The sequence below is a fragment of the Mycobacterium kansasii ATCC 12478 genome (assembly GCF_000157895.3).
In the GTDB taxonomy this organism is placed as follows: domain Bacteria; phylum Actinomycetota; class Actinomycetes; order Mycobacteriales; family Mycobacteriaceae; genus Mycobacterium; species Mycobacterium kansasii.
Genome location: NC_022663.1, coordinates 3,741,764 through 3,799,434, shown reverse-complemented (window position 1 = coordinate 3,799,434; position 57,671 = coordinate 3,741,764). Strand labels below are relative to the sequence as shown.

Here is a 57,671-nt window from a genome sequence, read left to right as displayed (position 1 = left end):
TGCCATCTCGCCTCCACATCGCACATCTCTCGTGCTGGTCCCGCGTAAGCACGATGCTATCGGTTGACTGCGCCGCTGTGTTCGGTGTGAAACCCGCGGACCCCGCGATCCCATTAGGGGGTGTCACATTAGGGGAATATCGGGGTGATGGGGAAGGACGGGCTATGGTGAAACCGCTGCCGAACAAACCAGTGAACAAGTGAAGAAGCCGAGGATGCGCAATGAGCCACCGGCCGGACTCGCGCAATACGGCGATGCATCCGTGAGCCCCTCCCCCGCCGATGTCCCGCCCGCCGCACGCGGTGTCGTCGATGACTTGGCCAACGCCGCCAAGACCCCCGTCAAAGCCCTGGTCTGTGGTGGCATCGGAACTGGCAAGACATCCCTGCTGATCGCGGCCCGCGAGGCGCTGCGCCGCGCCGGGTTGACGGTCCTGACCCGCCCTCCACGGGACGATGATCCATCCGACGCGGTGTTCGTCGTCGACGACACCCACCTACTGACCGATTCCGAACTCGTTCGGCTGACCGAGCGGGCCTCCGAGCCTCATGCCACGGTCGTGGTAGCCACCGAAGACCACCAGCAGGACCCGGCGCTGCGCGCCTTGACGACGGCCATCGAACGGGAGCGGCCTCGAATATCGCTGGGTCCGCTGACGGTCGCCGAGCACCTACGTGATTACACGGCCGGGTTGCCGTTCCTGATCCATGCGGTGTCCGACGGGGCACATCCGCCGGCACAGGCCGCCAAGTTCGCGCTCGTCGAGCGGTTGCGCCGACTCGACGAACCCACACTGGACGCGCTGCTGCTCATGTCGCTGAGTCTGGGGTTAGGTGTCACCGATGTCGCTGCGGCGCTTGGGGTTTCGACGGCAGACGCCCGTCGGCTAGTCGATCGTGCGTACGCCAGCGGACTCGTCATACCCTCCCATCCCCCGGCCTTCTTGCAGGCAGTGCATGACGCCATCGCCCTGATCATCGGCAACGCGCACCACCATCAGATCGAAACATCGCTGCTGCGTACGCAATTCGACATTTCGCCGATATCGCAGGATCTCGCGTTGCAACTAGCCGAACATGGGTTGCATGACGACCGGCTAGCAGCCATCCTCAGCCGATATGCCGTGGTCGAGGGCGACTCGGCCCGCAGCGCACGGCTGTACCGGGCGGCGGTCAATGCGGGTGCCGCCGGCCTGACCTCCCGGCTGGCCGATGCGCTTGCCCGCACCGCCGATTGCACAACAGCGGCAGCACTGGCCGACAAACTGCTCAGCTCACCCGACTCCGCCGAACGCGCCGCGGCGGTGCGGATTGCGGCCAGCATCGCCAGCCATGACGGCAATACAGCTCAGGCCGCCGAATTGTTCGGCTGGCTGGGCCCACACCCTGACGCCGTGGCCGGTTCTGCCGCGGCGATCGTTCTTGCGGCCACGGGTGATCTGGCGGCTGCACGAGATGCGTTGCGTATCAAGGACTCTAGCCCGCCGACGATGGCTGCGCGAGCTTCGCGCGGCCTCGCCGAGGGGCTACTGCTGACCATGGACCAGCCCTATCCGATCGCGATGGCGAAACTGGGCCAGGCCCTTGCGGCCCAACAGTCGGTGACCGAAGCCATGCCGGACAGCCCGGCCGCGCTGGTTGCCCTGGCCGCAATACACGGCGGCGACCCGGTACGCGCTCGCAGTGTGATCGGGCGGGCTGTGCGCGCGGGTGGCGACGCCGTGTTCCGGAGCCGGCACCTACTGCTGTCCGCGTGGATCAAGATGCAAGATGGCCAGCTGCCGTCGGCCGCCGCGGATGTCGCCGCAGCCGGCACCGAGCTTCACCGGCGTGACGCGTTGTGGGCCGCGGCATTACACATTGCGATCGCGCGCCGCACTGGCGACACCGGTGTGCTGCACAAGCAGTGGTCCACCGCCATGGAAGTGCTCGCCGAATATTCGATCGATTTGTTTGCGCTGTTGCCGCTTGCCGAATTGTGGGTGGCCGCCACCCGAATACGCCAGGTGGACCAACTGGAATACCCCGTGAATGAGGCGTTCGCGCTTCTGGATTCGCTGGGCAGCCCGCCGGTGTGGTCCAATTCACTGCATTGGGCCGGCGTGCACGCCGGGATACTTGCCAGCTCACCAGATTCGGTCGCGCCGCACGGGCAGGCCCTGGCTGCGGCGGCGGCCCACAGCGGCCTCGCGCAGATCCTGTCCGGTGCCGGGCGGACCTGGCTACGAGTGCTGGCCGATCAGGTCGACGCCGACGAGGTCACCGTGGCGGCACGGTCACTGTCCCGCGTTGGTCTGACCTCGGACGCGACCAGGCTGGCCGGGCAGGCCGCCCTGCAAGCCTCGGATGCCAGGGTTTCCGGTGCGATGCTGCAACTGGCCCGAGACCTGAAGCTGGGCACGGGTTGTGAGGAGGTCATCGGCCTGGAACCGGCCGCGGGCCCGTCGGCCGCACCACGCCAGCCACCGGCGGGCACTCCGCTGTCCGATCGGGAACGCGAAGTCGCCGAGTTGCTTCTGCTGGGGATGCCGTACCGCGACATCGGCAGCCGGTTGTTCATTTCGGCCAAGACTGTCGAACATCACGTCGCACGGATCCGCCGACGGCTCGGCGCCGAGTCCCGCTCGGAAATGTTGTCGATGCTGCGCGCAATGTTGACCCCACCGGACTGAGCCGCAGATGAGACGCGGCGCCGACGGCGAAGTTAGGACAGCCTTTCTCGCATCGAATACGGCAAAGATGACAGTATGGGCAGGTTGAGCAGGCAATAGAGCACGCCAGAGCGACCCAAAATGACTAGACATTGGAGAGACTTTCGGTGACCACGCAGACGCTCATCAGACTGGTAGTCGGCCTGGGCATGACCGCAATAGTGGGCGCATTCGCGCTGCGGCGGGTCTGGTGGCTGTACAAGCTGATCATGTCCGGTCAACCCGCCAGCGACCGGACGGACAACATCGGGACCCGGATCTGGACCGAGATCGCCGAGGTGTTCGGCCAGCGCCGGCTGCTGAAGTGGTCGATCCCAGGCCTGGCGCACTTCTTCACCATGTGGGGATTCTTCATCCTGCTGACGGTCTATATCGAGGCCTACGGGTTGCTATTCCAGCCCAACTTCCACATCCCGATCATCGGCCGGTGGGACGCGCTGGGCTTTCTGCAGGACTTCTTCGCGACCGCGGTCTTCCTCGGGATCGTCACCTTCGCGATCATCCGGTTGCGGACGGAGCCCAAGGAGTACGGCCGCGGCTCACGGTTCTACGGCTCACACACCGGCGGCGCGTGGCTGATCCTGTTCATGATCTTCAACGTCATCTGGACCTATGTGCTGGTGCGCGGGTCGGCGGTGAACAACGGCACACTGCCCTACGGCAAGGGGGCGTTCTTATCTCAGTTGTTCGGCGCGATCCTGCGTCCACTGGGCCACACCGGTAACGAAATCCTGGAGACGGTGGCCCTGCTGCTGCACATCGGCGTCATGCTGGCCTTCCTGATCATCGTGCTGCACTCCAAGCACCTGCACATCTTCCTGGCCCCGATCAACGTCGTGTTCAAGCGCCTGCCCGACGGGCTGGGCCCGCTGCTGCCGATCGAGGCCGACGGCAAGCCGATCGATTTCGAAAACCCGCCTGACGACGCGGAATTCGGCCGCGGCAAGATCGAAGACTTCACGTGGAAGGGCATGCTCGATTTCGCCACCTGCACCGAATGTGGGCGCTGCCAGTCGCAGTGCCCGGCGTGGAACACCGGCAAGCCGCTGTCCCCGAAACTCGTCATCATGGACCTGCGGGATCACTGGATGGCCAAAGCGCCATACCTGCTGGGCGAGAAGGACGCCGCAACGGAGGGCGGCTACGTCGAATCCGGTCGCGGCGAACACCATCACGTTCCCGAATCCGGATTCGGCCGGGTGCCCGGCTCCGGGCCCGAGCAGGCGAATCGACCCCTGGTCGGTACCGCGGAACAGGGCGGCGTCATCGATCCCGACGTGTTGTGGTCGTGCGTGACCTGCGGCGCATGCGTCGAGCAGTGCCCGGTGGACATCGAGCACGTTGACCACATCGTTGATATGCGCCGCTACCAGGTGATGATGGAGTCAGAGTTCCCATCTGAACTGTCGGTCCTGTTCAAAAACCTTGAGAACAAAGGGAATCCGTGGGGGCAGAATGCCTCGGACCGCACCAACTGGATCGACGAGGTCGACTTCGACGTGCCGGTATACGGCGAGGATGTCGACAGCTTCGACGGCTTCGAATACCTGTTCTGGGTGGGCTGCGCGGGCGCCTACGACGACAAAGCCAAGAAGACCACCAAAGCCGTCGCCGAACTGCTGGCGACCGCCGGGGTGAAGTTCCTGGTATTGGGTGCCGGGGAGACCTGTAACGGCGACTCCGCGCGCCGCTCGGGCAACGAATTCTTGTTCCAGCAATTGGCCGCCCAAGCCGTCGAGACGCTGGACGGACTGTTCGAGGGCGTGGAGACGGTCGACCGCAAGATCGTGGTCACCTGCCCGCACTGCTTCAACACCATCGGCAAGGAATACCGGCAGTTGGGCAGCAACTACACCGTGTTGCACCACACTCAGCTGCTCAACCGGCTGGTACGGGACAACCGATTGGTGCCCGTGACTCCCGTTTCTCAAGACATCACGTACCACGACCCGTGCTATTTGGGCCGGCACAACAAGGTGTACGAGGCACCGCGTGAGTTGATCGGCTTCGCGGGCGCCAACCTCACCGAGATGCCGCGCCATGCCGAGCGCAGCTTCTGCTGCGGGGCGGGCGGCGCGCGGATGTGGATGGAAGAGCACATCGGCAAGCGGATCAACCACGAACGCGTCGACGAGGCGCTGGCCACCAACGCCGCCACCATCGCCACCGGCTGCCCGTTCTGCCGGGTGATGGTGACCGACGGCGTCAACGACCGGCAGGAAGAAGCTGGTCGCAGCGGCGTCGAGGTGCTCGACGTGGCCCAGGTGTTGCTGGGGTCGCTCGACCGCGACGCGGTGAAGCTGCCGGAGAAGGGCACGGCCGCCAAAGAGGCCGAGAAGCGGGCCGCCAAGACGAAAAAGGTAGCGAACGCAGCGCCGAAAGCTGCTGCACCGAGCGCTCCAGCTGAGGCTTCCACCGCGGCACCGGCAGAGGCGGGGCCCGCCGCGCCGGTCAAGGGATTGGGCATAGCAGGCGGAGCCAAGCGACCAGGCGCCAAGAAAGCAGCGCCCGCTGAAGGAGCGGCTAAAGCACCTGCTGAGGAAGCGGCCAAAGCACCCGCAAAGGGGCTCGGCCTGGCCGCCGGCGCCAAACGACCCGGCGCCAAGAAGGCAGCCCCTGCCCCTGGCGTCGAAAAGGAAACCGCCACGGAGCCGGAAGCGGCACCGGCCGCCCCGGCCAAGGGGCTCGGCATCGCCGCCGGTGCCAAGCGGCCCGGCGCTAAGAAGGCAGCCCCCGCCCCTGGCGCCGAAGCGACCGCCCCGGCCGAGGAGCCCAGCACGACACCGGCAGCCGAAACACCGCCCGCGGCGCCCGTGAAAGGTCTGGGCATCGCCGCCGGCGCCAAGCGGCCGGGAGCGAAGAAGTCCACCACGGCGGCGGCTCCGGCACCGGCGGCCCCCGCCGAGCAGCAACCCGAGGCAGAACCGGAAGCCGAGCCGACCGCACCGGCCGATGCTGACGCGGCTCCCCCGGCGACCCCCGTCAAGGGGCTGGGCATCGCACCCGGCGCCCGTCCACCGGGGAAGCGCTGACCACGATTTGACACCTGTCAGCAAATTTCGCTGGACAGCGATGAGACCATGGTTGACGTGACTACTCACCAGCTGCCCTGGCACGCCTCCGCACATCATCGGCAGCGCACCTTCGCGCAGTCGTCCAAGCTGCAGGACGTCCTGTACGAAATCCGCGGCCCGGTACACCAACACGCCGCGCGGCTGGAAGCCGAAGGTCACCGCATCCTCAAGCTCAACATCGGCAACCCGGCGCCGTTCGGTTTCGAGGCGCCCGACGTGATCATGCGTGACATGATCCAAGCGCTGCCCTACGCCCAGGGATACTCCGACTCTCAGGGCATTTTGTCGGCCCGCCGTGCGGTGGTCACCCGCTACGAGCTGGTCGAGGGCTTCCCGCGATTCGACGTCGACGACGTCTATTTGGGCAACGGGGTGTCCGAGCTGATCACCATGACGTTGCAGGCCCTGCTGGACAACGGCGATCAGGTGTTGATCCCGTCACCGGACTACCCACTGTGGACGGCGTCGACCTCGCTGGCCGGCGGCACGCCCGTGCACTACCTCTGCGACGAGACCCAGAGCTGGCAGCCCGACATCGCCGACCTGGAATCCAAGATCACCGACCGCACCAAGGCCCTGGTCGTGATCAACCCGAACAACCCCACCGGTGCGGTCTACAGCCGCGAAATCCTCACCCAGATGGTCGATTTGGCGCGCAAGCATCAACTGCTGCTGCTCGCCGACGAGATCTACGACAAGATCCTCTACGACGACGCCAAACACATCAGCGTGGCCTCGCTCGCCCACGACATGTTGTGCCTGACCTTCAACGGTCTGTCCAAGGCATACCGGGTCGCCGGATACCGGGCCGGCTGGCTGGCGATCACCGGGCCCAAAGACCACGCCAGCAGCTTCATCGAGGGCATCAGTCTGCTGGCCAACATGCGGCTGTGCCCAAATGTCCCGGCGCAGCACGGAATTCAGGTCGCCCTCGGCGGACACCAGAGCATCGAGGATCTAGTGCTTCCCGGCGGCCGGCTGCTCGAGCAGCGCGACGTTGCCTGGACCAAGCTCAATGAGATTCCCGGGGTCTCGTGTGTCAAGCCGGCCGGCGCGCTGTACGCGTTTCCCCGATTGGACCCTGAGGTCTACGACATCGCCGACGACGAGGAACTCGTCCTGGACCTCTTGCTGTCCGAGAAAATTCTGGTCACCCAGGGCACCGGATTCAATTGGCCGGCACCCGATCACCTGCGCCTGGTGACATTGCCGTGGTCTCGTGATCTTGCCGCCGCGATCGAGCGGCTGGGTAACTTCCTGGTCAGCTACCGCCAGTAGCGACGCGAAACTCTTTGCCGGGCAGAGCAATCGACTTGGAGCCGGTGCACCTGCTCGCCTCGCGGAATGGCCAAACGTGGTCGATATTTGCGAAAGCCGGCCCTAACGTGTCCGGCTGGCATACGCTGCGGGGTTAGTCAGTCTATCGTGGCTGCGCGATCCCGCCGTGGGGCCGCTATCGGCCACGGCCAGCGGGAGGCTTACATGTCGTTTCTCATCGTGGCGACGGAGGCGTTGGAGGCGGCGGCCTCGGATGTTGCCGGGATCGGGTCGGTGCTCAGTGAGGCCGGCGCGGCCGCGGCGGCCCCGACCACAGCGGTGCTTGCTGCCGGTGCTGACGAGGTGTCGGCGGCCATTGCGACGTTGTTTAGCGCGCACGGCCAGGCCTACCAGGCACTGAGCGCACAAGCGGCGGCGTTTCATAACCAGTTCGTGCAGGCACTGAACGTCAACGCGGGCTCGTACGCGGCCGCGGAAGCAACCAACGCGGCCCAAAGTATTCTTCTGGACCCACTGAACGGAATCAGCCAGGTGCTGACCGGGCGCCCGCTGATCGGTAACGGCGTCAACGGGGCGCCGGGCACCGGGCAAAGCGGTGGGGCCGGCGGCTGGTTGATCGGCGACGGGGGTAACGGCGGATCGGGCCAATCCGGAGTGTCCGGCGGACAGGGCGGCAACGGCGGGGCCGCCGGACTGTTCGGCAATGGCGGCCTGGGCGGCGGCGGTGGCAGCGGCTCGATTAACAACGGCGGGAACGGCGGAAGCGGCGGAACCGGCGGGCTGCTGTACGGCACCGGCGGCGCCGGGGGCGCGGGCGGATTCGGCACCGCCAACGGGGGAATCGGCGGCAACGGCGGCAGCGCTGGACTGATCGGCAACGGCGGCGTCGGCGGCGTCGGCGGTGTGGGCAGCGCAGGGCTGCAGTTCGGCGGCGGGAACGGCGGCCAGGGCGGGGCCGGTGGCTGGCTCCTCGGCAACGGCGGCGGTGGCGGCGCCGGCGGGCTGGGCGGCGCCGCAGCCGGTGGGTCCGGGGGCAACGGCGGTAACGCCGGGTTGTTCGGCGGCACCGGTGGCACCGGCGGGGCCGGCGGAAGCTCCGTGGAGAGCATCGGCGGGTCCGGCGGTACGGGTGGCCACGCCGGGTTGTTCGGCTCGGGCGGTAGCGGTGGCGTCGGCGGGGTGGGATCTGCCGGCGGCGGATTCGGCGGGTCCGGCGGCGACGGCGGTCGCGGCGGCCTGATCTTTGGCGCCGGCGGTGACGGCGGAGCCGGCGGGGAAGGCAGCCTTAACAACTCGCCGTTGTTCATCAGCGGAGGTCAGGGCGGCAACGGGGGCGACGCCGGCCTATTCGGCATCGGCGGAGCCGGCGGCGCCGGCGGCCTTGGCTATGTCAATACAACAGGTGCCACCGCCACGGGCGGCAACGGCGGCGCCGGCGGAACCGGCGGCACGCTATTCGGCATCGGCGGAGTCGGTGGCATCGGTGGTGCCGCCTTCGCCGACACCGTCGCCGGTGGCACCGCGACGGGCGGCAACGGCGGCGCCGGCGGGACCGGCGGGAGGCTATTCGGTAACGGCGGGGCCGGCGGCACCGGCGGGGCTGGCTTCGAAAGCTTCGGCGGTGGCGGCGAGGGCGGTAACGGCGGCAACGGCGGTCAAGCCGCGCTGATCGGCAACGGCGGCAGCGGCGGCAACGTCGGGGTCCCCGGACCGAACGGCGTCGGCATCGGCACCGGCGGCAACGGCGGCAACGCCCAGCTGATCGGCAACGGCGGCAACGGCGGCAACGCCGCGACACTCCTCACCGGCACCCCAGGCAACCCCGGCTCGGGCGGGCTGCTATTCGGCCAGCCCGGGCAACCCGGGCTCTAGCCCGATAGTCCGGCCGGTTGCGGGCGGTAGCCGCCGCTTGGGATATTTCACCGCGGCCCGCTATGGGCGCAGCCAGATTTCTGGACCACCCGACGCACTGAATCATGTTGGCAAGCAATTGATTTGGGCATGGTCCTGCCATCTCACGGCCACCAGGGAACCGCTCGGCAATTTACCGGCAGTAACCGCCTCGCGTAGTGGTGGTGATGTTGTGCGCGGCCGGGCGGGGCTGCGAAACGGTGGCGAAAGCCGGGCCTACTGCCGGACAACAGAGGTCGAAATGCCCTAACAGGCACGGCCGACTGCGCGCGACGCTGTTGTCTTCCGCCATGTGCTGGCGTAACCGGGTAGGAGGACAGCGATGTCGTATGTGGTGGTGGCACCGGAGATCGTGGTGGCGGCAGCGACAGATCTGACGAATATCGGTTCGGCACTCAGCGAGGCCAGTGCCGTCGCGGCGGCCCCGACGACGGCGATACTGGCGGCCGGTGCCGACGAGGTGTCGGCGGCCATAGCGGCGTTGTTTGGGGCGCACGCGCAGGTCTATCAGGCGCTGAGCGCCCAGGCGGAGGCCTTTCACACCCAGTTCGTGCAGGCCTTGACCGCAGGCGCAGGCGCGTACGCCAGCGCCGAGGCCGCCAGCGCGTCGCCGCTGCAGTCGCTCCTGGACCTGGTGAACGCGCCCACCCAGGCGGTGTTCGGGCGCCCGCTGATCGGCAACGGCGCCAACGGCGCCCCGGGAACCGGGGCAAACGGCGGAGACGGCGGGATCCTGTTCGGCAACGGCGGGGCCGGCGGATCCGGCGGCCCCAATCAAGCCGGCGGCAACGGCGGGGCCGGTGGCATCCTGTTCGGCAACGGCGGAACCGGTGGTGCCGGCGGAGCCTCATCGACCGGGGTTGGCGCGGGCGGCGGGGCCGGCGGGATCGGCGGACTGTGGGGTACCGGCGGCACCGGTGGCGCCGGCGGGCCATCAACAGTCTCCCTCGGCGGGCCGGGCGGACCGGGCGGACGAGCGCTGTTGTGGGGCCTCGGTGGCACCGGCGGTGTCGGCGGGGCCTCCTCGGTCGGCACCGGCGGCACCGGCGGCGCCGCCGGTGCCGGCGGGCTGTTCGGGGGTCCGGGCGGCACCGGCGGAACCGGCGGCTTCGGCGTCGTGCAGGGTGGGCGCGGCGGCGACGGGGGCGTCGGCGGGCTGTTCGGCGTCGGCGGTGCCGGCGGCACCGGCGGAGCCACCACCACGGGTGAGGGCGGGTTCGGCGGGAACGGCGGCACCGGGCTGTTCAACACGGGCGGGGCCGGCGGCAACGGAGGTTCGGCTAGCGGCGGCACCAGTATCGGTGGGGGCGGCGGGGTCGGCGGGTTCGGATTCTTCGGCGACGGCGGGCCCGGCGGCACCGGCGGTACCAGCACCACCTGGAACGGCGGGTTCGGCGGGGTGGGCGGTTCGGGCTTCTTCAACGGCGGCACCGGCGGGGCCGGCGGCCACGGCGCCAACATCGGCGGGACCGGTGAAAGGGGCGGCAACTCCGGGCTGTTCGGCAACGGCGGTGACGGCGGGGCCGGCGGCACCGGCGGCGTGATGGGCGGACCCGGCGGCCGGGGCGGCTCAGCCGCGCTGATCGGCGACGGCGGAAACGGAGGAAACGCCGGAGCCGGCCCAACCCCGGGCAGCCCCGGCGGAGGTGGCACCGGCGGGCTGCTAGTCGGCGCGGACGGGTTGAACGGGCTGCCGTAGGCCCGCAACGGCCCGGGTTTACGACGAGGCCGAGCCGATGGCGCGAAGGTTCCGATCGCCCGGGTTTGGCCGCGAGGGCCGATGCTCGCAATTGCTGACCAGGGCAGGTTCGGCCACACCTCACCCACTGGCGTGTTGGCAAACCCACCCATCGGGGGTGTGGCCGGACTCGATGGAGCGGGCCAATTCCGCGGTCGTTTGAGGTGGCAGGTCGACGTCAGCGTGCGGATAGACGACCGGCTCCTCCTTGGAGTTGTGCTGGTCGAGTTGAGCCAGCAGCCGACGGCAGGTTTCCGCCAGCCGCCGCAGGTCTTCTCCGTCGGCAAGCAGGTCCGTCAGGGTGTCCATGGTGTGCCACAGCTCGCCATGCTCGCGTAGCATCACCAAGATCGGCATGACCATCCCGGCTTGGCGGATCGGCGGGAAAAGGAAGACCTCCTCCACGTAGATGTGCCGGCGCAGCGCGTCCAGCGCGGCGGTCAATGCTTCGGGCTGCATTTGGCCAAGCTCGAGCTCTTCGATGAACTCCTCTATCGCACAGTCGATTTCGTGGTGTTCTCGCTTCAGGACGGTAGAAACAGCCGGGTCGGGCATCGGATGCTCCTCCGAGTCTGGGCCGGGGCGGTTCAAATCTCGTCGAGCCGGCACGGACGCTGATTCCGGCATGATGGGTCTCCGCACTCAACGGTTCAGCCGCAACACGTCAGCAAGCGGACGCCGCGGTGTGGGCGGCGGCAGGTGGTCGAGCACCGCGCCGCAGCTGATATGCGCTTCCCGCATCGATCGATCCGCGCGTAGGAGCCGAGTGGGATCCAGGGTTGGCTCCAACCGGCTACCTTCGGCCGCCCATCGCCAGGGTTGACTGTTGTACAGCAAGGGAGCCCGGCCCGCCAGTTCGATCGCATTCTCGATGGTCGGGGTGTCCAACACGGTGTCCAACACGGTGCACCTCCGATTGCTGTTGTGCCCCAAGCCTTCTCCGAGATGGTGTGAAGACCGGCATCCGGTGCTATATTAATGAATAATATCCTCTAAATAGCATCTAGGCAATGTGACGAGGGACGCCCTGGGATGAACGACCGAAACAAGCCGGCAAGCGGACCACCGCATCGCATGGGCCACAATCGGCAGCGTCAACGAGTGCTCGAGTTGGTGCGCATGCACTCCGACGCGGTCGACGCCGCCGAACTCGCCGCCCAGATGGGACTGCATCCGACCACGGTGCGCTTTCACCTCGACGCGTTGTGCAGTGACGGAGTCGTCGAGCGTACCCGGATCGCACGCTCCGGCGTGGGCCGCCCCCGCACCGGTTACCTCGCGGTGCACGATCGGCTCGACTATCAGATCCTGGCCGAGATTCTGGCGCTGGAATTGGGCGACACCACCGACAAGCGTCGCCGCCGCGCCGAAGCCGCCGGCCGGCGATGGGCCGGGCGGATCTCGGGCGACTCGACAAGCGAAGACGTTGCCCGCCAACATGCTTCCGGCGATGTCGGGACCAGGGAAACGCTCGGGAAGCGCGCGGCGCTGATCGCGAGGGTGTTCGCCCGCATGGGGTTCGGCCCCGAGTTGCAGCCCGCCACAGGATCGAACAGGGCAGCCCAGCAGACGATTCAGCTGCACAGCTGCCCCGTGCGGGAACTGGCCCGAACCCACCCGGAAGTGGGCTGCGCCCTGCACCAAGGACTACTACAGGGCCTTCTCGCGGGTTGGGCTGCACACGAACGTGGTTCGGCTGTGTCGCGGCCGGCGATGAAGGCCGAACTCGAGCCATTCGTCGAGCCGGAACTATGTCTTGTCAGGATGACCGGGCATGACTGAACTGCATGTTCAGCCGGGCCACGCTACCGCAGATGTCAGCGACCGCAAGGATATTGAGGCGCTCTTGCGCCGGTTCTACGGCCGGGTGATGGTCGACCACGTGCTCGCCGCGCCCTTCGGCGAGTTGCGGAGCAAGGGTCTGGATATGCACATCCCGGTCATGGCCGACTTCTGGGAGACCGTGCTGTTTCGCGCCGGACTTTACCGGGGCAGCGCATTGCACGCCCACCGGAGCGTCCATCAACGAACACCGTTGAGCAGCCGTCATTTCGTCCGCTGGCTGACCGTATGGAACAACACGGTCGACGAAATGTTTCAGGGACCCGTCGCCGAGCACGCGAAAGTCCAGGGCGGCAGGATCGCCTGGGCCATGCACCGACGGCTAACGGGCACGGACGCACCAGAACTCGACGATCTGATCACCCGCCAAACCGGCTGAGTCCGCGGGGGCCAGCTGATTCCGGCTCGGTTCGCGCGCCCTAGATGGTCTGATGGCGCCCGAAGAATTCATGGTCTTCGTTGTAGCCGCCGTAGCCGCTGCCGAGTTCGGAGTAGTGCGCGACGAACTCGATGCCCTTGAGCCACTTCACATGTCGAAAGCCGTGCTGCAGTTCATTACGCAGTCGCAGCGGCGCGCCGTGACCGTAGCTCACGGGTTCGCCGTTCATGTCGTAGGCCAGCATGGTCAGGTGGTGGCTCATCTGCTGGATGGGGTGTGCCACGTAGTAGATTCCGCCGTCGGCGCCCGGCCCCAGCGAGTAGAAGACCACCCATTTGGCCTCCGGCAGCGGTTTGACGATGTCCATGATCGTCTGCATCGACACGCCACCCCATTTCGCGACACCCGACCAACCCTGGATGCAGAAATGCTGGGTGATCTGTTCGTGGTACGGCAGGTCACGCAATTCGGCCAGTGAGAACGCGGTCGGGCTCTCGACGAGACCGTAGACCCGCAGTCGCCAATCCACGAAGTTGTTCTTCTCCAACTCTTTGTACTCAACCGATTCCGGGTAGGTGCCGTTGTGCCAGAAGTACGGCGAGATGTCCTTTTCGGTGAATGCGCCGGGCTTGGGGTTGGTGTACTCGAACAACCGCTGCAGGGGCCCGATGAGCGCATACCCGACTCGCTGCACGGTACGTGGATGCCGAAAAGTGAACGGCGTGGCCATCACCCAGCCTACGGCCACCACGACCATGGCCGCCGCGAAGATCCAGAACCCGACCCAGCCGTTGTCGTCGCGGGCGGCGAACATGTGGTTGAGATTGCGCAACGCCTCGGTGGTGAACACCAACGTGACGTGGACGAGGATGAAGAACAGGAAATACACCAGCACCAGGAAATGCAGCGAGCGTGCGGTCTGGATGCTCAACCGCTTACTGATCACGGTGAAACGCATCGAGAGGGCCGGCGACATTCCGAGACCGCTGATGAGGGCAAGCGGTGCGGCGATGAAGACGGTGGTGAAATAGGCCAGCAGCTGCAACGCGTTATATGCCACCCAGGTGTTGTCGATCGGCCAACTCAACGACAGATATTGGATTGCCACCGACGCGGCGTTGGGAAAGACGTCCCAACTGGTGGGCACGATGTGTCGCCATTGACCGGTTGCGAACAGCAGCACGTAGAAGACCACGCCGTTGAGCAGCCACAAGACGTCGACGCCCAGGTGCCACCACCGCGCCAGCCCAATAGAATGCCGAATTCCGGGCAATCCCAACTGACGGGGCAGGCCAACCGAATCGTCCTTGGCCGTCCACAGCGGGTCATCCGGCACCGGCTTTGCCACCCGGAGCCACTCGTCCCTACCCGGCGTGGCATTGCGACTGAAATAGAGCCGTGGATGATCGCACAGGATCTGAATTCCGGAGCGGATGATGAACATCATCAAGAACAGGTTGAAGAAATGCGACCATCCCACCCAGGCAGGAATGCCCGGGCCAACGCCGGACGGGACATGGGTGCCGGGATATCGCTGGATGAACGCCTGGACGGCCGGCATGTTGTGCAGGCCCTTGCCCACCGCCACCGCCAAGACCAACAGGGCGAACCCGATGGGAATCAGCCACATTAGGTTCAGCCATCTGTCACGACCGACACGCAGGCGTGGAGCGATCGCCCGCTTGTCTGCTATCCCGCCGGCCCAGGTCTCCGGGTTGACAATGTTTTCAGCGAGGCGCAGTTCGGCGCGGTAACCGAAGTCCAGTTCTCCGTCGCCGCGCGCCGCAGTGACCGTTCCCGGCGAATCGACTTGCCTGACCGCGCCGCGACTCTCGTCAGGAATGTTTCGGACATCGAGGTCTTTGTCGGTCATCGGATCGCGCCCCTCTATTTTCTACAATCTATCCTGTGCAAACTGTACGCCATGGCATGCATGATCGGGAAGCCGTGGGTTGAGTTGCCGAACTCGGGATCCAGCCCAGCGCCGCGGACCCGACGGTGGATTGCGAGTTAGCCTGCGACACTTGGGCCTTTGTCAGCTGGCCGGGGCGCGCGGCGGCGTTGGCCGCACGGTCGCCCCGGGATGCCGGTGAGGCCGCGCCTTCGGCGATGGCGCGACGAGCGACTGAGTCACCTGGAGGGACCGGACGCCGGTCCTGGCCCAGCTGCGCGCGACAGATCCGTTGCGAGAGGTTGCCGCTCTGAGGTTGTCGCTATTAGGCGGGTTGTGTACCGCCTGCATCAGCACTCGTGTGACGGTTGTGGTTACCGCCGTCCGCGGCGTCGCTGCGGACAGCGACTAGTGCCGACCGGCGTAAGCCGAAATCAGTTGCGTTCCAACAGATCCAGCAAGTAGCTGCCGTATCCGGACTTGGTCAGGCTGCGCGCATGCCGTGCCAGTTGCTCGTCGTCGATCCAGCCAAGTCGCCACGCCACTTCCTCGGGAATGCTGACCTTGAGTCCCTGCCGGCGTTCCAGCGTCCGGACGAAATCGGCGGCATCCAGCAGCGAGTCGAACGTCCCGGTGTCCAGCCACGCCGTGCCCCGGGCCAGGACCTCCACGGCCAACCGGCCCTGGTCGAGATAGACCTGGTTGACCTCGGTGATCTCATACTCCCCACGCGCCGATTTCTTCAACCCCCTGGCGATCTCGATCACGTCGTTGTCGTAGAAGTACAGCCCCGGCACCGCATAATGCGACTTCGGGGTGGCCGGTTTTTCCTCCAACGACACCGCGATGCCATCGGCACCGAAATCGACCACTCCGTACGCCGACGGGTTGGCCACCCAATAAGCGAAAATCGCACCACCACTGACGGATTGGAATCGGCTCAGACTCGTCCCCAGGCCGGGACCATAAAAGATGTTGTCTCCCAATACTAAACCCACCGAATCATTACCGATGTGTTCAGCACCGATCACAAACGCCTGCGCCAGTCCCTCGGGCCGACCCTGGGTCGCATAGCTGATATTGACCCCAAAGTGCCTGCCGTCGCCGAGCAGACGATGAAACCCCGGCGCATCATGGGCCGTGGTGATCACCTGAATATCGCGGATACCGGCCATCATCAGCGTGGTCAACGGATAGTAGATCATCGGCTTGTCATAGACCGGCAACAGCTGCTTGCTGATCCCCATGGTGATCGGATACAACCGGGTCCCCGAACCACCGGCCAAGATGATTCCGCGCATCAGCGGCTCCTCAGTCCACCAGGTCGTCGTCGGTGAGTTCGGTGGCCGCTAACGCCGACGCCAAGTCGTCATGACGAAAGACCGCGGTGACATGGTCCCGTACCACACGGAATGCCGACGCGGTGGTCGTGACGGCCCCGGGATCGTCACGACCGGTGATCTCCTGTTCGACCACCACGACGCCGTCGTGCACATACATCTGCCCGAGCTCCGCCGCCACCATGACCGAGCCGGCCCATCTGCGTAGCGCCTCATGCCCCTGCACCGCCCCATGCGCATCACCGATGTCGATATCGTCACTGGACAACGACACCAACGTCTCCACATCACCGGCATTCAACGCGTCGTGCCAAGCCAACACCGTGGCGATCTCCGAAGTGGTCATGGTCTGCCAGTCTAAAGAGGCGTGCCATCCAGCCATTTCCGCCACACGGCAGGATCACCGAACACCTCGATACCGGTGTCGGCGACCGGAACTCGGCGCACCATAGCCAGCAGCAGCTCGGCTGCGCTGCCGCGAAGCGCCACCGTTCCCTTGCCGTGCTCGTGGGACCAAGTGATCCGGCCCTCGTCGACGCCGACCGTCCATTCCCCGGCGGCACCCAGCCCCGGATCGGTGGCGTGCAAATGTAAGGTGTCGCCGGCCTGAAGCGGAAGATCAGCATCGTCGCGCCCGGCCTGGGTCGCGATTCGCTCCAGAAATTCACTGATTCCGTCGGCTGCGATGTCCGGTTCCAGCGTGAATTCGCTCCCGATGGCGATCGCCGCATCGACGCGATGCACCGCCACCTCGTGCAACCGGCGCCGGATCCACCAGCCCGCCGGCCGAGCACCGAGAAATGTCCACACCGGCGTTTCCGTGCCGGTCCGCTCGACGGCATCGACAAGACGCTGTGCTCCGCCGCGCAGCCAGGTGATGGCGTCGTCCATATCCGGTGGCGGCTTTCCCTCTTCGACACTGCGCGGGTCCAAGAAGCTGTCCAGTCGATCGCGCACTATCTGCGCCGCCCAGCGGTCGCCGCGCCCGACGTGGCGGAACAGCTGTCCGAGGTTCCAGCCCGGACAACTCGGCACCGGCGTCGATTGGTCTGCGTTGCGGATGAGGTCACCAAATTCGCGGGTCTGGTCAAGATATGCCGACGTGTAATCCACGGCGGTCACGCTACTCGGGGCCCGAAGTCAGCCGCGGCGCGGAGTTCGATCCTACGGCCCCGAGTGCCGCGGCGGTCGAGGCTCGAACTCAGCGCGGTTGGCGAACGGGCCGCGTGAGCCACACGAGGAGTATTGCGACGGCAATCGCGATAAGCGAAGACAGCCACCATGCGGAGATCACCAGCGCGGCTATCGCAAATTCACGACCCTGCTGCCGGCGGCGGGCGATCTGGTAGAGAGCGACGATTCCGAGGGGAATGCTCACATACAGCAGGCCCAGCGCACTCATCGCCAACGCCGCGATCGCAAAGCCGTTGATCGCCAACGAGCTCACAGAGTCATCCTGTGGAAACGTAGTCGCCCGACGACTGTTGGTCATGTTCGGTACCCATCTCGTTGGCTGGCCGGCGCGCTGCCCCGCTTGTTTGACAGCAACGATTCTCGTGGGCACCGCTGCACGGACGCTTGACGAATTCTTGGAGCGACGCTGCTGTTCAAAACAGCCAGCGGTAGTGACGACCCGCGTGCCTGACGAGCCGGACGAAACCTCAGACCTACGGTGAGCCAAGGATCGCCGTCGCGACGGCAGAGACCACCGCGAGCGAAACGTTGACCCCGTTGTCGCTGCCCTTTTCGAAGTCGTCGCCGTCAACGGCCATGGTGTTGGTGATATGCGCCAGGCAGACGACGTTCCGGCCTGCCGCAGCGGCGTAGGCGTACAGTGCTGCGGCCTCCATCTCCACGCATGCGATTCCGCGTCGCTTGGCTTCTTTGATGGCCAGCGCCGTTTCCCGGTAGGGTGCATCGGTTGTCCAGGAGCTTCCTGTGACTACGTAAATACCGTTCTGGCCGAAAGCATTTCGGAGTTTGTCCTTGAGTCCCGCGGCCAGATAGCTCCATTCACCGGGCGCAACGTAGTGCGCGCTGGTTCCTTCGTCGCGAAGCGCCCGCTCGATGAGCACGAAATAGGGCGGTGTCTCGTTGCCGCTAATGCGTCCCGCGGACGTGATGCTGACTACCAACGCTGCGCCGGATACGGCCAGCTGTTCGGCGACTAACACCGCAAACGGCGCGCCGACAGCCATTCCGACAACTCCGATTTCGAGTCCGTCGACCTCGACGACCCACATCTCGGTGTGGTAGCAGGCCCAACCCGGGTGGCGGTATCCGGTCCCGGCCCGGGCCAGGTGCCGTACCACGTCCCCGTCGGGATCCAGAACGCAGACCGCCGGAACGGGCTTGTCCGGCAACGACTTTTGACGGCGAGCCTCGCGCAGCAGATTTGCGGGGCGAAACACCGATGGCTCGTCGAAAGCCTTTGGTGTGACCAACGGGTAACGGCCTTGGTCGTCGGTCACGGTGGCGATGTTCGCGTATTCCAGCGGTCCAGCCAGGCGCTTTCTTGGGCAACTTTCTCTTCGTGGAACGCCACCGAGGGCGGGTACAAGGTCACCGAAGGTGCGGGCGCGCGCAGGAAGTTGCCCGCGCCCTTGGCGGCCTGGTGATCACCGGTCTCGACGTAGCAAGCACCCTCGCCGGTGAACAGACGCTCCGGCACGTCGTATCCGAGATGGCGAGCGACGCCGTGAGCCACGACTCCAGCCTGGGATTGAGCGAACACTGCCGCCTTGGGCAGCGGCTTGGCATTCGGCAAAGTAAGCACAGTCGCGTCACCGATAGCCCACACGCCGTCAACCCTAGTGGTCAGCGCCTGCGGGTCCACGGGTATCCACCCCGATTCACCGAGCCCGGCCGACCGCGCCGCGGCCGACGGCACATGCGGCGGAACCACCGCAAGCAGGTCGAACGATTCGGTCGTGCCATCACCGAAATGCAGCGTTCGGTCCGCCGGATCGACGGCGGTGACGGCCTTGCGGCCGTGGAAGCCGATGCCGCGATCCTCGAGCATCGCCACCAGCGCCTGGCCGACCTCGGGTCCTGCGACGGGCATCGGCAGCGGATCGGGCGTGAAAGTGTCGATGCGTACGGCGCCGCTCGCGAAGCGGTCGCCGAGTTGGGCAGCCATGAGGAATGCCGCCTCGAACGGCGCGGCCGGGCACTTGAACGGCACCGCCGCTACCAGCACCGCTATCCGGCCGCGGTCCAGCGCGTCGACCTTGGTATGCAGTTCCATCGCCCCGTCAAGCGTGTAGAACTGGCCCGCGACGCCGGCCTGGAGTGCCTTCGCCAATCCGGGTACCGCCGCCTCGTCGAGCGTGGCACCCAAGGCGATCACCAACGCGTCGTAACCGAGGACACCGTTGCTGGTATGCACCGCACGGGTCGCGACGTCGATGCGGCCCACGGTAGCTGTGACCAGCTCGACGCCGGGTAGCGACGTCGGGCTCGCGCGGAAGCGGACTTCGTCGGGCCGGCGCCAGCCCCGTAACACCCAGAGCAGCGAAAGGCCGAGGACTCCGTCAAAGCTCCTGTCCACCAATATGATCCGATCCTCGGGTGGCAGCAGCTGACGAAGGCTGTCGGCGGTCGTGAGACCCCCGACACCGGCCCCGAGGATGACAATCGTCTTACTCATGATGTTGATTCCCTTCCCGTCAACGCGTCGCCCATCTCGTGCCCGACGAGCAGCACGCGGCGTTGTCGGACTATTCCAACTATCTATGGAATAGTAGATACGGCGGAAGGGGTTCCCGCAAGGGCCATACCGGCACCCGGTTAGTCCATCACCGCCACCGGACCGGCCAACGGCGAGAACCTACTGGTCCGCAACATCACGACCGTCCCCAAACACGGGGCACGCTCGCGGCTTACCCGCAACGCAACAGCGCATTGGCCTGAAGGCCGGCACTACGTCGGCTTGGCGACGGTGACCCGCCATAGCCTCCGGGGCAATTCACCTTCTGCGAAGGCGGACACGTCTTCGAGTACCCAGTCGTCAGCCAGGCTGGCAACCAGCTCGCGGGAGAAGAAATGCACGGCGAATCCGCCGCACTCGAAGATGTCGTCGCCGTGACACTGTCCCATGCCGTAATGCTCATCGCGGGTGTGCCGAACGGTGTAGATGAACTTCCCGCCCGGCTTCAACGCCCGGCGAACCTCGGCGACGACCGCATGAATCTCCTTGGTGGACAGTGCCATACACAACGCCATGTGGGCGAAAACGGCATCAAAGGACCCGATCTCGACGGGCAGTGGCTCGCGCAGGTCGTGCACGATTGCCCGCACCCGACCACCCAGGCGCTGCGAATGCGCGGTTCGGCGCAGCTGTGCAACCGCTACGTCGCTGAAATCGGTGGCCAGCACCTGCAGACCCGCGCGGGCGAAATGGAGGCTGTCCCGGCCCTGGCCGGCCGCCAATTCCAGCACCCGGTTGGCCCCGGCAGCCTGGAAGACCTCGAGTGCGTACCCGGCCGGCAGGGACGGGCCGGGCCCATACATCGCCGGGTGCGCCCGGTAGGTGTCCTGCCAGTGTTCGCGCTGTTCCACGGCCAGGTCCGACTGCCCGGCGGAGAACATATCGAGACCCTTTCTGTAGTAGCCGCTACGCCGATCTGGCCGAGCTTTGTCAATACTCTATTGAATTATAGATTATTGGATTATAGTGACCTGGTGACTACTGCCCACCAGGTCAAACGTCACTTCACGAACCGCCCGCACGGGAGGCACGCCTGGGTTTCACGGCGAGTCCGCATCCGCGTGCCCTGGAAAGCGCAAGACCGTCGCAGAACCACGAACCAGGAGGGCAAACATGAGACGGGTATTGGTAGTCGGGTACGGAGCGATTTGCTACCTGATCTTCGTAGCGGCATTCCTTTACGCGATCGGTTTCGTCGGCAATCTGCTCGTGCCGCGCACCGTAGACAACGGCATCACAGCGTCCACGTCCGAGGCGGTTGTGGTCAATGTCGTTCTGTTAGGGCTCTTCGCAGTGCAACACAGCGTGATGGCGCGCCCGTGGTTCAAGTCACGGTGGACCCGGCTGGTGCCGGCAACAGTGGAGCGCAGCACTTACGTGCTGTTGTCGAGCCTGCTGTTGTTCCTGCTGTTCTGGCAATGGCGAACGATGCCTGCCGTCATCTGGGCCGTCAGTTGGCCGCCGGCGAAACTTCTTGTGCTGGGCCTGTTTTGGCTTGGCTGGATCATCGTGTTCACATCGACATTCATGATCAACCATTTCGACCTCTTCGGCCTGCGACAGGTCTACCTGGCCGCGCGTGCGCGGTCCTACAGCCACCTCGAATTCCGAACCACAATGCTCTACCGGTTGGTACGACACCCGATCATGCTGGGGTTCATCGTGGCGTTCTGGGCAACACCCACGATGACTGCCGGCCATCTACTGTTCGCGGTAATGACGACCGGTTACATTCTGGTCGCGCTGCCTCTGGAAGAACATGACCTGAGCCGGGCGCTGGGCGATGACTACCGGCGATACCGTAACCGGGTGCCCATGCTCATTCCCGGGCTTCTCCTGCACAGGCAACGCCGTACGCTGCACACCGGTCCAGCGGGGACGGCAACCAAGTAATCCGCACGAATGTCGAGGCAGCACTACGGCGTTCGAACTGCCTCGCCTTCATGCACCGGCAGGCCGGCCAACCGCCATTCGAGCATTCCGTCGTCGAGCCGCATCGCCGCGCGGCCCGCGGTGCGAGCAATATGGACTGCGTCGGGGGCCATGACGCAATAGGCGCCACGGCAGTAGGCAACGATGTCGCGGTCGGCCGGTAGTTCGGCGAGCCGGCCGGCCAGTTCGGCTACCGGGATATTGATGGCACCCGGGATATGGCCGGCCTGATATTCCTCATGCGGTCGCACGTCAACGAGCGTTACCTCACCGGACTTCTGCCGGCGCAGCAGCTCCTCGCGGGTGATCGCATCCTCGGGCGAGCCGAGCACCGCCGCGGCCGCGACTGCCACGTCGGCCAGATGCTCATCGGCGACGACTTGCACCAACGCGAACAGCCTCGCCACGTCATCCCCGGCGAGCCGGTAGTACTGGCGGGTCCCGTCGCGGCGAGCCTCGACCAGGCCGCCGCTCTTCAGCGCCTGCAGATTAGCCGATGCCGTAGTCAGGTTCATCCCCGTCGCAGTCGCGATCGCCTCGACCGTGCGTTCACCCTGGGCGAGCAGGTCGAGGATCTGCAATCGCCGGCCGTTACCCAGCGCCTTACCTACCCGAGAGATCTGCTCCAGCAGCGCCGCCTTGCGATTGGACTGTCCGGCCATTCAGCTTCTCCAAGGCTCAGTGGAATACTGATATTCCATCGTTCATTGGAACTTCATAGTACGCGACGCCGGTTGATCCGCGCGCACTGCCGCCGGCGCGGTCACTCAAGCAACCTGCGGCTGTTGGGTGATCCGGCTCAGGCGCGGTTCTGAGTGTCACCCACCGGAGCCCGGGCACCGAGGCGGAACACCCGCCAGCCCGAGCGCTCCCAGCGGGCGACGTCGAGGCAGTTGCGGCCGTCGACAATGACGCGGGCCCGCACCCGGTCGGCCAGGTCGTCGGGGTCGAGGTCGACGAACTCACGCCATTCGGTAAGCACCAGCACGGCATCCGCGCGCTCGCAGGCCTCCGCAACCGAGACCGCGTAGTTCAGGGTGGGGAACAGCCGATGTGCATTGTCGAGGGCCTTCGGGTCGTACACGTTGACCGCAGCACCGTTGAGCTGCAGCTGGCCCGCGACGTTGAGCGCCGGCGAGTCTCGCACGTCGTCGGATTCGGGCTTGAATGCCGCGCCGAGCACCGCGATGTTGGCACCCAGCAGCGAACCGCCGCACGCTATCGTGGCCAGCTCTACCATGCGACTGCGCCGGCGCATGTTGATGCTGTCCACTTCGCGCAGGAACGTCAGCGCCTGGTTGGCACCGAGTTCACCGGCGCGGGCCATGAACGCGCGGATGTCCTTGGGCAGGCAACCGCCACCGAAACCCAAACCAGCGGTGAGGCATTGGCGCCCGATGCGTGGGTCGTACCCGAGCGCGTCGGCCAACAGGCTGACGTCGGCGCCTGCGGACTCGCACACCTCCGAAATCGCATTGATGAACGAGATCTTGGTCGCCAGAAAGGCATTCGCCGATACCTTGACCAGCTCGGCGGTCTGCAGGTCGGTCACCAGAAACGGCACGCCGGCCTGCAGCAGCGGGCCGTACAGTTCACGCACCGCTTCCTCGGCACGCGTCGAATCATCCTGTACGCCAAGCACAATGCGGTCGGGGTGCAACGTGTCACGGACCGCGAATCCCTCGCGCAGGAATTCCGGGTTCCACGCGATTTCGACGGTCACATTCCGAGGAGTCAGCGCAGCGGCCCGGCGCCCCAGTTCGGCCGCGGTACCCACCGGCACCGTCGACTTGCCGATGAGGACCGACGCCCTGGTCAGCCGCGGTACCAGCGCGTCGATGACGGAGTGGACATGACGGAGGTCCGCACCGTATTCGCCTCTCTTCTGCGGTGTGCCGACACCCAGGAAGTGCACGTCGGCGAAGTCGGCGGCCAGATCGTAGTCGGTGGTGAACTGCAGACGACCAGCAGTCAGATTGTCGGTCAACAGCTTTCGCAAACCGGGCTCGTAGAATGGAATATCGCCGCCGGCCAGTTTGGCAACCTTGCCGGGATCGATATCCACCCCCAGCACTTCGTGCCCGAGTTCCGCCATTCCGACGGCGTGGGTGGCACCCAGGTAGCCGGTGCCGAAGACGGTACATCTCACACCACCGTGTGTAGGTGCCCGCGATGAGCAGACCACATCGTGGCGCTGAACGACAGATGACAGCTACCCGGCCAAATCAGAGGCCGGGGATAAAGGGGATGTTGAAACCGCCGCGACCATGCCCACGACCATGGCCACCACCGCGGCCGCCGCCATGGTCATCGCCGTCATCGCCGCCACCCGGGAAGCCGCCGCCACCACCGGGACCAAAGATCGGGGGCACCGGTATCTGAACGGGTACCGGAATGGGCACCGGCGCCGGGGCGGGAGCCGCCGGCACCGGAGCCGGCGCGGGCGCGGGCGCAGGAGCCTCTGGAACCGGAGCCGGAGCTGGCGCGGGAGCTTGGGGAGCCGGTGCCGGAGCCCGGGGAGCCGGTGCCGGAGCCTGCGGAGCCGGTGCGGGTTCCGGCGGAGCCGGTGCTTGCGGTGTCGGGGCTTGCGGTGTCGGCGCGGGAGCCTGCGGTTTCGGGGCGGGAGCGTGAGCTGCCGGCGCGGGCGCCGACGGTGTCACGACGTTGTGGCCGGGGTCGGGCTTTACATCGGTTGACGACCGGATACTGACGGCCAGCGAAAGCGCAAGGGCCGCAACGCCAATGACGAAGATCGACGTCACGATGCTCGCGAGCAGCGGGAACGGCTTGCGCTCGGGCTGGTCATCGGGGACCGCACTGTCGGCGACGACGCTGTCCGGGACGGCGCTGTAAGCCAACGGCCCCTCGCCGGTTTGCACGCTGTCGGAGACGTCGTTGAAGTAGGCGGCATCGAGCCGGTTCGGGTCCAGCGCGCCGGTACCGGGATCTTGTGCGTAGGCCAACGCGGCCGTAGACGACACGAAGAGGGGGGTGTTAGCCGAAGCCAGTGCCGCGCCTCGGGCCAGCGCGGTATCGGGTTCCTCCGCCGCGGTCACCGGAAGCGCAGTCGCGGTCTCCAGCGCCGGCTTGATCATCGGGATGTCGATACCGGAGCCGACGACGAATATGGCGTCCGGATGTGTCTCCAGGCTTTCGGCGGCCGAGACCAGCTCGGTCAACTGGGCAACTGCGGTGTCGTCGTCGTCGGAAAGCAGCTGTCGCTGGATGTCGGCGATCGAGCCATCCGCGCTGTCCACCACCGCGAGGGTCGCGGTCTCCGGCTCGATGAACAGCAGCGCCGTGTGCGCATAGTTGGTCTCGTTGCCAACCGCTTGGGCCAGGGCCGCCGCAGCCAAGAATGCCGAGACCAGCACGACCTTCTCGATTTTTTGGTTGGCCAGCGCTTCACGCAGCGCTGCGGCCTGGGCCGGATCCCGCCAGGTCACACCGGTCGAGGTCAGCTGGTAGCCACCCTCATAGGCGCCTTCCCGGGTGCCCAGGATCGCCGATACCACCTGCTGGGCCGCACTGATAGTCGCCGCATCCCCGTCACCGGAGACGTCGAACTGGTCCTGGTCAACTAGTGCGCCGTCGCCGTTTTCGCCTTCAACAAGCACCATCCGGACTGCGGTTGGCGCCATCGACACACCAAGTACGGTGTCCAAAGCTCCCCCATATAGTCTCTTGCGTCGTCGCGGATACGTGACTACGAACCTTGCCGCGGGTCCCCAACCCGGTATTCCTATCTTACTCGCGGCCCGCAATCACTCTCTGAGTTGGTTTGCTGCGACAGCCATGACTCGCTGTCACATCGCGCCAGTGGCCCGCGTTCGCCTATTCGAAGTTTGCTATCTGGGTCCGTGCCCACCGCCGAAGCCGCCGTGACCACCACCGTGGCCGCCGCCTCCCAAGGGTCCGTGCCCACCGCCGAAGCCGCCGTGGCCACCACCACCGTGGCCGCCGCCTCCAAAGGGGCCGCCGCCCCCGACGGGACCCTTACCACCGAGCGGCCCCTTACCGCCTATCGGGCCCTTACCGCCGGGACCGCCGCCTGGACCGCGGCGGCCGGGGACACCGGCACCACCACCGGGGCTATGCCCCGGATTGGGTGACGGCGCCAGGACCGGAGGAGGCTGTCGGACCGGCTTGCGCGGAACCGGACTCACGATCCGCGGTGGCGACGCCGGAACCTCGACGCGAGGTGCGGGCGCCTGCGGTTGGGGCCGCGGCAGTTGCGCCGGGGCCTGGGGCACCGGCGGGCGCAGCAGCGTCTCGGGACCAGTCGCAAGGACCGGGGGCACCAGGAACGGCAACAGCGGCGGCACCACGACGGCCGGATCAGGTGCGGGCGCAATCTGCCGAACCGGAACCTTCGGAGCCGGCAACACCGGAGCCGGTAAGGCCGGTAGAACCGGAGCCTCCGCGACCGAGGCCGCAGGCAATGGAGCCGGTAGTTGCGGGCTCGCGGCTCGGGGTGCCTCAGCTGGCCGCGGCAGGTCGATCTTCGGCTGCGGAGCCGCCGCGACCTGCGTGGGCGCGGGAGCAGGGTCCGTCGGCGTGACGAGATGGTTCTCGCTGGGCTTGGGCAGCAGGGCGACGGTCGGGCGGATATTGATCGCCAGGGCAACTTCGAGCGCCACCACCGCGGCGATGGCGATCACCGCGACTGCACTACCGATCAAGAGGGCCGACCGGCGGCCGGCAGAGTCGTCGGGCACGGAGCCGGCGACGAACTCATCGCGACGAAGGTCGGGATCGGGCAGATCGTGCGCGTACGCCAGAGCCGCGGTGGAGGAAGCGAACAACGGCGCGTTGCCCGCCGCCAGCGCCGCACCCCGAGCCAGCGCCATCTCGTCTTCCTCCGGCACGCTTACCGTCAGCGACGTCGCCGCTTCGAGCGCGGGTTTGATCAGGGCAATGTCGACGCCAGTGCCCACCACGTACACACCGTCGGGACGGGACGGCATCGACTCGACGCCGGCGACCATGTCGACCACCTCGGCCGCCGCCATGTTGTCGTCCTGGGACAGCAGCTGCCGGCGCACCTCGCTGACCGACCCGTCGGCGGTGTCCACCACCGCCAACGTCGCCGTGTCCGGCTCGATGAACAACACCGCCGTCCGCTCGTAGCCGACGGCACCGCCGACCGCCTGCCCCAACGCGGCCGCAGCCAGAAACGCCGAAACCAGCATGACGTTTTCGAGCTTGTGGGCGGCCAGCACGTCGCGCAGTGCCGCCGCCGACGTGTCGTCGGGGCACGTCACGCCCACGGAGGAAAGCCGCAAGCCGGCCTCGACCGCGCCCTCCCTGGTGCCCAGAATCGCGGCGATCACCTGGTCGGGTGCGCTAGTGGTGGACGGGTCCGGGCCGACGGGGAAGGTGTCTTCTTCGACGATCAGGCCGTCGCCGTCTTGGCCTTCGACCAACGCCATCCGAACCGCGGTCGGTGCCATCGAAATGCCGAGTACAACGTCCAAAACCCCTCCCAAGGTTTTGTGACCGGCGGTGGACTGGAGCAGAACACGCCTAAAAAGATGTTAGTCCAACAAACAATGCCGGGAGCCGGCCCGAAGCTATGTAGAACGTATGAAGTTCACATAGGAACGCGACGGCGTCGGGCCGCGCTGACCTTGATACTTGGATCCGACACCGCTGCTCCCGTACGGGTGCTCAGCCGGGCTGGTCAATCGCAGAATGCACAACTGGCCGATTTTCATTCCCGGCCACAGCGCTATCGGCAGGTTGGCGACGTTGGACAGCTCCAGCGTGATGTGGCCACTGAAGCCGGGATCGATGAAGCCGGCGGTGGAGTGGGTGAGCAATCCCAGCCGGCCCAGCGACGACTTGCCTTCCAGCCGTCCGGCGAGATCGTCGGGCAGCGTGAACAGCTCCAACGTCGAGGCCAGCACAAACTCGCCGGGGTGTAGGACGAACGGATCTCCTGTGGCCGGCTCCACCAGGCTGGTCAGCTCGTCCTGCTGCCTGGCGGGATCGATGTGGGTGTAGCGAGTGTTGTTGAAGACCCGAAACAGGCAGTCGAGTCGGACGTCGACGCTGGACGGCTGCACCAGGCTGTCGTCGAACGGGTCGATGCCCAGTCGTCCGGCGGAGATTTCGGCTCTGAGGTCACGGTCAGAGAGCAGCACCCGACGAGCGTAGCTGCCGGTGGGCGCGCAACGGCTCGTGCCGGCTCAGCGGCGCGGTGGCGCGCTGCTCAACCGGCTGGCGCCGAGCTCAGCGCAGGTAGATTTCCTCCCCGGTCGGGTAGCCGCCGCCGGTGGTGGTGATGTGGACGTGATCGTAATGGCCGGCACCGGTCGACCGCGCGCCTTCGGGCGTGTAATAGACGCCCCGCCAAATCGCATCCTGTATGCCGAATCGGCTTGCGTTCAGCAACACGTATCCGACGATCTGATTACCCAGCGCAATACCGTCGGCGCTGCCCGGATCCGGAATCATCACGTCAAGCGCCAACCCGTTGGGATGCCACCGCAGCGCGTCAGCTCGAACGCCGCCGATTTCGTGGATCTCGGGGAACAGCGCACTGAGACTACGAGCGACCAAGATCGTCTTGACCTGAAGTCCCTGCTCCGGCGCAGCCCCCGGCGGCAGCGCCCGGGACCGGGTGTCGACCCGCCATCGAGACGCCGCAGCGAACTGGCCGCCTCCCAAACCCATGCCGGCCTCGCTACCAGGCATTCTCGACACCAAAGCCAGCGGAGTGGCCGCCACGATCTCCACGCAGCAGGGTCCGTCACCCTGGTCGACGACACGCGCGTCGAGGGGACCGACGTCTCCGGCCACCGCGAAGAAAACCGCAGCTGGGGCCAGGACAGCGGCCAGGACTGCTGGCGACCTTCGCCGTTCCCGGACTAAGGAGTGCCTTCCCACCTGACGCACTCTACGAGATCACGAAACAATAAACATCCCTATATAGGAAATTATTCTTCGCGTAAACCAGCGGCTTATCCGACCGCACCGGCAAAGGTGCCGCCACCAGTAGTGATGTCAGATCTGCAATCGAGACCGGACGGGTTTGCCGATATCAGACAATTGTCGAACGGCGGCCTCGATACCCGCAGCGACCCCGGCGACCGCTGTTTCCACAGACATGCTGGGAGCGCCGAGGTTGTGCTCCAGGGCGGCAACGCTGGGCAGGCACGGCAGATGAATCCAGCCGGCGCGGATCGGCAGGCCGTTCTTCGCGATGTGGTGCAAGACGCCGTACATCAGGTGATTGCAGACGAACGTTCCGGCGGCATCGGAGATGTCGGCCGGCACACCGGCCTTGCGCATGGCTACGACCATGGCGCGGATCGGTACCGTCGCATGGTAGGCGACGGGGCCGGCCGGGTCCGTCTGCTCTCCGACCAGAACCGTGCCGGCGTTGTCGGCAAGCCCGTATCGTCCGCAATCGTTGATGTTTTGCGCGAGTCGCTCGACGGTGATCACGGCGCGGCCCGGATATTCGCCCAACATGACCACCAGGTCCGGCCGAACGTCGGCGATGGCCTGCTGCGTTACGGCGATCGACTCGAAGAACACATTCGGCACGATGCGGGCGGTCACTGTGGCGCCGGCGATGATACGACCGTCCAGCGCCTCGGCGGTGAGCTGCGCCGGGTTGGCGGGCGTGTTGCCGTACGCTCCGAATCCGGTGACCAGTACCTGCGACATGATGCTCCTTGATGTGCGGTTTGCGCGCTTGCCCGCTGACACATTTTCGACCGGACCCGGGAGGTTGGCATCAGCATCGTGACGACGGCCGCGTCCCTGGTCGCCTTCCCCGTTGTCGCCGGGATCATCGGCGGCGTGGTCGCGGTCGTGCGGAGCCCCTCGCCTGCCCTCGTCAGCGGCGTACAGCATTTCGCCGCAGGGGTGGTCACGGCGGCAGTGGCCGGTGAGGTGCTGCCGGACTTACGTGCCCGGGGTTCGCTGTGGCTGATCGTCGTGGGCTTTAGCGCGGGTGTTGCGGTGCTGGTGGGGCTTCGGCATTTCGACGGCGACGAAGGTTCCGGCGGGGAGGGTTCCGGTGGCGCGCTGCCCGTCGCGTTTCTGGCCGTGGTCGCGGTCGACCTCTTCATCGACGGGTTACTTGTCGCAACAGGCGCGACCGTGTCTCGACGGACCGCGCTCATCATCGCGCTCGCCCTGACGGTCGAGGTGTTGTTCCTGGGACTGTCGGTGGCGCTGCGCCTGACCGGCTCGGGTGTACCGAGGGTTCGCGCCGCAGTGACCACCGGTGGCGTCAGCCTCGTTACCGCGGTGGGGGCGGTGCTGGGTGCGCTGCTGCTCGGCGGCGCGAGTGCTGCCGTGCTCACCCTGGTGCTGGCGTTTGCGGCGGCGGCCCTGTTGTGGCTGGTTGTCGAGGAGCTGCTGGTCGAAGCGCACGAGACGCCGGAGCGGCCATGGATGGCGGTGATGTTCTTCGCCGGATTCTTGATCCTCTACTGCCTGGGGGTGATGGAATGATCCGGATGCTAGCCTTCTGAAGCAACCGCGCCGATGTAGTTCAATGGCAGAACATCAGCTTCCCAAGCTGAATACGCGGGTTCGATTCCCGTCATCGGCTCCATACATCCAGCTCGACGGCATATCGAGGTTTGCCAGCAAACCTGTCTCGGCAGAATCCCGTACTTTCCCCGTAAATTCGATCCTCAAATCTGTTGCTGGCCCATTTGGCCCTTGGCGTACATGCTGAGGGGTCGTGACCTGGACATAACCCAGATCTCGCAGCGCCACCGACCGAGCGCTACCCCACGGGGCTGTCTATATTCTCCGGACCAGCGGCTTCCCTCGGGATCTGTGGGTTCAAGTCCCCCTTCAGCGACATCGAGCGGTTCGACGAACTGCAGGTGTAAAGGTCACGAACTCCAAAGAGGGCGTGGCCTTTGTGTTTGGGTGGTCTATGCGGTATCGAGGGCCCCGCAGCACGTGTCTGGGGATTTGGCCGCGCGTGTCCCCAGGTGACGTTCGCCAATGCGCATTTCCTGGGATGAGTGAGTCGTCAGTTGCACGCGTGAAAGGCGCTGCGCAAACCGGCTGACAGCCCGGATCGCGGTACTGTCCGACGGGCCTTCGTGACGGCACGCCCGGATGCCGAGTGGTACGCGACGATGTTCAGCTGTGTTCGTACGCCTGTTGGAATTGCGCATACCGCAAGGAGCGAAGCACCTTTGGTCCCGCTGAAACACTGCTCGTGACCGGGGTGGGGCTTTACGCGGGTCCAAAGGCGTGGAGGTGGTGACCATCCGCCGAGTGCGGAGTCGAACCCGGCCGCCGAGGCGTAGCGTTTGACCGGCTCTCGCGCGATGGACCTGTTGACGATGTCGCGTAGGCCTTGCGGCACATGTGGAGCCACCTCCCAGAGGTCGGGTTGGGACGCCCTCCAGATGTCGTCGTATGACGACGTTCCCGGGACGGGCTGAGCGCCAGCGAGCATCCAAAACAGAGTTGCCCCGAGGCTGTACACATCTGCGGCGATGCTATACACGCGCGCCGTCGTAGGGTTCTGTCCCGGTGCACCAATTCGTGCGATTTCCGGTGCCATAGTTGGGATGCTTCCGGCGGCATCGGCCAGGCCGTTTTCATCCTGGAGTTGGGCGAGTCCAAGGTCTCCGACTAGAACGTCGTGACGACCGTCGATGAAAAGGTTCTCGGGTTTGAGGTCGCGGTGCAGCAACTTCTGATCGTGGATACGGGCGACGCCCTGACATGCCTGCCGAGCCCACCGGACAGCCGCGGTGATCGGAACCCCGACGTCGGGCTGGATCTGGTCGGCGATTGTGCCGTTGGTCGCCAGGTGTGTCACGACGTACGGGGCGCCTTCAGCGAGGTCCGCGTTTAACACCTTGAGGATGTACTCGCCGTCCAGCTGCCGGAGGATCTGCGCCTCGGTCCAAGGCCCCGCCACCATCCGATTGTGGATCTTGAGGGCGCACACCTGTTTGAGGTTGTGATCAAACACCTCGTACACTTCACCAAATGCTCCGCTACCCAGAGCTTTTCGCACCTCGTACCGGCCAGCAATGATCTTTCCTGCTGCCCGAGTGGCCGCCGTCATAGCGAAATCCTAGGCAGAATGGGCTTGACCCCTTTTAGTGGACACACGGTCAGGCGGCTTGTGCCGTCTGAATGAGTCGGTCTTCGAATTCGACCGGCCTCATCATAGCGAGGGCCGAGTGGCGGCGGCGCCGGTTATAGACGCGTTCGATCCAATCGCCCACGGCGAGCTTGGCGGCTGCTTTGGTCGGCCACAAGCATCGGTCGTAAAACTCGACTTTTAATGTGGCCCAGAAGGATTCGGCTTGAGCATTGTCCCAACACACCGCGGTGCGACCAACCGAGCGAGCCAGGTTGTGCTCGCGGGCGAACCGCGCCAGTTGCGCTGAGGTGTACTGGCAGCCGCGATCGGAATTAAGCCGAATTCGGCTTAACGCCGATTATGCCGAGGTCTGTGTTAAGCCGAGGATCTGCGGAGATGTCCTGCGCTCGTGGGGGGTGCTGGCGGATTTCTCGGCTTAACGTTTCGGGTGGTGGTTAGCGTCCGTCGTATCTCTACGTCTGTGGAAGGAGACGGTGATGGATACGACGGTCAGTGGGATCGGCGCGGTTGTCGTGGCGGAGTTGCGGGCGGCCGGCTATATGGAATCGACGGTTGGTCAGTACGCCAAGACGATCAAGGCGCTGACTGAGTTTGCCTCGGGGCGTGAGTATTCCACCGGCTTGGGTGTGGAGTTCGCCTCGATGACGACCAGTGTACGCACCGGCCGGTTCAGCGCGCAGCGCCGGTTCGATTACCGGCGTCTTGTTACGGTGTTCGACTCCTATGTGCAGACCGGGCGGGTGGACCTGGCGGTTCGTGGCCGCGGCGGCGGAGGCCCACGGCCGGTGGGCGGCGACTTCGTTGCGCTGGACGCCACGTGGGAGGCCGAGATGGGCCGGCGCGGTCTGGCACCGGCCACCCGCGAGGCCTATGGAAGGGTGGCGCGAAGCTACCTGGTGTTCCTGGAAAGACGCGGGATCGCCGTGCTGGACGGCGCGGATGGTGCCAGTGTCTTGGCGTTTTTGGAATCCATACTGGATCGGTGGGCCAGGTCATCGCTGTTTTGGGTGGTGTCGAACTTTCGTCCGTTCCTGAAGTTCACCGGCCGCGCCGATCTGGTTAATGCGCTGAATCTGGCTGGCGTCAAACGCTTTCACGCGATAGTCCCCCTCTTGGGCGACGCCGATGAAGAGCTGGTTGTTCGTGCGTGTGCGTCGGGGGTGGTCAGCGCGCGAGACGCCGCGATCACTTTGCTCGCATTGACGACGGGATTGCGGGCCTGTGACATCGTGGCGCTGCGGATCGGTGATGTCGACTGGCGTGGGCACACGATCGGGATCGTGCAGCAGAAGACGGGCAACCCGCTGACGCTGCCGTTGCCGGCGCTGCTGCTGGGCAAGCTGGCTTCTTATGTGCTCGACGAGCGTCCCAGCTCCGGCGATGATCACCTATTCCTGCGTATGAAAGCGCCACACACCCGGCTCAACGACCACGCGACGGTGCACCGGGTGACCGTCGAGACATTCCGGAAAGCGGGGGTGGCCGAGGCGAAGGCGGGAACCCGGTTGCTGCGCCACAACGCCGCGTCCCGGCTGCTGGCCGCAGCGGTTCCACTGCCGACGATCGCGGCAGTGCTGGGCCACGCCAGCGAAGAATCGACGAACCTCTACATGAGCGTCGACCGGCGACGTCTGCTCGATTGCGTTCTGCCGGTCCCAGAAGCTGTGCGGTCATGAGCGGCCACGGCTTGACCAGCGCGTTCGCCACCGAGCTGGATGCCTATCTGGCGTTCAAGGCGAAGATGGGATTCACTGGCGCTTCCCGCATCTGGTACCTGAAACGGTTCGACGCCTACTGCGCCGAGCACGACCGCACGGTGTTCGACAAGGACACGGTTGAAGGCTGGGTCGCTGTTCAGCTGCAACATTCGGGCCGTTACCGGTCCTGGATGTCCTACATCCGTGACGTCGGCCGCTGGATGGCAATGAACGAGATCCCTGGCGCGTATGTGCTCTCTGATCGGTGGAAAGCCCCTATCGTTGCCGCTCATCCCTATCTGCTGTCTCGGCGTGAAATCGAATTGTTCTTCGCTGCCGCCGCCCGGGTTCAGACGCCATGCCCGTGGCGGTGGCAGGCGGCCGCGTTTTTCACCTTGATGCACTCGTGCGGGCTGCGGACCGGCGAAACCCGCGCCTTGCAGACCGGTCAGGTCGACCTCGACGCCGGACACATCGACATCATTTGGTCCAAAGGCCATCGCGGCCGCAGGCTGCCGCTGACCGCCGAGGTGGTCGAGATCCTCGACACGTGCGACCGGACCTCGCGAGATCATTTCGCCTCGCGCCGAACGTTTTTCGTCTCCGCTACCGGCAACCAGGTCAGCGCGGCAACAGTCGGGAAGATATTCGGCCGCATCTGGGACCAGGCCGGGCTTGACCGGCCCGTGGCCGGTCAACAGCCACGGCCCTACGATTTGCGGCATCACTTCGCCTACGCCAATATCCAGCGGTGGATGACCGCCGGTGACGACGTCACCGCGATGCTGCCCTACCTGTCTCGTTACATGGGCCACGCAACCTTTGACAGCACGTACTACTACGTGCACACCTCGCCCGATTTCATGGCCGCCTACGCCGACATCACCCGGGACCGCCAGTCCCTGCTACCGCAGGTGGGATTCTGATGAGACGCGACCCACATACCGGTGCGCCGGACTTCTTCGGGGTCGCCCGCGATTATCTGCACTCCTACATACCCAAGACCAGAGGACTGTCACCGAAAACGGTTGAGGCATATCGGATCAGCCTGGAGTGCTTCCTGGACTACCTCGCTGAGGCTGAGCACATCGGACGTGAGCACGTCAGCTTCGATCGCTTCGACCGTCCACACCTGAAGGGATGGCTGGCTTGGATGACCGATCAGCGGCACTACACGCCCAAGACCGTCACGTTGCGCCTCAGCGCCATCAAGGCGTTCCTGGCCTACGCGGCCTACGAAGATCTCACGCTCGTCGCGCTCAGCCAGGCAGCCAAGGCCCTCAAAGCGCCGGCGGGGCCCCGCAGGCCCGTCGAGTACCTCACCGAAGCTCAAACCCGGGCGATCCTTGCCGCGTTCACCGGGCAGACAGCGAAATCTCGCAGGAACCGGATGCTGCTCATTCTGCTCTACGACACCGCGGCTCGCGTGGGCGAGATCACCGGCCTGACCCTGGGCGATCTCCGCCTGACCGAGCCCGGCCACATCCTGCTTACCGGCAAGGGCAACAAGACCCGCGTCGTGCCCCTTACCGACAAGACCATCGGCCATCTGCACGTCTACCTCGACGAGTTCCACCCGAACATCACCAAACTGCCCGCGAGACGGCCATTGTTCTACAGTCTGCATCGCGGGCGACCTGCCGAACTGTCCGCTGACACGGTCGCCGCCGTGCTCAAGCAGGCCGCCGAATCCGCGCGTACTCAATGCCCTTCGATCCCGGCGAACATCCACTGTCACCTGCTGCGGAAGACCAAAGCGATGGATCTCTACCAGCAGGGCATCCCGCTACCGATCATCATGCGCCTCCTCGGCCACGAAAACGCTTCCACCACAGCAGCTTTCTATGCCTTTGCAACCCTGGACATGATGCGTCAAGCGATCAACGCCGCCACCCCCGCGATCAACACCGCGGCCACCGAGCCACTCACCGAAGACCAACTCCAAACCCTCTACAGTCTGCGATAACCGCCTGAAACGTTAAGCCGAGAAATCCGCCAGCACCCCCCACGAGCGCAGGACATCTCCGCAGATCCTCGGCTTAACACAGACCTCGGCATAATCGGAATTAAGCCGAATTCGGCTTAACGCCGATCGCGGCTGCCAATACACCTCAGCGCAACTGGCGCGGTTCGCCCGCGAGCACAACCTGGCTCGCTCGGTTGGTCGCACCGCGGTGTGTTGGGACAATGCCAAGCCGAATCCTTCTGGGCCACATTAAAAGTCGAGTTTTACGACCGATGCTTGTGGCCGACCAAAGCAGCCGCCAAGCTCGCCGTGGGCGATTGGATCGAACGCGTCTATAACCGGCGCCGCCGCCACTCGGCCCTCGCTATGATGAGGCCGGTCGAATTCGAAGAACGACTCATTCAGACGGCACAAGCCGCCTGACCGTGTGTCCACTAAAAGGGGTCAAGCCCATTCTGACAAGTTTCGATGCAGGTTTCCGACACAACGAACGCACTTACCGAACCGACTGTGACGGCTCCGTCCCAGCAACCTTCGTTTACGACCGCGGCACCCGGTACGGGCTACGCTGCCGACGGAAATGTGATTGACCAGCAGGTCCGCGCTAGTAGGGTTACCAACAGCAGGGAAAGGGCGGGGATGTTTGTTGACACTGATTTGCTGCATTCGGGGGGCAACCAGTCCCACCAAGCGGGCGGGCATGCCCGGGAAGGGGCCGATCAGTTAGCGCAGGGACCGTTGCCGTCCGGAACGTTCGGTGAATTTGCGGCAGGCGAGACGTTTCACGGCGTGGTCAGTGCGTCGCTCACCAAGCACGTCCAAACCTTGCAGGCCCACCACGAAGCGCTAAGCGCAATTGGCGACAAGGCGCATCACGCCGCCGCTGGGTTCACGGACATGGATGAGCGCAACGCCGCGAAACTACGAGCAGTGCGGTGCAGCTCCGTTACATAAGCGTCCCTGCCCTGATTGCCGAGGCTGGTGGGGATCCGTGGGCGGTCAACCAAAGCCTGCGGGCTGGTAACCCGTTTCGGATTTCTCAGCTGGCCAACGCCTTTCACACTGCTGGCCGATGCACCGCAGAGGCCGACGCCACGTTCGAGCAAGCCCGTAGCCGCTTCGACGCGGCGTGGAATCACCAGAATGGTGATCACCCCATCAACGACTCGGCCGAGGTGCAGCGCGTGACAAAGTTGCTCGGCGCCCAGTCGTTGCAGTTGCCCAAGATCGCGGCTGACTTGGAGAGCATCGCCGCCGCGCTGGCCGAGGCGCAAAAGGCCGCGGCCGCCAGGATCGCCGCTCTCGATACTCAGCTGCAGACGCTGGACAACATGATCGGCCAAGCGGTCGAGATGGAAAAAGATCCCGCCCTCACCGCCGCGGATCGACAAGCGCTGGATGCGTTTATCACCGGGCGTGAAGACAACGCAATCGGCGACACTCAGGCCGCCCTACACGACCTGCAGTCAACTCGCGACACCTATGCCAATCTGCTGCACCAGGTCCAGGCGAACGGAAACCTCACCCCACAGGACGCTGTCCTGACCACTGAGCTCAAGCCCGCTGATCTCGGAGAGGGGCAAGGGTTTCCCGCTAATGACCCCAAGATCACAGGTCCTGCTGGTCAGCCCCAACACGAACAGAACACCTACGACCTACAAGACCAGTTCCAAGATGGCCAGGGTCCCACCTTCGGCGGCGATCCGCGAGACGGTCTGCCCCGCAGCCCGGCATCCCAGCTGGCGCAAGGCCTGCCGGGCACCCGGCCGCTGCCGACGGGGACCGCGCTGGGTCCTGATGGTCGACGGTATGCGTTTTTCAGCAACCCCGACGGCAGTATCCAGCCAGGGGTCAACCAGTTCGCGACCAACGGATCGGTCTGGGATTTCACCGACCCCGCTCATCCGGTGAAAGTTGGTGAGCTGCCAGGGATCTATCAGGCCAGTGGCGTCTACGACCCCAAGACCAACCAGATGGTGATCGTCGGCAACACCAGTAACCGCACCGGCGATCTCACCCGCGGGATGTGGGTGTCTGGACCCGTCGACCCGGCCAATCCCAACGGCTGGATGAATTCCTTGCAGCGCGTCGGCAATGTCAGCCTTCCCGGTGATCGTGAAAGCCAATTGGTCTCACTCAAGGGGGGCGGTTTCATGCTTGTCGGCGCGACCAACGGCGATGCCGTGCAAGCGATCACCGCAGCTACTCCCCAAGGTTTGATGACCACTCAACCGGTTCCTCTGGTGACGCAGGCGACCCTTCCGAGCGTGTATGGACCGACGGTGACAGGTACGACCCTCGATCCGGCGACGGGGCTTGAGACGGTTCAGCTGCGGGTAAGCACCTGGCCGTTCAATCCGGCCAATCCAACTTTCTACGACCCCAATACGTGGACAACAACCTTTAGTGTCCAACACTGAGCACAAGGCGGCGTCACATGTTGACCAGGATGGCTATAGCGATAGCAAGCGGGACCTTCGCGGTGCTGGCGCTGGGTTCGTGTTACGCCAGGCATGTTGTTGCGACCGCAGAACCTCCGAAATTCCCGGATCTCAACGCCTTTCAACCGGTGGATCCCGCCCCGTACACGATGCAGTTCGGCCGCGGTGGCGGCGGAGTATTTTTCGCAACCCCTGACGGATTGCAGTGCGGCTGGGGCTCGCTAGCCAATGGCCCTGCAGATCACGTCAGCGCCGAGTGCGACGGGCCGCTACCGGGTCTGCCAGATTCCGCTCCCCGTGGACAAAATGGCTGTGAAAGGGTGGGGGTGGCAAGCTCTCTGCACTCGGATCTGGGTCCCTACGGTTTCTTTCAAGGCACCTGCCCGGTCATCACAGCACCGGTGCTGAACGTCGGCCAAAAGATTTCCGCCGCAAACACCACCTGCCTGGTTGGTGCCGACCGGTTGACCGCTTGTATCGACCCAATCCTGCACCGCGGGTTCGTGCTTCAATCATCTGGCTCGTGGACCTTCTAGGCGGCCCCGCATGTGGGGCAAACATCCTGGCTGCGCTTCGGCCGATCGGGAGGTAAGATGATCTTCGTGAATTGCAGTCGCCGCGTCACGCTGGCAGCGGTTGTTGGGGCCGTCGCCGTTGTCTTTGCGCCTGCCGCGGTGGCCGATCCCAACTCCCCGTCATATTCGCAAGGCAAACAGGCCATTGATGAACAGGTTCAGCAATACCATGTGCAGTTGAATCCCGGTACAGACCTGAACCAGTACTGCCAGCAAGTACTGATGGGCGACCTCAAAAGCGGCAAGATAGCGCGCGTTGACTCGGGCCCAGATTTCCTAGCCGGTTGCCAAGACGAAGGCCGCGCTCTCCTCACGTCGCACTAAAACCCTCACACACGCCGCCCTGATGTTGGCGAGCCACTGACACGGCGCGGCCAAAGCATTTCCGCACGTGGCCGGTGACGCCGTTGTGACCGGACCCCGTGAACTGGTCCACGGCGAACGAGAGTCGTTCATTGGTGGGTGCAGGTGGCAGCGTAGTGGGCGGGGGCTTGGTAGCCTAAGGCAGAGTGCCGCCGGTGATGGTTGTAGTCATGTTTCCAGTCGCTGATGACCACGCGGGCCTGGGCTAGAGACCAGAAGCTGTTGATGTTGAGGCATTCGTCGCGGATGCGGGAGTTAAATGATTCGACGTAGCCGTTTCGCCAAGGTTCACCGGGCGGGATAAAGTGCAGCCCGACGTGACCGTCGGCCCGGTTTGCCATTGCCGCACAGGCTAATTCGGGTCTGTTGTCACATCTGAGCACGTTCGGATAGGTACCGCGTTGAGCGGCGATGCGGTCAAGTTCGTCGATGAGGTCCTCGCCGGTGATGCTGCGGTCTACCTTGTCGCCGAGACATTCGCGGGTGTGCTCGTCGATGATCGAGACGATCTTGAACGGGCGCCCATCGGTAGTGGAATCGAACTGAAAGTCCACGGCCCAGACCCGGTTGGGGGCATCGGCGCATACCTCGGGCCGGGCGGTGGAGCTACCGCGTCGTTTACGGCGCCGCCGCTGCGGCACGCGCAAGCCTTCCTCACGCCAGAGCCGTTGCACCTTCTTGTGATTGACTTGCCAACCTTCAGCGCGGGCATCGTGATAAGCGGGCCGAAACCCACGCCGCGGATGGTCTTTGGCGTAGCGGCGCAGCCAGGCCCGCAAGCCGGCATCGGGGTCCTGGGCAGTCTCGGCGGCGGGTTCGTGGCGTTGGGTGGCCCGATGCTGCCCGGTCACGCGGCAGGCGAACCGTTCGCTGACCCCCAGCACACGCTGGAGGTGACGAACGGCTGCCCGCCGACGCTCCGGGCCTAGAAGTTTCCCCGCGCGATCTCCTTGAGTGCAGCCTTCTCTAACTCGGCATCTGCCAAGAGCCGCTTCAGCGTTGCGTTCTCGCGCTCGAGGTCCTTCAGGCGCTTGGCATCCTCGGCCTTCAAACCACCGAACTGATTGCGCCATCGGTGATACGTCGCCTCCGACACACCCAGCTCGCGGCACACTGCCGCTGTGTCCTTGCCCTCGGACAACAGCCGATCCGCCAGCGTCAGCTTGCGCACGATCTGCTCGGGGCTATGCCGCTTCCTTGTTGCCATGATCTTGTTGAGCCTTCCTGCCCACAGCGTGGGCTGCAAGACTCTCATAAGCCATGGACCAACCGATCGGGGTCAGGCCAACCCCAACCGAGTTCGCCCTACAGTGGACCACGACCCACCGACCCCAAGCCGCATAGCGACTGGACCATCAAATGGGTCCCCCTCACAGGACCGATGCGCCGTGTACGCAGGTACACATGTACCCCGGCAAGTCAGTGAGCACCGCATCCGCGGTCATTCGGCACCGCCCAAAGGAGATATTTCCGGCAGGTTCAACCAACAGGGTGCGCGTCACCACGCGGTTGTTCCGAACCACTCAGCCCACGTGCACCGCGCCGTTGAATGGTTTGCGGCCACTCCGTATTTTCGCCGTATAAACGTCCGCGATTCGTGGCGTACTCGCTCAGATTCCAGTAACCAGATCAGCTTCAATACCCTTGCAGCACAACTACTTAACGGACCATCACGGACTTCGACGATCGTGAGACTGCCAAGCTGAATACGCGGGTTCGATTCCCGTCATCGGCTCCAGGAACCCGCTGGTTAGCGGCGTATCCGTTTAGTTTAGCTCCCGCCGATAGCCGGTCTTGACCGTCGTTTGACCGTGACACAGCCAGACGGCAGCACCTGTGCGGTTCCGGTTCATGCTTGACATTTCAGTTCCGGTTGCTGGTTTACGGGTTTGGGACGCGGTTCCGGTAGGTGTGCGACAACAGTTCCGGTAGGTGTTTTACACCCTGGCGGTGGCGGCTGGTGAGTTGTGGCCGCTTTCGTGGTCTGGATGGACTGCGGAAGGAGCCGGCATGTTGCGGGAGTTGCGGGTGTCGGAGATGCGTTATCGTGCGGTGTGCGTTCATTGACACGGCGTTCATTGCACGGCGTTCATTGCAGAAATTGTTTGCTGGCTGCTTCGTCACCCGCCGAGGGGGCCGCATCGTCGGTTACTACGCACTCTCAACCGGGGCGGTGTCGCACGCTGATTGCACCGGCAAGTTCCGCCGCAACATGCCCGACCCGATGCCGGTGATCCTGCTGTCGCGCCTCTCCATCGACCGGAAACACCAACGCCGCGGACTCGGCGAGAACCTGTTCCGCGACGCCGTTGCACGCAGCGTGTAGGTCGCCCAGGACATCGGCGTCCGTGCCATCCTGGTGCACGCACTGCAGGACCAGGCGCGCAGCTTCTACACCCGCTACCAGTTCGAACCGTCCCCACCGATCCGCTTCACCTGATGCTGCTCATCAAAGACGCCAAGGCGAGTGTTCCGGCCTTACAGGTGTCGCGGACGTCCCGAACTGATTGAACACTGATTGAACATGGTGCTGCCCAGCGCCATGTTCACATCTTGAGTGATCGACGGGGGCGCCTAAGAAGTCTTCGGGCTCATAACCAGCTCCGCTGCGCCCGGATCACTGCCGCCTGCCTAGCCACGTGCGGGGCCATTCGCTGCTGCTCAGGGGACTTTTGGCACTCGTTTGCAGGAGCCTTCGCGCCTTAGCTTGGCGCCAGGCTGTACCAAGAGGAGTTGGTCCGATGAACAAGCCACGCCGATGACCACACCACCGCCGACACCACCGACACCGCCGACACCGCCACCGCCGGGCCGGTATCCGGATACGGAATTCCTCATCAATCCGCCCGCCAGTTCGCCCGCGGCCAGCACAGGCATTCGGTCGGCGATCTCGCCATTGCGTTGGATTGTCTGGGGTGCGCTGATCTGTCTCGTTGACCTCACCTACAGCCAGACGGTCAACGGTGTCGGATGGAGATTTGATTTCGCCAACGATGCGGTGGGGATGTTGATGATCCTGTGGGGGACATCCCAGCTGGCCAAGATTCGGGTCCACGATCGATACCGATCGGCACTGCGGTTTGTGATCATCGCGGCGGTTTTCTCACTCCTGGATGCAATCCATGGCCATTTCATCTACGCAACGCCCGCGGCGGTTGCGCTGTTCTTCTCGTTGGTGGGCGTCGCATCGATGATCGCCACCGTGGTGTTTTGTGTGGCGATGCGCTGGCTGAGCGAAGAGGCGGGTCTTCAGCGATCGGCGAAGAGCTGGAAAGTCACCACCTGGCTGTTCGTCATCATTTATCTGATTCCGGTTGGATCGCTTTCCTGCGCGGCGGCGATTGCGACCGCCCTGGGATCGCCTTTCCACGTCGATTTGGGGCCGGCCGCTCTGCTGCTCCTGCCGGTGTTCGGCATCCCATTGATTCACTTTTTCGTCTCCACAACGCGGATGAAGACTGACGCCGAATCGCCGAGCCCCGCACCGTCCCCGCAGCCAACACAACCCCGTCTCGAATCCAGCCGAACGACAAGACGCCGGCTGCTGCGGGTACTGGCCATCGCGGGCGCTCTCGCCGTCGTGGGGATGTTTGCCACGCTCTATTACCGCTCCCAGCCGGCAAACCCGGTCAAGGCCACCGTGCACGTCGGCCAGGGGCCATACGCGGTGGCGGTGGATCCGGGCACCCACACCGTCTACACCGCCAACTATGAAGACAGCACGGTGTCGGTCATCGACGGGAAGACGCGCACGGTCACCGCCACCGTGCCCGTCGGCAAGAAGCCGGTCAGTGTGGCGGTGGATCCGGGCACCCACACCGTCTATACCGCCAACCTGAACGATGCCACGGTGTCGGTGATCGACGGATCGACCAACACCGTGACCGCCACCCTGCGTGACCCTCGCGGCCGAGGCGCTAGGAGTGTGGCGGTCGATCCGGTCACCCACACCGTCTACGTCGCTAGTCTCCCCGGAAGGGTGTCGGTGTTCGACGGGAGAACGCACACCGTAACCACCAGGGTGGACGTCGGCTCCCGCGCGATAGGGGTCGCGGTGGATCCGGGCACCCACACCGTCTACGTCGCCAACCTCGAGGATCGCACGGTGTCGGTGATCGACGGATCGACCAACACCGTCACCGCCACGGTTAAGGTCCGCGGCGGCTTCAGCGACGTCAACCCGATCGCCGTGGATCCGAACACCCACACCGTCTACCTCGCCAACCTGGAGGATGACACGGTGTCGGTGATCGACGGATCGACGAACACCGTCACCTCGACCGTGGTGGGCATCGCTCAGCCGAACGGGGTGGCGGTGGATCCGGGTACCCGGAAGGTCTTCGTCGTCACCAGAATGGACAAGATGTCGGTGATCGACGGATCGACCAACAAGGTCACCGCCACTTTTCCCGTCGGCTCGTGGCCAGGCGCGGTGGCGGTGGATCCGGGCACCCACACCGTCTACGTCGCCAACACCGCCGAGCACACGGTGTCAGTGATCGAAGATCCCTAGGGTTGCCACGAAGCGGCGGATCCGGCCAGAGATCATCCACCGCCGGCATCTCGCCCCGCGATCGCCAGACAGGGTTGACGCACGCTCCCGAACGCGGTGCAATGTGATATCGATCATATGACCACTGGTCACACCCGCAGAGAGGCGGCATCTCATGACCACCAGGGACAAGTACACGGACGTGCCCGACCCCTACTCATGGGAGGTCCCCAGCGTCGGCGACGCGCGCTTCACCTGGGAGTACGACGACGGACGCGCCCGGCTCCTTTCCCTGTACCAGAAGGGAAAGGACAAGCAGTGGGATGCCCAGTCGCGCATCGACTGGGCGCAAGACGTCGACCCCCACAACCCCGTGGGACTGCCCGACGAGTTTCATCCGCTGTTCGGCAGCCCGATGTGGGACGCCGCAGACGACGCACGTCGCGCCGAGATGCGTCAGCACTTCCAGGCCTGGCAGTTCTCGCAGTTCCTGCACGGCGAGCAGGGCGCGATGGTGTGCGCCGCCAAGATCGTCGAGGTCGTCCCGGACCTGGATGCAAAGTTCTACGCGGCCACCCAGACCATGGACGAGGCCCGGCACGTCGAGGCGTTCTCGCGGTTCCTGCAGGACAAGGTCGACCTGGTCTACCCGATCAACAAGCACCTGACCGCGCTGCTGGGCGACACCCTGCGCGACTCCCGCTGGGACATGCCCTACCTCGGGATGCAGGTCCTGATCGAGGGGCTCGCGCTCGCCGCCTTCGGGGTGCTGCGTGACATGGCGCCGCCGGACTCGCTGGCCAAGCAGTTGCTGGCCTACGTCATGCAGGACGAGGCCCGGCACGTCGCTTTCGGCCGGATCTCGTTGAAGGATTACTACTCCGCGCTGACCGAGGCCGAACGGGACGAACGCGAAGAGTTCGTCGTGGACGCCTGCTACCTGATGCGCGACCGCTTCCGCGGCGAGGAGGTTTTCGAGACCCTGGGCATGGACGTCCAGGAATGCGCCGCATGGGTCGAAAGGTCGCCGCTGATGATCCAGTTCCGCTCCCACCTGTTCAGCCGCATCGTGCCCATCGTCAAGGACATCGGGCTGTGGGGCGACAAGGTGCAGAAAGCCTTCCGGGACATGGGTGTTCACGATATGGCCGGCTTCGACATCGAGGCGCTGATCAAGGCCGACGAGGATCAGGCCGAGGCGCTGGAAAAGGCACACGCCGAGATGGCCAGCCGGGCACTCGAGGTTGACCAGGTAATTGCGGCGGGCGCGAGCTAACCCGATATCCGGTTTGACGACCGGGTAACACCTGGTGTCTTGACGCCGCGTCAACGGTGACCGCCGGCTGATGCCAGGATGTTGACGTGACTGCGCCACTGCGCTACGCCCGCAACGGGGACGTGCGGTTGGCCTACCGGGTATTCGGCGATACTGGCCCGTTTCTCATCTGGGTGTCCGGATGGGTGCTGAGCAACGTCGACACGATTGACGAACCCGGTAGCCCGTATGCGGAGTTCATCGACCGGGTTTCGCAGTCGACCCGGTTGATCGTTTGGGACAGACGGGGGACGGGCCTGTCGGACCCGTCGACCCAGCCGTTATCGCTGGACCAGCGGATCGACGATGTGCGAGCCATCCTGGATGCCGCCGGGGCCGGCCGGGCAGCATTCCTGGGCACCAGCGAGGGCGGATCGGTCAGCGTGTTATTCGCCGCCACCCACCCGGAACGGGTTGCGTCCCTTGTTCTTTACGGCACTGCGGCGCGGTATTCCCAAGAGCTCCCCGACTTCCCGTGGGGGTTCACGCCCGCCGAGATCGAGTCGCAGCTCGACGAGATCGACGACCGTTGGGGAGAGGGCGCACTGGCCGATCTGTTCTATAGTGCGACGGCCGACACATCCGGGGTGCGAGCAATGTTCGGCAAGCTCCAGCGCGCTATAGCGAGTCCGACAATGGCCAAACTGTGGTGGAAAGCCTTCATGGAGATCGACGTCCGCAGCGTCCTGGGCTTGGTGCGGGCACCGACCCTGGTTTTCGCCCGACCTGGCGATCGGTTGGTGCCCATCGAGGCGGCCGCGGCCCTGGCCGCCGCCATTCCGGAGGCGCATTTTCAGCCGCTGCCGCCGGGTCCCCACAGCCCCTTCGACATCATCGCCGACTTTGTGCCGTCGGTCGTGGAGTTCGTCTGCGAAAAGCCAAGCGAACGACCCGACGAGCGAATCCTGAAAGCCGTCATGTTCACCGACATCGTCGGCTCCACAGAACAACTCAGCGCCACCGGTGATGCCCACTGGCGTCATCAGCTCGATGCGCACGACAGGGCGGTCGACTGGCTATTGGCGAAGTACGGCGGTCACCGCGCCAAGCACACCGGAGACGGGATCTTTGCGCTCTTCGACGGGCCGACGAAGGCGGTTCGGTGCGCCTTGGATCTGGTCCCGACGCTGGCCACCCGCGGCATCCAGATCCGAGCCGGCGTCCACGTCGGTGAGTGCGAACGGCGCGGCGAGGAGTGGAGCGGCATGGCCGTGCACACCGGTGCCCGCGTCGGCGCGTTGGCGGGCGCAGGTGAAGTGGTGGCCAGCCGAACCGTCCGCGATCTTTCCGCCGGATCGGGCCTGAGCTTCGAAAGCCTTGGGCCACAACGCCTCAAGGGCCTACCCGAGGCGGTCGAGGTGTACCGGGTCACCACCTAGCCCGTACACCGCTATGTTTACCGGCGCTGCTAACTCATGAGATTCACAATTGCGTTCTGCGTCAGCAGCGTGTTCGCCACCGAGGTACTACCGGCCATTCATGAGAACTCGCTAGGGCGCGAGCCGAAGCCCGTGCACTTGAATGACCGTGGGACATGGGCTTGCCGGTGGCGATGTCACACCCTCGGTGCATCGAATTTCCGGTTTTGCCTTGGATGGGAAGCACCAGCGTCCAATGTTATTGCGGTACTTCGAAGGCCAAACGACGCGGTAGCTGCAGCGGCCAATCATTTTCCGAGTGCCTCCTTGGTTCTCGTGCACCTGATGCCACAACGGACCAGCGACCAAACCGGGCAGCCCAACCAGGTGGTGGGACATCTGAATCGCAAAGCAGCATTGGCTTCACTGCGCGAGGAAAATGGATAGCGATAAACGGTCCCCGCGGGGCCGGACACGTATCCTCTTCTACTGTAGCGGCAGGGGACGGGTCCAGCCCTCGCAACCGGCGGACCAGATCGAACGGAATCGGCGGCTTGATCGGAGGCGCCGGAAAGTGTTCCGCCCCAGATGATCTGCTCCGGGCACGAGGAGACAGAAAAGAACATGACCGCCAAGCAACCAGCACCGACCCTTGTCGCCGGCCGGAACCGGCACTGGCCAGCACGCACCCACAAACAACGCCGATCAAGACCGTCCCAAGTTGTTCGCCATCTGATATTCGCCGGCGAAACGATGCCGCAGCGATGGAACCCGGAATGGGCGCTGGTGCGGGTATTTCGGGAACTGCCTTCGACGGTTGGTTGCCGGAGAGCATCTCCACCTGCGGCCCCGTCGACTTATACCGGCGAGTTGGCTTGCAACAGCAGGGTTTATCGGGTGAGGCTGGCAGCTGGGCGGCGAATCAATCTGCGCCGGGCTCACCGCCGTCATCCGCGCTGATGGTGGGCCCGCCCGAGCTGGACCCGCCATCGGCCGCTCTCCAAGCCCGATCTCACCCGCTTGACCGGCGCGACCGAATACTGTACCGAAACACTATGTTTACCCCCTATCTAGCAGGGCAAACATAGAATGTCATCGCTGTTGACGCCGGACCGCGGCCGGTGTGGCACGATCGGCCTCGCGCCGCGATATCGGGCCAGCCGCCGCTGCGGGCGTGCTGACCATCGCTGTCGCGAGGTCGACTAGAACCCAGCTTGTCGCCAGGGCAAAATTCAGATGTCGTCGACAGGCTCCAACCAGCCGGTTCGGCCCGCGAACTGGACAGCGATTTCCACCTGATTGACGAACCCCGCAGCGCGTCAAGCGGGGTCTTTCGCCATGCCGTCGCTGGCCTTCGAGCCCCGAAGACCGATCGGACCGAGCAACGGCGTTCCGCTGACCGTGGAATGATCAGCGCACCAATGGGTATGACCGAGACATGGTTATACGACGAATACTGCTTTTCGCGGGTGTGGTGGCGTTGCTGGTGAGTTTGGTGGGGCTGCTGGCTCCGGTGTCGGTTTCGCCGGGATTGGACACCGTCGGGTGCGGAAGCGCCTTGGCCCCCGATCTCTCCGCCGCCAGAGGCAGAGACGACCGGACCCCGGCCAATGTGCCGATGGGCGGCAAGGTTGTTGCGGACATCAATTACACGAGGCTGTGTCAGATGGAGATCGAGGATCGACGGATCTGGACGATCAGCCTGGCCACGGCCGGAGCGCTTGCGGTCATCATGGCAGTGGCGCTGACAGCGTGGTTCAAGCGCGCACCACGGCCATGACAACCTCGACACTTCGAGCGCTCACCTGGCCCACGACGCCGGGGGCCGATCGACTCATTCGCATGGCGCCCCCTGCAGCAGCGAGTCCTCAATCGTTGTCGAATTGATACCTACTCCGGGGTTTTGGCCGGGATTTCCGTGGTTACGCCTGCGTGGAAGGGAAGGAAGTCCCTCAACAAGGGCGGCGGCTCATGCATCGGCGTGCGTGGTCTGACCTGACCCGGAAGTACCTGGCTGCGCCGCCGCATGCCGTGAGCAAACTGCGTGTCGTAGTCACGGGAAAGGTTGGAGCTACGGTGCATAACCGAGTCGTCAACGCCACGGCGGCAGTATCGGTCATTGCCGCTGTCATAACCGGATGCTCGTCGGAATCCCACGCGGGGGTGGAGGCCCGCACCATCAAAGTGCTCATCAACGGTAGCGACACTGGTCATCACCTGGTCGATTGCACGCAGGTACGCTGGCTTTGGACCTTGAAGACACTTACGGACGATCCCGGCCTCACCGCGCAAGTAGAAACCGGGGGAGACATTGTCGCAAAATTGGTGCAAATCAACAACATCGGCGGTTTCACCGGCACCTTCGGGCAAGATATTACCGGTGCGGCACAGGCCAGCTTTCGGAATGGGACTTTCAAGGTGGTCGGTACCGCCGTTGGGTGGTATCACGATAAGCCCGGCGAACGATCGAGCGCGAGGTTCGAAATCATCACCGCGTGTTAATGAGGTCGGGCCGATCTGTTACCAACGCTGATGCGCCGAGATCACGCAGGGATTGGTGCGGTACGTGATGGACGTTCTTACAGCGAGCACGGATGGGTCCGTCTCGCGGGTGTCGGTATCGCGGCGGACGAATGGGCTGTGACAGATCGGCGATCCGGGATTCACGCGAGCCACCTCGGGCCACAAGCAAGGACGCTGCTGGCCTAGCCGGCGGGCTCAGCGGAGTCTGGTTCCGGCCGTCACCTCTTTCACAGTGATCTCCGCCCGGCCCGATGCACAATTTGCCCGCCTACGCGCGACTAATTAAGGCGCGCAACGAATTTTCGCTCAGAGCGGTCATGGGCTGCGCCCCGGCGCGGGAAGGTGCAAATCGCGTGCTTGCGGTTGGGTCAGCGGCTGACGGCATCGAGTGTGCGCTCACGGCGTCGAGCGTGCGCTCACGGCGTCGAGACGTGCGCTCACGGCGTCGAGACGTGCGCTGACGGCCCAGAGTGTGCGCTGAGGGCGCCGAGTGTGCGCTCACGGCGCCGAGTGTGCGCTGACGGCGCCGAGTGTGCGCTGACGGCGCCGAGTGTGCGCTCACGGCGCCGAGTGTGCGCTGACGGCGCCGACTGTGTCGTCAGGGCGGCCGATCGCGGCGGTTCCCGCCCTACATACACAGTCAAAGCCCTGAGCGCACACTCGATACGACAGCATGACAGCCGATTCGGTGATGCACCGGGAGACATCCCCATACGCCTGCCACCACAAGAGGTTTGAGCGACGGTGCGGTGTCGGCGTGCTGAAAACCGAGCCAAGGTGTGCCGAAAGCAGAGCCAGGCAGCCAACGCTGCGCACGAGGACATCGTTGACCAGCAGCATGAAAGTTTCCGAGTGAGGCGGGCAACACGAGACACCCCAGCCCCTGGAGGCTGATGAGACTGGTGCGGCTGATAGGGAAATCGCAGTTACGTCAGCGTCGTCCTCGTCGCCTGCAGCAGCGCGATCTGTGACTCGACGCGCCCGGCAACCCGCACGGGCATTGAGCAGATCGTCACGGCCACCCCGCGGAACCGGCCGCCCACCGACGCATACTCCGAAAACCCCGAGCCCAGACGCTGAAACGCTACGCGCAGCTGCGTGAGCCGACAAGGCGTGACCACCAAAGGCCGATCGCCGAGGCTAATCGCTAATCGCCGGTGCGCTCGAATCTTTCGTCGAACTCGATGCTGAGGATGCACGACTTGGTCTGTTCGTGATGACCGTGCGCGGTGAGCAGCATAATCGGATCCTGCGGCGGCTGGGGCAGGGTGAACTCCGCGGTGTCTTTGACCGGCGTGGTGCCGCCGCCGGCGCACGTCGCTTCCCGCTCGGTCGCCAGGATCCAGCTCCTGCTGCTGAACACCAGCGGCTTGGAGCCGTCCGGTGGCGCGTGGAAAAAGCTCATGCACCGCTCGCCGGTGCGCAGACAGTCGGTGCGGACGGCCCAGTCGTATTGGTTGGGTGTCGCGCCGTTGGCCCATTTGACCGTGTCGCGGTAGCGGCCGTGCAGTGCCTCGGCGGGCGACACCACGCGCGGCGCCTGGCTCGCCGGATCGGACACGGCGCCGACGTCGACGTCTCCGGTCCGGGTGAAGGTCACCGCCTTCTTGATCGCGCACCCGTTGGCGCTGGTCTTGCTGAATTCGCCGGACAGTGTGCCGTCAGGCCGCGGTTGCAGTATCAAGACCACCCAGAATTCGGCGTTGGCGTCCTGGCATGTGGCCGTGGTGAGACCCACCGCCACCCAGTGTCCGCCGACGTCGTCGAACACCATCGTCGGCAACGAGGTGGTCTCGCCGCCCAGGCGTGCCGCCGTCGCCAGGCAGCCGGTGGGGCGGCACACCGAGCGCACCCCCCAGGTGGTCGTCGAGGCCGTCGCACCGGGGATGGGCAGGCCATCCAGCCCGGGGCCGGTGGCCGCGTCGTAGTCGCCCCGGTAGGTCCCGGTGAACGGACCAGCACTAAGCGCCGCCGCGCTCGGCGGCGCGCTTGCGGGACTGCGGCTCTGGTCACCGGATAGCTCGACGGCCGCTAGGACGCCGGCCGCGCCGAGCACCGCCACGGCAGCCAGCGCGGCGACCAGGATCCGGTTGCGCCGTGCCGGGGGCTTGCCGACGGGCCCTGGGCTCGGTGGCGCAAACGCTGCACGTGTCGGCGCTAGCTGGGTGTCCTGGCCACTCGGCCCGGAGCCGGCAAGCGTCGGCGCGCAACCGGGCGCTAGCTGCTCGGTGAAGTCGCGGCAATGGGCGAACCGCTCGGCCGGCTTTTTCGCCATCGCCCTGGCGAATACCGGGTCCAGGCGCGCCAGTTCGGGGCGGCGCTCGCCGATCGGCGGTGGCGGGGCCATCACATGTTTGGTGATGACGGCCGCGGCGCTGGGCGACTCGTAGGGCTGGGTGCCGCTGAGCATGTGGAAAGCCGTGCAGGCCAACGCATATTGATCGGCGCGCCCGTCGATCGGCTCACCCATGAGCTGCTCGGGCGCGGCGTAGGCGACCGTGCCGATGGCGAAGTTGGTGGCGGTCAGACCAGCGGTGTCGTCGACCGGCCGGGCAATGCCGAAGTCCGCTAGGAACACTCGTTGGGTCTCCGACCCGGGATCGGCGATCAGGATGTTGGCCGGTTTGACGTCGCGATGCAGCAGACCGCGCTGGTGTGCGTAATCCAATGCCGATCCCACCGCGGTGATGATCGGCGCCGCCAGCTCCAGCGGCATGCCGCGCGGATAGCGGTCGCGGAGCAGTTTGGCCGCATCGGTGCCCGCGACGAAGTCCATGGAAATCCAGAACTGGCCGCCGGACTCGCCGCGGTCGTGGATGCCGAGGATGTTGGGATGCCAAAGGCTGGCGGCGATCTCGGCCTCACGGACGAACCTGGCCCGGTACTGCGGGTCGGCGGTGAGCTCAGCCGGGAGCACCTTGAGTGCGTCGCGGCGCGGCAACCGCGGATGCTGGGCCAGGTATACCGTGCCCATGGCGCCCGCGCCCAACACCCGCAGGATGGTGTATCCCGCGAACACCTCGCCCACCGCGAGCGGCATTGGCACATGGTAGGTCGGTGTTTTCGGTCACCGAGGTCAATTCGACGGAAGCGGGCGAAATACCGGCAGCACCCGATACTTGGCGCTGAAGCTGGCCTTGTCGTATTCCTCGCCGACTTCGCCGTCGTGTGCGACGACGGTGGGACCGTCAACGACTGTGAAACTGAACTCCGGCACTTGCAGTTCGTGGTAGAGCGGGCTGCGTTGCAGACGGCCCAGCGCCAGCGCGCCCAGAATCCGCACGGTCGCCAGTCGCCGGCCGGTTTCGAGGATACGGACGTCGATCAGGCCGTCATCCATGCGGGTACGCCGCGCCGGGGCGAATCCGGTGGGCAAGTACACCGAGTTGCCCAGGAAGAACAACGACGTGTGCGCGGTCTTGTTGTCGTAGCGGATGCGCACGGGCTGGTCGTGGCGCAGCGTGTGCAACGTGGCGTAGATGCTGGCCAGCAGTTTGCCGATGCGCCTTTCCAGCTTTTCGCGGTGCTGGACGAAGGTGGGGTACGCGCCGATGCTGGCGTTGTTGACCACCATCCGGCTTTCGTTGAGGCACACCAGGTCGACGCAGGCCACGCTGCCGGTCCGGATCGCCTCGACGGTCTTGGCCACGGTGTCGCACCCGATGTCCTTGGCGAAATGGTTGAACGTCCCGGCCGGAAACACCGCCAGCGGGAGCCCGGCATCGTAAGCGACCGCCGCGGCGGTGGACACCGTGCCATCTCCCCCGCCGACCGCCAGCACCTCGGCGCGCCCGGCCACGGCACGCAGGACCTGTTCCGGGTCGTCGTCGGAACCCAGCTCGACGATCTCGGCTCGCGGCAGCTCGGCACGGATCTCGTCGAGCACCCGGGCTCCATTGCCGCCGCCCGATGCCGGGTTGATGACCAGGACGACTCCGGCGCCGGCGGGTCGTGGCGGGGTCTCGATCCGGAGCGGTTCGGTAGTCGGCAACGTCGTCTCGACGATCGGTGGCACCAGCCGCCCGCCCAGCACGGCGATGCCGGCGCCGATGCCGAATCCGGCGAGGACATCGCCCGGGTAATGCGCTCCGGTCGCCACCCGGGACAAACCCACCAGGCCGGCCAGCAATGCCAGGGCGAACCCCAGCGGCGGATTCTCCAGCCCGACCCCGACAGCGAACGCGGCCGCACTGGCCGAATGCCCGGACGGCAGTGAATTGGATGTGGGGCGCCGACGCACTCGTCGGACCAGCGGTACCGAGTCGTCGAGGGGACGCGGGCGCCGGCGGATTCGCTTGGCGACCTGGTTGGTCACCAAGCTGGTGACTCCCAGCGTCACGACGCCGCGTACCGCGCCGCGCTGCGCCGCAGGCCTTTTCGTGGCGAGCAGGCCCGCGGCGATGGCGAACCACAACTTGGAGTGATCGGCCGCGCGGGTCAGCGGCGGCATCACCGAGTCGAGCAGCGGAGTCTGCGCCTCGGCAATCACCCCGAACAGTTCCCGATCGAGGCTGCCCAGGCCCCGGGTGATCGCTCTGATACTTCGCGCGCGTCGCCGGGGCCACCTGTTCACTCAACCCACCCTAACGCCGGTCACCGCGACCGGATCGGGTCGTTGGGGTGCGGGCTCAGCGGCGTGGTCTCGATGGTCATCCATCCCGACAGTGGCAGCGATTCCAGGATGGCCATCAGCTCGCCGGGATCACGGGCCCGCCACAGACCCACCATGCACGGGCCGTCCGGCCCGTCGGGCAGCGTCCACAGCCGCACCAGATGTCCAGCCTCGGCCAGTTCACGGGCGCGGCGGGCCTGGCGCGCCGAGGCGTCGTCGACGACGTGCGCCGCCGTGCCCGGTGGCACCGTGACGGTCATGGCGATCAAGAACTCCGGCCCTTTACCGGGCCGCGGAGTTATCCCCGCGCCCGGCGGGTCGTCGGGATGACCGTCGAGCGCCGTGATCTCGTCGGTACGCCAGACCCGTAGTGGCATCGATGCGAGCAGCTGCTCCAGGCGCTCGTCGTCGGCAGCGGCGAAAAGCCCTAGCGTGCGCCATTCGCCCGGCCGAACCGGTGGGCGCCACAGCCGAAGCAGGCTTCCCCGGGCCGCGAGCTCGCGGGCGTGCGCGGCCTCCCGAGCGCGGACGTCGTTGACCTCGTCAAGGGACGTGCCGTCGGGAACGCGGGTGGTCATTGTGACCAGAAACTCCATGCTGTCTCCCGGGCACACCGTGCTGAGGGCTTTGTGAAGGTAACCCCGGAGCGCGGCGCTCTAGAAGACGCGGACCCAGTCGACGAGCATCTCCTGCGGATAGATGCCGGCCGCCGGATCGCCGCCGCCGGAGCCACCGACGGCAAGGTTGAGAACCGGGAACATCGTGTAATCGGGGTCGTTGAACGGCCACTCGCGGATGGGCTCGTCCAAGTTCTCGATACCGGTTGCCGCAACGGTGAAGTACGGCTGCATGCCGTCGGCGTAGTCCAGCCAGAAGTACATGCCGCTCGGATTCCAGGTGACCCGCCAGTTGTGCCAGCCGTCGTCGACACCGATCGGGCACGTTTCGAAGGCCGTGCCGTCCGGGTTCGCGTGGACGGTGGTTCCCGACGGCCAGGTGCCGTTGCCGTACCACTCGATCAGGTCGACCTCGCCGCTGCGGCCGGGGTCGTCGTTGGACAGCCACCAGGCAGGCCACATACCGGGCGCCAGGCAGTTGAACTTGATGCGGGCTTCCCAGGTGGTCCCGATGCCGCCCCGCCATAGGCCATGGACCAGGCCGCCGAAGTAGCTGTTGCCGTCCCGGGTGGCGCGCAACACCAGGTTGGAGTTGCCGTCCAGGAACACGTTCTGGCGGCTGTCGCGGTACTGTCCCCAAAATTGGGGCTGGTCGAACCCGACGGGGTTTCTGATCGGCGTCCGGTGGCTCGACACCGCCCACTTCGACGGATTGGGGGCCGAGCCGGCCGGGCCGTCGAACTCGTCGTGAAAGAGGAATACGCCCGTTGCCCCAGCGGCCGGGGCCAACGGCGCCGGACTCGGCGGCGCACCTGGAGGGGACGGGGCGGCCAGGGCTGTGGGGGCGGGGATCGCGGCCGCCAGCGCGCCGAACCCGGCCATCATCATCAGTCGGCGACGGTCAATCTCGGGCATAAGCATGGGACGATAGCAGCTCACTTTGCGCCGCGCCGACTCTGGGGCGACCCGTCTTCGCTTCATGTCCAGGCCGGCGGGGTCGCCGACATCGTGCGAGAAGCGCAAGCGTCACAAGCGCTCTCGCGTACCGTCAGGCCCCGGACGGTTCGCTGATCTTGACCAGCGTCTTGCCGATGTTGGCCCCGGTGAACAGCCCGTTGAGGGCGTCGACGCACGACTCGATGCCGTCGAAAATGGTCTGCCGGTGTTTGAGCCGCCCCTCGGCCTCCCACTGGCGCAGGTGGGCGAAAGCCTCGTCGAAGCGACCCCACTGCTCGAGCGTGTTGAACCCCTGCATGAGCGCGCTCTTGGACAGCAGGTTGACGTAGTTGGCCGGGCCGGGGTGCTCGCCGGTCAAGTAACTGGAGATGACACCGCACAGCACCACCCGCGCCTTGTGGGCCAACCGGCCCAGCACCGCGTCGAGGATGGGGCCGCCGACGTTGTCGAAGTAGACGTCGACGCGCTGCGGGCAATGCGCTTTGAGGGCGGCGGCCAGGTCCTCGTTCTGGTAGTCGATGCACGCGTCGAATCCGAAGTCTTCGACCACCGCCCGGCACTTCTGCGGCCCGCCGGCGATGCCCACCACCCGCGCTCCGGCGATCTTGGCGATCTGCCCGGCCACCGATCCGGTGGCGCCCGCCGCCGCCGACACCACCACCGTCTCGCCCGGCTGGGGCCGGCCGATGTCGGTCATCCCGAAGTAGGCGGTGGCTCCGGTCGGGCCGTATACCGACATGATCGCCAGCTGGTCGCTCTCCCCAGGGATGGGTGTGCTGAACACGTCGTCGCGAATGATCACATATTCCTGGAAGCCGGTCAGCGTGGTTACGACGTCGCCGACAGCGTAAGCGTCGCAACGTGTTTCGACGACCTCGCCGATTCCTGCCGCCCGGATGACCTCGCCCAGCTGCACCGGCGGAAGATAGCCGGGCTGGTCGTCCAGCCAGGTTCGGGCGGCCGCGTCGATCCCCACATAGGTGGTGCGCAGCAGTGCTTCGCCTGGCGCGGGCCCGGGCGCGGGTGCGGTGATCAGCTCGGTGTCATCGGGCTGGACCAGCCCGGTGGGGCGGCGACGCAACACGATCTGGCGGTTGGTCAAGTCCGGCACGATGTCGAGCTTATTCGGCCCTATTCGGCACGATCCCGGTATGGGAGCATCTGTGCATGAATCCAGAGGACGACCCAGAAGCCCGGATCCGCCAGCTCGAGCAACCGCTGGCCGACGCGGCGCGCGCATCGGAGCTGGGCAGTCCGCAGCCGCCCGGCGGCTCCGCATACCAGGGCTACCCGCCGCCGGGCCCGGTGCCGCCGCCACCGCCGATGCCGCCTCCATACGGCTCGACGTATGGGTCCTATGACTCGTATGGCTATCAGTCGCCGTTTCCGGGGGCCACACCGCGATCGTCGTCGGGCAACCGCCTGTTCTGGATTTTGGCCGCGGTCTTCGTCGTCGTAATCCTGGGCGTGGTCGGCGGCATCGTCGCCTTTGCGGGAAGCCACATTTCACGCACGTTGTCCACCCTGACCCCCACCTTCCCGACGATCAGCAACCCATCCGGGACCGTCCCGCCGCCGTCGGGCAGCAAGACTCAAACACCGACGGCCGGTCCGGCGACGTCACCCGCGCCGCCGCCTGGCGGCAACCTCAGTGTCAGCGGCCTCAACGAAAACAAGACGCTCGACTGCAACGACAGCGTCGTCGAAATCAGCGGGATGTCCAACACGGTCGTCATCACCGGCCATTGCGCAAGCCTGACCGTCTCGGGAATCGAGAACACCGTCACCGTGGACGCCGTCGACACCATCGAGGCCTCCGGCATCAACAACAAGGTCACGTATCACTCGGGCTCGCCGAAGGTCAGCAAGTCCGGCAGCGGGAACGTCGTCCAGCAGGGCTGAGAAGTTACGTCGAGTCGTCGGCGGGATCGTCGAGGACGCTGACCGCGATGCCGTAGGGCAAGAAGCGCACTTTGCGCTTGGGGTCCGTGTTGTCTTTGTTGGCCCGCAGGGCATCCAGTTCGGTCGCATACACCTGTTCGACGCGGGCACCGCCGTCGGCATCCACCGTGTAAATGGCCCACACCCCGTCGCCGGCCTCGCCCGCGGTTTCCGGCGCCGGACGCCTGCGCCGCCCCAGATCCTCGAAGATCATCGACCACCCCGACCGGTCGCCCGGGCCGGTGAGGAACCTGTTGATCCGCTCGAACGCGTCGCGCAGGCCCTCACTGCCTTCCCTGATCACCCGATCGAAGTCGTCGGGGTCGAATCCGAATGGACCGTTGCTGCCCACGCGACCTCCTCGAAATTCATCCAGTTACTGCCCAGTGTGCGGGCAGTCGACCCGATCCGCTACCCGCCTACGGCCCCGGCTCGGGCGGGGGCGGCGGAGGCGCCGGCGGGTAGATCGGAATCGGGATGGTGACGAACGGGACGTGCAGATACATCGTCGCGATCGGGCTGGGCGGGGGAGCCTCCGGCGCCGGCGCGGGCGCCGGCGGCGGCGCGGCCGGCGGCGTGGTCGCCGGCGCTGCCGGTGGCGGGGCCTGCTCCGCGGGAGCCTGCACCGGTGCCTGTCGGATCGGCGCGCGACGGGGCGCCGGCGGCGGTGCCGCATTGACCGCCGTTCGGGGCGGCTGGGCAACCACCGGAGGCGGCGCCGACGAGGCCGGAGGCGGCGCCGCCTCCGGTGACGGGGCCGCCTCCGGCGGCGGCGCGGCCGGCGCAGAGCTGGGAGCAGGCAACTGCGCCTGCGGCGGTGTCTCGGGCTGGGCTTGGATCGTGGGCACGGTGACGGCGCCCTCGGGTGGGCTGGGCTGCGGGGCAGCCATCGGCCGCACATCCGA

General features: G+C 65.5%; 49 protein-coding genes, 1 tRNA gene and 3 pseudogenes (2 of these 53 running past the window's edge). 25 read left to right on the top strand and 28 right to left on the bottom strand.

What is annotated here, in order from left to right:
- Positions 1–6: the 5' portion of an Rv0340 family IniB-related protein gene (locus MKAN_RS16555; RefSeq protein WP_023370018.1), read on the bottom strand. It extends 534 nt beyond the left edge of the window; 6 of the gene's 540 nt are visible here — the first part of the coding sequence; its start codon is at positions 4–6; the stop codon falls past the left edge of the window.
- A 208-nt stretch (positions 7–214) separates the two neighbouring features.
- Here MKAN_RS16555 and iniR point away from each other — a divergent pair, with 208 nt between their 5' ends.
- From iniR to MKAN_RS16530, 5 genes are all read left to right on the top strand, one after another.
- Entirely contained in the window at positions 215–2,671 is a 2,457-nt protein-coding gene (iniR, locus tag MKAN_RS16550) for an isoniazid response ATPase/transcriptional regulator IniR (protein ID WP_023370016.1), read from the top strand.
- A 146-nt stretch (positions 2,672–2,817) separates the two neighbouring features.
- Entirely contained in the window at positions 2,818–5,742 is a 2,925-nt protein-coding gene (locus tag MKAN_RS16545) for a (Fe-S)-binding protein (RefSeq protein ID WP_023370014.1), read from the top strand.
- 30 nt (positions 5,743–5,772) lie between these two features.
- A complete protein-coding gene (locus MKAN_RS16540; RefSeq protein WP_036394632.1) occupies positions 5,773–7,062 on the top strand; it encodes a pyridoxal phosphate-dependent aminotransferase in 1,290 nt (429 codons plus the stop codon).
- Positions 7,063–7,266: 204 nt separating this feature from the next.
- A complete protein-coding gene (locus MKAN_RS16535) occupies positions 7,267–8,934 on the top strand; it encodes a PE family protein (protein ID WP_023370010.1) in 1,668 nt (555 codons plus the stop codon).
- 361 nt (positions 8,935–9,295) lie between these two features.
- Positions 9,296–10,672, top strand: coding sequence for a PE family protein (locus tag MKAN_RS16530; RefSeq protein WP_023370008.1), 1,377 nt, complete (start codon positions 9,296–9,298; stop codon positions 10,670–10,672).
- A gap of 120 nt (positions 10,673–10,792) precedes the next feature.
- On the opposite strand, the gene MKAN_RS16525 is transcribed toward MKAN_RS16530, so the two are convergent.
- Positions 10,793–11,266: a hemerythrin domain-containing protein gene (locus tag MKAN_RS16525; protein ID WP_023370007.1), complete on the bottom strand. Its 474-nt coding sequence runs from the start codon at positions 11,264–11,266 to the stop codon at positions 10,793–10,795.
- Between the two features lie 87 nt (positions 11,267–11,353).
- Entirely contained in the window at positions 11,354–11,611 is a 258-nt protein-coding gene (locus MKAN_RS16520; RefSeq protein WP_133163581.1) for a hypothetical protein, read from the bottom strand.
- 132 nt (positions 11,612–11,743) lie between these two features.
- On the opposite strand from MKAN_RS16520, the gene MKAN_RS16515 reads away from it, so the two are divergent.
- On the top strand, positions 11,744–12,493 hold the full coding sequence (locus MKAN_RS16515) for a helix-turn-helix transcriptional regulator (protein ID WP_023370003.1): 750 nt from the start codon (positions 11,744–11,746) through the stop codon (positions 12,491–12,493).
- Positions 12,486–12,932 (top strand): group III truncated hemoglobin, encoded by a 447-nt coding sequence (locus MKAN_RS16510; protein WP_023370001.1) that lies wholly within the window; start codon positions 12,486–12,488, stop codon positions 12,930–12,932. The genes MKAN_RS16515 and MKAN_RS16510 overlap by 8 nt, the downstream gene beginning before the upstream one ends.
- Before the next feature lie 40 nt (positions 12,933–12,972).
- On the opposite strand, the gene MKAN_RS16505 is transcribed toward MKAN_RS16510, so the two are convergent.
- The 7 genes from MKAN_RS16505 to MKAN_RS16475 all read right to left on the bottom strand — a co-directional run bounded on the left by MKAN_RS16505 (position 12,973) and on the right by MKAN_RS16475 (position 19,812).
- On the bottom strand, positions 12,973–14,805 hold the full coding sequence (locus tag MKAN_RS16505; protein WP_023369999.1) for a molybdopterin-dependent oxidoreductase: 1,833 nt from the start codon (positions 14,803–14,805) through the stop codon (positions 12,973–12,975).
- Positions 14,806–15,257: 452 nt separating this feature from the next.
- On the bottom strand, positions 15,258–16,124 hold the full coding sequence (gene rfbA / locus MKAN_RS16500) for a glucose-1-phosphate thymidylyltransferase RfbA (RefSeq protein ID WP_023369997.1): 867 nt from the start codon (positions 16,122–16,124) through the stop codon (positions 15,258–15,260).
- A gap of 10 nt (positions 16,125–16,134) precedes the next feature.
- Complete coding sequence (locus MKAN_RS16495) at positions 16,135–16,509, bottom strand: nuclear transport factor 2 family protein (protein ID WP_023369995.1); 375 nt, start codon at positions 16,507–16,509, stop codon at positions 16,135–16,137.
- An 11-nt stretch (positions 16,510–16,520) separates the two neighbouring features.
- Positions 16,521–17,276 (bottom strand): maleylpyruvate isomerase family mycothiol-dependent enzyme, encoded by a 756-nt coding sequence (locus MKAN_RS16490; RefSeq protein WP_036396187.1) that lies wholly within the window; start codon positions 17,274–17,276, stop codon positions 16,521–16,523.
- A gap of 88 nt (positions 17,277–17,364) precedes the next feature.
- Positions 17,365–17,610, bottom strand: a complete 246-nt coding sequence (locus tag MKAN_RS16485; protein WP_023369991.1) for a DUF4190 domain-containing protein — start codon at positions 17,608–17,610, stop codon at positions 17,365–17,367.
- 220 nt (positions 17,611–17,830) lie between these two features.
- Positions 17,831–18,634, bottom strand: coding sequence for a nucleoside phosphorylase (locus tag MKAN_RS16480; protein WP_023369989.1), 804 nt, complete (start codon positions 18,632–18,634; stop codon positions 17,831–17,833).
- Positions 18,631–19,812: an NAD(P)/FAD-dependent oxidoreductase gene (locus tag MKAN_RS16475; protein WP_023369987.1), complete on the bottom strand. Its 1,182-nt coding sequence runs from the start codon at positions 19,810–19,812 to the stop codon at positions 18,631–18,633. The genes MKAN_RS16480 and MKAN_RS16475 overlap by 4 nt, the downstream gene beginning before the upstream one ends.
- Before the next feature lie 144 nt (positions 19,813–19,956).
- Between MKAN_RS16475 and MKAN_RS32070 the strand changes: the two are divergent.
- A pseudogene (locus MKAN_RS32070) lies at positions 19,957–20,117 on the top strand (hypothetical protein); the annotation flags it as partial.
- Here the strand turns inward: MKAN_RS32070 and MKAN_RS16470 are convergent.
- Complete coding sequence (locus MKAN_RS16470) at positions 20,085–20,753, bottom strand: class I SAM-dependent methyltransferase (RefSeq protein WP_023369985.1); 669 nt, start codon at positions 20,751–20,753, stop codon at positions 20,085–20,087. The pseudogene MKAN_RS32070 and the gene MKAN_RS16470 sit on opposite strands and share 33 nt — an antisense overlap.
- A 232-nt stretch (positions 20,754–20,985) precedes the next feature.
- Here MKAN_RS16470 and mddA point away from each other — a divergent pair, with 232 nt between their 5' ends.
- Complete coding sequence (gene mddA, locus MKAN_RS16465; RefSeq protein ID WP_023369984.1) at positions 20,986–21,765, top strand: methanethiol S-methyltransferase; 780 nt, start codon at positions 20,986–20,988, stop codon at positions 21,763–21,765.
- Between the two features lie 23 nt (positions 21,766–21,788).
- On the opposite strand, the gene MKAN_RS16460 is transcribed toward mddA, so the two are convergent.
- The 7 genes from MKAN_RS16460 to pcp form a co-directional block, all read right to left on the bottom strand.
- Positions 21,789–22,466, bottom strand: a complete 678-nt coding sequence (locus MKAN_RS16460; RefSeq protein WP_023369982.1) for an Rv0324 family HTH-type transcriptional regulator — start codon at positions 22,464–22,466, stop codon at positions 21,789–21,791.
- 137 nt (positions 22,467–22,603) lie between these two features.
- Positions 22,604–23,953, bottom strand: coding sequence for a UDP-glucose dehydrogenase family protein (locus MKAN_RS16455; protein WP_023369980.1), 1,350 nt, complete (start codon positions 23,951–23,953; stop codon positions 22,604–22,606).
- A 76-nt stretch (positions 23,954–24,029) separates the two neighbouring features.
- Positions 24,030–25,469, bottom strand: coding sequence for a DUF7159 family protein (locus MKAN_RS16450; protein WP_416188543.1), 1,440 nt, complete (start codon positions 25,467–25,469; stop codon positions 24,030–24,032).
- 183 nt (positions 25,470–25,652) lie between these two features.
- Complete coding sequence (locus MKAN_RS16445) at positions 25,653–27,257, bottom strand: DUF7159 family protein (RefSeq protein WP_023369976.1); 1,605 nt, start codon at positions 27,255–27,257, stop codon at positions 25,653–25,655.
- 120 nt (positions 27,258–27,377) lie between these two features.
- On the bottom strand, positions 27,378–27,950 hold the full coding sequence (dcd, locus tag MKAN_RS16440) for a dCTP deaminase (RefSeq protein WP_023369974.1): 573 nt from the start codon (positions 27,948–27,950) through the stop codon (positions 27,378–27,380).
- An 88-nt stretch (positions 27,951–28,038) separates the two neighbouring features.
- The gene (locus MKAN_RS16435) at positions 28,039–28,695 is read right to left on the bottom strand and encodes a VldE C-terminal domain-containing protein (RefSeq protein WP_036444000.1); all 657 of its coding nucleotides are present in this window, start codon (positions 28,693–28,695) and stop codon (positions 28,039–28,041) included.
- A gap of 117 nt (positions 28,696–28,812) precedes the next feature.
- Entirely contained in the window at positions 28,813–29,481 is a 669-nt protein-coding gene (gene pcp / locus MKAN_RS16430) for a pyroglutamyl-peptidase I (protein ID WP_023369970.1), read from the bottom strand.
- A 42-nt stretch (positions 29,482–29,523) separates the two neighbouring features.
- Between pcp and MKAN_RS16425 the strand changes: the two genes are divergently transcribed.
- Both MKAN_RS16425 and MKAN_RS16420 read left to right on the top strand, forming a co-directional pair.
- Entirely contained in the window at positions 29,524–30,276 is a 753-nt protein-coding gene (locus MKAN_RS16425; protein WP_099184505.1) for a ZIP family metal transporter, read from the top strand.
- A gap of 29 nt (positions 30,277–30,305) precedes the next feature.
- Positions 30,306–30,379, top strand: a tRNA-Gly gene (locus tag MKAN_RS16420).
- 432 nt (positions 30,380–30,811) lie between these two features.
- On the opposite strand, the gene MKAN_RS16415 is transcribed toward MKAN_RS16420, so the two are convergent.
- Both MKAN_RS16415 and MKAN_RS16410 read right to left on the bottom strand, forming a co-directional pair.
- Positions 30,812–31,867 carry a serine/threonine-protein kinase gene (locus MKAN_RS16415; RefSeq protein ID WP_036396178.1) on the bottom strand — a complete coding sequence of 352 codons (1,056 nt, stop codon included), beginning with the start codon at positions 31,865–31,867 and terminating at the stop codon, positions 30,812–30,814.
- Between the two features lie 49 nt (positions 31,868–31,916).
- Positions 31,917–32,234, bottom strand: a pseudogene (locus MKAN_RS16410) (integrase core domain-containing protein); the annotation flags it as partial.
- A gap of 151 nt (positions 32,235–32,385) precedes the next feature.
- Here MKAN_RS16410 and MKAN_RS16405 point away from each other — a divergent pair.
- The 7 genes and pseudogenes from MKAN_RS16405 (at position 32,386) to MKAN_RS16370 (ending at position 38,912) form a co-directional block, all read left to right on the top strand.
- Positions 32,386–33,585, top strand: a complete 1,200-nt coding sequence (locus MKAN_RS16405) for a tyrosine-type recombinase/integrase (protein ID WP_023369962.1) — start codon at positions 32,386–32,388, stop codon at positions 33,583–33,585.
- Entirely contained in the window at positions 33,582–34,532 is a 951-nt protein-coding gene (locus MKAN_RS16400) for a tyrosine-type recombinase/integrase (RefSeq protein ID WP_023369960.1), read from the top strand. Before MKAN_RS16405 ends, MKAN_RS16400 begins: the two co-directional genes overlap by 4 nt.
- The gene (locus MKAN_RS16395) at positions 34,532–35,572 is read left to right on the top strand and encodes a tyrosine-type recombinase/integrase (protein ID WP_023369958.1); all 1,041 of its coding nucleotides are present in this window, start codon (positions 34,532–34,534) and stop codon (positions 35,570–35,572) included. Before MKAN_RS16400 ends, MKAN_RS16395 begins: the two co-directional genes overlap by 1 nt.
- 118 nt (positions 35,573–35,690) lie before the next feature.
- Positions 35,691–35,995 (top strand): annotated as a pseudogene (locus tag MKAN_RS32065) (integrase core domain-containing protein); the annotation flags it as partial.
- A 216-nt stretch (positions 35,996–36,211) separates the two neighbouring features.
- Positions 36,212–36,526 carry a DUF2563 family protein gene (locus MKAN_RS16385; RefSeq protein WP_036396191.1) on the top strand — a complete coding sequence of 105 codons (315 nt, stop codon included), beginning with the start codon at positions 36,212–36,214 and terminating at the stop codon, positions 36,524–36,526.
- Entirely contained in the window at positions 36,508–37,992 is a 1,485-nt protein-coding gene (locus tag MKAN_RS16380) for a putative alpha/beta hydrolase (RefSeq protein WP_023369952.1), read from the top strand. Before MKAN_RS16385 ends, MKAN_RS16380 begins: the two co-directional genes overlap by 19 nt.
- Positions 37,993–38,606: 614 nt before the next feature.
- Complete coding sequence (locus MKAN_RS16370) at positions 38,607–38,912, top strand: hypothetical protein (protein WP_023369948.1); 306 nt, start codon at positions 38,607–38,609, stop codon at positions 38,910–38,912.
- Between the two features lie 128 nt (positions 38,913–39,040).
- On the opposite strand, the gene MKAN_RS16365 is transcribed toward MKAN_RS16370, so the two are convergent.
- A protein-coding gene (locus MKAN_RS16365; protein WP_122530125.1) for an IS3 family transposase occupies positions 39,041–40,158 on the bottom strand; the annotation gives its coding sequence in 2 pieces (ribosomal slippage) (positions 39,041–39,891 and positions 39,891–40,158; 1,119 coding nt in all).
- A gap of 840 nt (positions 40,159–40,998) precedes the next feature.
- Between MKAN_RS16365 and MKAN_RS33055 the strand changes: the two genes are divergently transcribed.
- The 6 genes from MKAN_RS33055 (at position 40,999) to MKAN_RS30555 (ending at position 48,618) form a co-directional block, all read left to right on the top strand.
- Positions 40,999–41,277, top strand: a complete 279-nt coding sequence (locus tag MKAN_RS33055; RefSeq protein ID WP_023369944.1) for a GNAT family N-acetyltransferase — start codon at positions 40,999–41,001, stop codon at positions 41,275–41,277.
- A 432-nt stretch (positions 41,278–41,709) separates the two neighbouring features.
- Positions 41,710–43,464, top strand: a complete 1,755-nt coding sequence (locus tag MKAN_RS28810; RefSeq protein ID WP_023369941.1) for a YncE family protein — start codon at positions 41,710–41,712, stop codon at positions 43,462–43,464.
- Between the two features lie 154 nt (positions 43,465–43,618).
- Positions 43,619–44,719 carry a ferritin-like domain-containing protein gene (locus tag MKAN_RS16345; protein WP_023369939.1) on the top strand — a complete coding sequence of 367 codons (1,101 nt, stop codon included), beginning with the start codon at positions 43,619–43,621 and terminating at the stop codon, positions 44,717–44,719.
- Between the two features lie 86 nt (positions 44,720–44,805).
- Positions 44,806–46,137 carry an adenylate/guanylate cyclase domain-containing protein gene (locus tag MKAN_RS16340; protein WP_023369937.1) on the top strand — a complete coding sequence of 444 codons (1,332 nt, stop codon included), beginning with the start codon at positions 44,806–44,808 and terminating at the stop codon, positions 46,135–46,137.
- 1,417 nt (positions 46,138–47,554) lie between these two features.
- Positions 47,555–47,896, top strand: a complete 342-nt coding sequence (locus tag MKAN_RS16335; RefSeq protein WP_023369935.1) for a hypothetical protein — start codon at positions 47,555–47,557, stop codon at positions 47,894–47,896.
- A gap of 152 nt (positions 47,897–48,048) precedes the next feature.
- Positions 48,049–48,618, top strand: coding sequence for a lipoprotein LpqH (locus tag MKAN_RS30555; protein WP_133163603.1), 570 nt, complete (start codon positions 48,049–48,051; stop codon positions 48,616–48,618).
- A gap of 1,168 nt (positions 48,619–49,786) precedes the next feature.
- On the opposite strand, the gene MKAN_RS32605 is transcribed toward MKAN_RS30555, so the two are convergent.
- From MKAN_RS32605 to MKAN_RS16300, 5 genes are all read right to left on the bottom strand, one after another.
- On the bottom strand, positions 49,787–51,679 hold the full coding sequence (locus tag MKAN_RS32605; protein WP_023369930.1) for a serine/threonine-protein kinase: 1,893 nt from the start codon (positions 51,677–51,679) through the stop codon (positions 49,787–49,789).
- A 36-nt stretch (positions 51,680–51,715) separates the two neighbouring features.
- The gene (locus tag MKAN_RS16315) at positions 51,716–53,212 is read right to left on the bottom strand and encodes a bifunctional phosphatase PAP2/diacylglycerol kinase family protein (RefSeq protein WP_023369928.1); all 1,497 of its coding nucleotides are present in this window, start codon (positions 53,210–53,212) and stop codon (positions 51,716–51,718) included.
- Between the two features lie 20 nt (positions 53,213–53,232).
- Positions 53,233–53,847 (bottom strand): muconolactone Delta-isomerase family protein, encoded by a 615-nt coding sequence (locus MKAN_RS16310; protein ID WP_023369926.1) that lies wholly within the window; start codon positions 53,845–53,847, stop codon positions 53,233–53,235.
- A gap of 60 nt (positions 53,848–53,907) precedes the next feature.
- Positions 53,908–54,789: a glycoside hydrolase family 16 protein gene (locus MKAN_RS16305; RefSeq protein WP_036396141.1), complete on the bottom strand. Its 882-nt coding sequence runs from the start codon at positions 54,787–54,789 to the stop codon at positions 53,908–53,910.
- A gap of 127 nt (positions 54,790–54,916) precedes the next feature.
- Positions 54,917–55,936 carry an NADP-dependent oxidoreductase gene (locus MKAN_RS16300; RefSeq protein WP_023369922.1) on the bottom strand — a complete coding sequence of 340 codons (1,020 nt, stop codon included), beginning with the start codon at positions 55,934–55,936 and terminating at the stop codon, positions 54,917–54,919.
- Positions 55,937–55,992: 56 nt separating this feature from the next.
- Here MKAN_RS16300 and MKAN_RS16295 point away from each other — a divergent pair, with 56 nt between their 5' ends.
- Positions 55,993–56,727, top strand: a complete 735-nt coding sequence (locus MKAN_RS16295; protein WP_023369920.1) for a DUF3060 domain-containing protein — start codon at positions 55,993–55,995, stop codon at positions 56,725–56,727.
- A 4-nt stretch (positions 56,728–56,731) separates the two neighbouring features.
- On the opposite strand, the gene MKAN_RS16290 is transcribed toward MKAN_RS16295, so the two are convergent.
- Together MKAN_RS16290 and MKAN_RS16285 are read right to left on the bottom strand one after the other, a co-directional pair.
- Complete coding sequence (locus tag MKAN_RS16290; RefSeq protein WP_023369918.1) at positions 56,732–57,118, bottom strand: hypothetical protein; 387 nt, start codon at positions 57,116–57,118, stop codon at positions 56,732–56,734.
- A gap of 67 nt (positions 57,119–57,185) precedes the next feature.
- Positions 57,186–57,671, bottom strand: partial view of a DUF7159 family protein gene (locus tag MKAN_RS16285; protein WP_036396157.1) — the final stretch only. Its footprint extends 924 nt past the window's final position; the window shows 486 of its 1,410 coding nt (coding positions 925–1,410); its start codon lies off the right edge, out of view — the gene reads right to left on this strand; the stop codon is at positions 57,186–57,188.

What these genes read in the sequence shown, in the direction of transcription:
- iniR (WP_023370016.1), top strand. Translation starts at nt 215, where the DNA reads ATGCGCAATGAGCCACCGGCCGGACTCGCGCAATACGGCGATGCATCC.
- MKAN_RS16535 (WP_023370010.1), top strand. Translation starts at nt 7,267, where the DNA reads ATGTCGTTTCTCATCGTGGCGACGGAGGCGTTGGAGGCGGCGGCCTCG.
- MKAN_RS16530 (WP_023370008.1), top strand. Translation starts at nt 9,296, where the DNA reads ATGTCGTATGTGGTGGTGGCACCGGAGATCGTGGTGGCGGCAGCGACA.
- MKAN_RS16525 (WP_023370007.1), bottom strand. Translation starts at nt 11,266, where the DNA reads ATGCCCGACCCGGCTGTTTCTACCGTCCTGAAGCGAGAACACCACGAA.
- MKAN_RS16515 (WP_023370003.1), top strand. Translation starts at nt 11,744, where the DNA reads ATGAACGACCGAAACAAGCCGGCAAGCGGACCACCGCATCGCATGGGC.
- MKAN_RS16510 (WP_023370001.1), top strand. Translation starts at nt 12,486, where the DNA reads ATGACTGAACTGCATGTTCAGCCGGGCCACGCTACCGCAGATGTCAGC.
- MKAN_RS16505 (WP_023369999.1), bottom strand. Translation starts at nt 14,805, where the DNA reads ATGACCGACAAAGACCTCGATGTCCGAAACATTCCTGACGAGAGTCGC.
- rfbA (WP_023369997.1), bottom strand. Translation starts at nt 16,124, where the DNA reads ATGCGCGGAATCATCTTGGCCGGTGGTTCGGGGACCCGGTTGTATCCG.
- MKAN_RS16495 (WP_023369995.1), bottom strand. Translation starts at nt 16,509, where the DNA reads ATGACCACTTCGGAGATCGCCACGGTGTTGGCTTGGCACGACGCGTTG.
- MKAN_RS16475 (WP_023369987.1), bottom strand. Translation starts at nt 19,812, where the DNA reads ATGAGTAAGACGATTGTCATCCTCGGGGCCGGTGTCGGGGGTCTCACG.
- MKAN_RS16470 (WP_023369985.1), bottom strand. Translation starts at nt 20,753, where the DNA reads ATGTTCTCCGCCGGGCAGTCGGACCTGGCCGTGGAACAGCGCGAACAC.
- mddA (WP_023369984.1), top strand. Translation starts at nt 20,986, where the DNA reads ATGAGACGGGTATTGGTAGTCGGGTACGGAGCGATTTGCTACCTGATC.
- MKAN_RS16460 (WP_023369982.1), bottom strand. Translation starts at nt 22,466, where the DNA reads ATGGCCGGACAGTCCAATCGCAAGGCGGCGCTGCTGGAGCAGATCTCT.
- MKAN_RS16445 (WP_023369976.1), bottom strand. Translation starts at nt 27,257, where the DNA reads ATGGCACCGACCGCGGTTCGGATGGCGTTGGTCGAAGGCCAAGACGGC.
- pcp (WP_023369970.1), bottom strand. Translation starts at nt 29,481, where the DNA reads ATGTCGCAGGTACTGGTCACCGGATTCGGAGCGTACGGCAACACGCCC.
- MKAN_RS16415 (WP_036396178.1), bottom strand. Translation starts at nt 31,867, where the DNA reads ATGACGGCGGCCACTCGGGCAGCAGGAAAGATCATTGCTGGCCGGTAC.
- MKAN_RS16405 (WP_023369962.1), top strand. Translation starts at nt 32,386, where the DNA reads ATGGATACGACGGTCAGTGGGATCGGCGCGGTTGTCGTGGCGGAGTTG.
- MKAN_RS16400 (WP_023369960.1), top strand. Translation starts at nt 33,582, where the DNA reads ATGAGCGGCCACGGCTTGACCAGCGCGTTCGCCACCGAGCTGGATGCC.
- MKAN_RS16395 (WP_023369958.1), top strand. Translation starts at nt 34,532, where the DNA reads ATGAGACGCGACCCACATACCGGTGCGCCGGACTTCTTCGGGGTCGCC.
- MKAN_RS16385 (WP_036396191.1), top strand. Translation starts at nt 36,212, where the DNA reads ATGTTTGTTGACACTGATTTGCTGCATTCGGGGGGCAACCAGTCCCAC.
- MKAN_RS16370 (WP_023369948.1), top strand. Translation starts at nt 38,607, where the DNA reads ATGATCTTCGTGAATTGCAGTCGCCGCGTCACGCTGGCAGCGGTTGTT.
- MKAN_RS28810 (WP_023369941.1), top strand. Translation starts at nt 41,710, where the DNA reads ATGACCACACCACCGCCGACACCACCGACACCGCCGACACCGCCACCG.
- MKAN_RS16345 (WP_023369939.1), top strand. Translation starts at nt 43,619, where the DNA reads ATGACCACCAGGGACAAGTACACGGACGTGCCCGACCCCTACTCATGG.
- MKAN_RS16335 (WP_023369935.1), top strand. Translation starts at nt 47,555, where the DNA reads ATGGTTATACGACGAATACTGCTTTTCGCGGGTGTGGTGGCGTTGCTG.
- MKAN_RS32605 (WP_023369930.1), bottom strand. Translation starts at nt 51,679, where the DNA reads ATGCCGCTCGCGGTGGGCGAGGTGTTCGCGGGATACACCATCCTGCGG.
- MKAN_RS16310 (WP_023369926.1), bottom strand. Translation starts at nt 53,847, where the DNA reads ATGGAGTTTCTGGTCACAATGACCACCCGCGTTCCCGACGGCACGTCC.
- MKAN_RS16305 (WP_036396141.1), bottom strand. Translation starts at nt 54,789, where the DNA reads ATGCTTATGCCCGAGATTGACCGTCGCCGACTGATGATGATGGCCGGG.
- MKAN_RS16295 (WP_023369920.1), top strand. Translation starts at nt 55,993, where the DNA reads ATGAATCCAGAGGACGACCCAGAAGCCCGGATCCGCCAGCTCGAGCAA.